The organism is uncultured Hymenobacter sp., from assembly GCF_964243305.1.
GTDB lineage: Bacteria > Bacteroidota > Bacteroidia > Cytophagales > Hymenobacteraceae > Hymenobacter.
In genome coordinates this window covers 55,846-111,652 of sequence record NZ_CAXTEF010000011.1, presented here as the reverse complement: position 1 = coordinate 111,652, position 55,807 = coordinate 55,846, and the positions used below count along the sequence as shown (strand labels likewise).

Here is a 55,807-nt window from a genome sequence, read left to right as displayed (position 1 = left end):
CCGCGTGTTTCGGGAATATTGGGAGTGGGTGGCGAAGCGCAACGCGGAGCGCTACCAGAACACCGTCAACCACGGCAAGAACTACGACGCCAAGAATATGCTGCACGTGTTTCGGCTGCTGCAAATGGCGGGCGAAATTGCCGAAACCAGGCAGCTGAGCGTGCGCCGCCCGAACCGGGAGTTTCTGCTCCAAATTCGCCGCGGCGAATTTGACTATGAGACGCTGGTAGCCGAAGCGGAGCAGCTGGTGAGTCGCGTAGAGGCCGCCTTTGCCGCCTCCGCCCTGCCGGAGGCCCCTGATAAAGAAGCGGCTGAGCAGGTGCTACGGCGGGTGCGACAGGCGTTTTACGAAACCGCAAGGTCAGAAGAATACCGTTCAGCTTAAACTCGATTAGCAGAGCCGTCAGGTGTTACGCCCATGCCCGATTCCCTACCCCCCTCCTGCCGCTGGACCGGCCAGGGCGAGCAGCTGCAAGCCTTTCACGACCACGAGTGGGGCGAGCCGGTGGCCGAGCCCCTTATCTTGTTTGAGTACCTGGTGCTGCACACCTTCCAGCTGGGGTTTGATTTTCCGGTGGTGCTAAAGCGGCGCGAGGCATTTCGGGAGCTGCTAGCGGGCTTCGACCCGGATAAGCTGGCGCGCTTTGACGAGGATGATATTGCTCAATTGCTGCTTAATCCGCGCATTTTGCGCAACCGCCGCAAGCTCGAAGCCACCGTGCAGAACGCCCAGGCCTGGCTGCGCCTGCGCCAGCACGTGGGCGGCGAGGCGGGCTTGCTGCCGTTTTTCTATGATTTCGTGGGCGGGCGGCCACTCGATAATTACCGCGACGCTGCCAACCCGGTGCCGCTTTCGACGCCAGCCAGCGAAGCGCTGAGCAAGGAGCTGAAGCGCCGCGGCTTCGTGATGACCGGGCCGGTGACCTGCTACAACATCCTGCAAACCGCCGGCTTGGTGAACGATCACCTGCTGAGCTGCCCGCGCCATGCCGAGTGTGTGCGGCTTGCTGGCGAGCTTACTTAGAAGTTTGATTCAGCCTGAGGAAACCAGTCTTCTCTTAAACTACGTCCGTCCCGGCTGGTTGAGGGTTTGACCAGCCATTTCAACTAATTATTTCGATCAACTTACGCTTATGCCCGTCCGCCACTACCCGGTTTTGCACGATTATGTGAAGGCCAACCGCTGCGTTGAGATTGAATATGACGATGTGGCTTTAGAGCTAATCGAGGGCGCCCTACCCCCCGATTTGGTGGGTACGCTGCTGCGCAACGGCAACGGGCGCTTTGAGAACCACGGCCAGGCCTATGAGCACCTCTTCGACGGCGACGGCATGGTGGCGCGCTTCCGCTTCGACGGGCAGCAGGTGCGCTACCGCAACCGCTACGTGCGCACCCAGGAGTTCGTGGCCGAGGAGAAGGCCGGCCGGCCGCTCTACCGCAGCTTCGGCACCAACCTGCCCGGCGGACTGCGGGCCAACTTCCTCAAAACGCAGTTTAAGAACACGGCTAATACTAGCCTTATCGAGCACGGCGGTCACCTGCTGGCCCTCTGGGAAGGCGGCCTACCCCACCGCCTCGACCCGGAGTCGCTGGCGACGCTGGAGCGCTTCGACTATGGCGGCGTGCTGCGCAACCCATTTTCCTGGCTCGACCGGCGCATCTCGCCCGAGATGCCTTTTTCGGCCCACCCCAAGGTGCACCCCACCACGGGCGTGCTTCACAATTTCGGTACCGTGGCGGGCCGCCAGCACCGGCTGGTGCTTTATGAGGTGAGCCCGGATGGGCAGGCGCGGGTGGCCCACGCGCTGCCGATGGCTGCGGCCACCTTCGCCCACGACTTTATTCTGACCCTGAGCGGGCACCAGATTTTCTTTCTCACCCCGGTTTCCTTCGACGTGCCACGCTCGCTGCTGGGGCTGCGCGCGCCGGCCGCCGCCATTCAGGTCGACCGGACCCAGCCCACCCAAATCGTGGTGCTCGACCCGGCCGGCGCGGTGCACCGGCTCAGCACCGACTTCGGCTTCGTCTTTCACTTCGTCAACGGCTACCAGGACGCCGACAGCACGCTCGTGGCCGACGCGCTGCTGATGGCTGATTTTCCCACCTCGCCCACCATGAAGGCGTACCTGGCGGGCAACATCGCCGACGACCAGCGCCAGGCGCGTTTCGTGCGCTTCCGCCTGGATTTAGATAAAGGCACCGTCACGCGCCAGTCGCTTTCCGATTATGAGGGCGAGCTGCCCGAAATTCACCCCGACCGGCTCGGGCAGCCCTACCGCTACAGCTGGGCCATCGGCCGGCCACCGAGCCATTCTCTACCCCTGCTCGACCACATCATCAAGCTCGACGTGCAAACCGGCGAGGCCCGCCACGCCCATCAGCCCGGCACGATGAGCAGCGAGCCGGTGGTGGTGCCGCGCCGCGGCCCCGATGGCCAGCCCGTCGCGGCCGAGGACGACGGCTACCTGCTCTACCTGCGCTTCACCGCTCCCGCCGGCCCCACCGAGCTGCTGGTGGCCGACGCCGCCGACCTGCGCCCCCTGGCCCGGCTGCGGCTGCCGCACAACATTCCGCTGGGTTTCCACGGCCTCTGGCAGCCGAAGAGTGGAGTTGAAATGAAAAGCAAGTAGGCTAAAGCAGTTAGTATCAGTTTGAAGCCTGAACGACGTAGAGACGCGACACTTCGCGTCTCTACGCGTGGCGGGGGGCGCAGTAATCTTATTGTCATTGATCATCCTACCCCCTCCTCTGCGTAGAGACGCGAAGTGTCGCGTCTCTACGACATTTATTCTCTATATAACCTATACTAACCTTTTTTGAGCGGGTCGTGGCCCCAGTTCATGAGCGAGTAGCGCCAGCGCGAGGTGGGCACATCTTCCTGGTGGTGCGGGCCCTGGGCCGAGTGGCGGCTCACGTAGCTGTGCACCTTGTGCATGTGCTGCTCGTCGTCGTCGGTCAGGTCGGCGGCTTTCTTGTGCAGAATCTCGATGATGCGCTCGCCGGAATGGTGGCCGACGCTGCTGCCGTCGCCGCTATCGAGGCCCACGGACTTGGACTCTTCAGTTTGGAGCCACTTTTCCAGCTCGGCGGCGCTCATGTTCACGTCTTGCTTGAATTGGTTGCGGATGTTGTCAGTCGGAGAGGAAGTAGCCATGTGGGGAAGGAGTTAAGGGGAAGGGAGGGGGTAGGGAATTTCAAGTAAAAGCCCGCGCTACTCACCGCCGTCGGTGGCGTGCTCGCGGGCGGCTTTGGCGGCGGCGGTGTTGTCGACGTGCTGCTGGCCGGTGCGGGAGCCGGCGAGCTTCTTGGCGTTGGTGGCCTTGCGCTGGGCGGGCGTCAGCTCGTCCCAGGCTTCCTTGGGCAGGTAGCGGGTGGTGGTGCCGTCGTCGTGGCGGGCGGGCTGCCCATCGGCGGTTCGCCAGTCCTGGGCGGTCCACTCGTCGAGGTGCTGCTGGGCCTCGGTGGGCTGGTCGTTCTGGTAGCCGCCCCCGGCCTTTTTATACTCGCTGGCCAGCAGCTGCGACTTGCGCGCGCTCCACTGCCCGGCCGCGCCGCCCTTCTCGCCGGCCTTGATTTCTTCTTTCAACCGCTCGCGCAGGGCCGGGTCGGTGTAGGTGTCTTCCGGGCTCCGCTTGAGCGTGGCGGGCTTCTTGGGGGCGGCTTTTTTGGGGGCGGTGGCCATGAGGAGAGTAAGATAAGGTTAAGTAGGGTGCGGGGCTCGCCCCCGCCCGGCGTTGAACAAAAGCAGGAGCGTGGCAAGCAAACGACAATCGGGCGGCAACCACGCGGCTCGGACGCCGGGCGGGGGCAAGCCCCGCACCCTACGTTACGCGATAATGATAAGCGCTGTTGAGTTTATTTTCCTACCCCCTCCCTACCGGACCAGCTGCTCGAACGCTACTTCCCCTGCCGATTACGCCGCCTGCGCCGCGTCATAGGCTGGCGCCGGCTCTACTGCCCTCACCTGCCGCAAGCCCCACAGAGCCAGCAGCACGACCGTCGCGCAGGTTAGCCCAATGACGGGGGCGGTGGTGACTTCCAGGGTCCAGCCGCTGATTTTGGCGGCCAGCACGTCGCCGAAGTTAATGAGGGCCATGTAGGTCGTGAACTGCGAGCCGGCCACGCGCTCGTCGCACAGGTTCATGAGCAGCGGCAGGGCGGCCACGCTCATAAAGGGGTCGATGAGGTTGGTGAGCACGATGCCGCCGGTGGCCACGGCCGGCTGCGTCCAGTAGGCGTGCAGCAGGTTGAGCGTGAGCAGGGCCAGGGCCACGCCGCCCAGCACCCAGCGTTGCAGGCGCACCGCGCCGAGGCGGTCGGAGAGCAGGCCGCCGCCGAGCAGCGCGCCCACGGCCAGCAAATTCACCCAGCTGCCTTCGAGCACCGACACATCCTGGGCGGCCCAGTGCAGCGAGTGAATCAGGGTGTAGATGTAGCTGTTATAAAATACGCCGCAGGCCATGTACACCAGCAGCACGCACCCAAAAATGCGCAGGCTGCGCCGCTGCCCGATGCTGCGAAACAACTCCCGGAACACGCGCAGCAGCGGAGGGTTGGCGGCGGGCAGGGGGGTAGGGATTTCGGCGGCGCGGGCCGGTGCGGGCGCCTCGGCCGGGGCTAGGCGGGGCCGGCGGCCGGGCCAACTCAGCGCGGGCAGCAGGCGGTCGGTGCGGTAGAGGCGAATGAAGAAGGTGAGGCCGGTGAAAAACAGCAGGGCCAGCGTTTGCAGCAGCGCCGCCCGCTGGAAGCCGTGCGCGTGCAGCACCGGCGCGAGCCCGGCGGCGCCCAGCGAAGTACCCAGCAGAAACCCGATGCGCATGAGCGAGTTAAGCCGGCCGCGCTCGGCTTCGGGCGTCACGGCGATGGCCATCGCGTCGACGCTCGTGTCCTGAATGGAGGCAAACAGGCTGTGGACAAAGAACAGGGCCGACATCAGCCCCAGCTGGGCCACCGGGTCGTGCACCAGCAGCAGGCCCAGCGAGGCGCCCGCCGCCACGAGCTGCGTGAGCACCACCCACTGCTTGCGGTGCCCGATAACCGAGTACTGAAACCGGTCCACAATTGGCCCCCACACGAACTGAAACGACCACGGCAGCCCTACTACCAGCACGAACGAGCCCACGGCGTTGGCGGTCAGGCCTTTTTCAATCAGATAGTTATAGATGGCCTGCGCCCGAAAGCCGGCCGGTAGCCCCTGCATCATGTACAGAAAGCAGAAGGTGAAGAAGCGCAGGTTGCGGCTTTCGCTCAGAACGGGAATCTTCACGGGCAGGGGGGTAGGAAATTGACGCCAGAATTAGCCGAATGACTTAGCCACAGCGCAGCGCCCCAAACTACGGACAAGCGGCCTGCTGGCGCAGCGGCAACCTGAACGATTGCGAAATGCCAACCAAATTAGAGCGGCTATGTTACTAAACCTCTCCTGGTCTTTTTATACATTTTCTTGCCCTCGTTTTATTTTTCATGAAGCACCTCTCCTTTCGCGCTGCCTTTTTCTTTTTTCTCATGGACTGGCTGCCGACCGCGCCGGTCCAGGCCCAAACCCAGCAGCAAGCCCCTACCCCCACCCGCACCGTCACGGGCCGCTGGATAAGGACAGCAAACAAGGACTGCCCGGCGCAACCGTGCTAGTGCCTGGCACTAATATCGGGGTAAGCACAATTACGGATGGCAGCTTCAGTCTAAGCGGAGTGCCAGCCACTGCGACACGCTTACGATTCAGCTTTGTTGGGTATCAGACAGTGGAGCAACCCATCACAGACGCTCCATTGCTAGTAGCACTGCCAGTACAGGTTTTTATAGATGAGGAAGTCGTCGTGACGGGCCTGGCCACGAGCATCAAGCGTTCCAACCTGGCTAACAGCGTGGCGACCATCGGCGGGCGGGAGTTGGTCGGCCAGACCCGGCCCGTGACGCTGGACGCGGCCCTGCAAGGCAAGCTGGCGGGCGCCGTCATCAGCCAGACCAGCGGGGCGCCGGGCGGCGGCATCTCGGTGCAATTGCGCGGGCCGTCCTCGATTATCGGCAACTCCGAGCCGCTCTACATCATCGACGGCGTGTACGCCAACAACGAGGCCTACGACAACGGCCGCAGCTCCAACGCCTTCAACCAGGCCGGCACCATCGGCCAACAATCTGGCACGACGAACCGCATTTCCGACCTTAACCCCGACGATATTGAGAATGTCGAGGTGCTGAAGGGCAGCAGCGCGGCGGCCATCTACGGCGCCCGCGCCAACGCCGGCGTCATCCTTATCACCACCAAAAAAGGCCGCGCCGGCCAGACCCGCGTGAGTTTGCGCCAGGACATCGGCGTGACCACCATTTTGCGCAAGCTGGGCTACGAAAACTGGACGGCCGACAAGATTGCGCAGGTGGCCGGCACGGTGGGGCTGCGCGGCTCCGGCGACGTGGCCGCCGAGCAGGCCCGGCTGGCGGAGGCGCAGGCCGCGGGCCGCATCTATAATTATGAGGATGAGCTGTTTGGCAACGTCGGCGTACTCTCCAACACCAACGTAAACGTGTCGGGCGGCGGGGAGCGGCTGCGCTTTTTCGCCTCGGCCGGCCGCGCCGACGAGGGCGCCATTCAGAAAAAGCTGGGCTTCGTGCGCAACACCGCCCGCCTGAACCTGAGCGCCGACCTAGCCCGCAACGTGGACGCTTCCTTCAATACTTCCTACATCAACTCCGAAAATAAGCGCGGCTTTAACGGCAATAACAACAACAATATCAGCGTGCCGTGGCTGCTCTCGTTCACGCCCAGCTACGCTGAGCTGCACCCCGACGCCCAGGGCCGCTACCCCGACAACCCCTACATCAGCGAGAACCCGCTGGCCCTGCGCGACCGCGCCATCAATAAGGAGACGACCAACCGCTTCCTGCAATCGGCCGCGGTCAACTGGTACGTGCTCCGGGGCGAGACTTCCTCGCTGCGCCTGAGCGGACAGGGCGGCGTCGATTTCACGCTCACCAACCAGGAACTGTATTTGCCCGAGGATTTGCAGTCGCAAAAGGGCCTTGCCTTGCCGGGCGCGTCGCGCTACACCAAGAATCAGCAGACCAACTATAACCTGCAAGGCGCGGCCGTTTATACGCGGCAAGTGGGCGCCGCGACCTTCACCACGCAGGCGGGGGTCGCGCGCATCTCCACGTCGGCCGACCTCTCCTTCACCCAGGGCCAGGGCACGCAGCCGGGCCTGCGCAACCCGCAGGCCGCCACGCTGCAAACGTTGGGGCAATTCTTCCAGAGCGGCATCGACATCGGCTACTTCGTGCAGCAGGAAGTGAATTTTGCCGACCGCATCATCGCCACGGCCGGCCTGCGCGCCGACCAAAGCAACCGCTACGCTGACCCCAACAAGCCGCTGTATTCGCCCAAAGCCTCGCTGGCCGTGAACCTGGCCAACTTTGATTTCTGGACCTATAAAGAAGCGGTAAACCTGCTCAAGCCGCGCCTGGCCTACGGCCAAACCGGCGGCACGATTCCCTACGGCGCCTACTACAACGCCACGCTGCCCACCGCCATCGGCGGGGCGCTCGGCACGCGCAGCTCACAGCTGCTGGGCTTCGCCGGTGTGCGCCCCGAGCGGGCCACCGAGCTGGAAGCGGGCCTCGATGCGGCGTTTCTGAACTCGAAAATCACGCTCGAAGCCAGCATCTACCGCAAGGTGGTGCGCGACTTTCTGTTTCCTTTCGCGCTGGCTGGCTCCACGGGCGTAACGCAGATTATTGCCTACCCGGTGGGCGACTTGCGCAATCAGGGTCTGGAAATTGGGCTGGGCTTCAAGGCGATTGACAAGCCTAACTTCAAATACACCGAGCAAACCCAGTCCTGGCTTAACCGCTCGGAAGTCACCCGCCTCGACGTGCCGGTGATGGCGGCCGGACCAGGCTACGACCCTTACTTCGGGCGCAACTATTTGATTGAGGGCCAGTCGCCCACGCGCTGGTTCGGCACGCCGCTCGACCCCGTGACGGGCCTGCCTACCCCCTACCAGGAGTCGCAGCCGCGCCATCAGGTCTCGTTTGCCAACACGCTGACTTTCTTCCAGAATCTGGAGCTGTTCTTCCTCATCCACGTCAAGGAAGGCGGCTACAACGACGTGCTGACCCGGCAGGCCTACGACATCGCCGGCACCACCCGAAACTGGAGCCGCCCCGCCACCGCCGCCGACGGCACCACCACGACCGAGGGCGCCGCCCGGGCCTTCCCCGCCACGCCCGACCAGGGCTTTCTGGAGGATGCCAGCTACATGAAGCTGCGCGAGGTTTCGCTCTACTACACGGTGCCGAAGGCGGCGCTCGGCGCGCTCGGCCGGGGCGTGGAGCGGCTGCGCGTGGGCGTGTCGGGCAACAACCTGGTGCTCATCACGCCCTACCGCGGCGGCTACGACCCGGAGGTGTCCAACTTCGGCATCACGCCCGTGGGCGGCTACCAGGACCTGTGGAATTTCCCGAGCGCGCGCCGGATGTTCTTCCATCTGAACTTTGATTTTTAAACCCGTAGGGGCGGGGCTTGCCCCCGCCCGCCTCTTGAACGATACTTAGTAGAATCACACCCTTAAAGCGCCAACGCCGGGCGGGGACAAGCCCCGCCCCTACTACTATGCATACCCCCCTCAAACTCCCCGGTCTGCTGCTAAGCGCCCTGCTGCTCGCCACCGGCTGCCAGCTCGACCGCCTCACCGACCCCAACAACCCGACCCTCGAATCGGCCGCTGACAACCCCACCAAGGCCAAGCTCGACCAGGTGGCGGCCGGCACCTTCGCCAGCATCCGCACCGACGTGGACGGCATCGTGTGGTACTACCTGACCACGGGCATTATCGGGCGCGAAATCTACGTGCTCTCGCCCGACCCGACCTACCTCGTGCCGCTGGGCGTGGGCGAGTTCAATAACAATAATTACTTGAGCGAGCGGTACTTCAACACCTACTCATCGGCGCGGCGCACGGCGCGGCTGCTGGCCCAGGGCGCCCAGAACTCGCAGTTCATTACTGAGCCGCAGCGCCAAGGCTACTTGGCCCTGGCCAACACGGCCGAGGCCTACGCCATGCTCGTGCTCTCGGATATGCTCTATGAAAACGGCCTGCGCGTCGACGTGAGCGACCCGCTCAAGCCGGGCAAGATTCAGCCCTACCCCGTGGTGCTGGCCGAAATCAGGAAGCGCCTCGATGCCGGCGCCACGCAGCTCAGCCAGGCCGGGGCGACCTTGCCCTTTGCCCTACCCCCCGGCTACACGGAGAAGGGCGGCGCGGGGCTGGACTTCACGACCCCAGCCGGCTTTCTCAAATTCAACCGCGCGCTGACCGCCCGGCTGGCGGTGCGGGCGGCGACGCGGCCCGGCGGCTCCTACCAGGACGCGCTGACGGCCGTGCAAGCCAGCTTTGCCGACCCCGCCGCGCCGATGACGGCCGGGCCGCGCTTCGACTTCGGCGTGAGCAGCCCCGACATCGCCAACCCGCTGTTTCAGGCGCCGGGCGTCAATGGCAGCGGCGGCACTGTGGCGCACCCCTCGTTTCTGCGCGACATCCGCCCCGGCGACACCCGCGCTAGCAAGGTCGTCAAGCGCGCCCCCGGCGCCGCCTCGGGCCTGAGCAGCGACGCCGAGCCCGTGCTCTACGCCACGCCCGGCAGCTCCATTCCGATTATTAAGAATGAGGAACTGCTGCTCATCGCGGCCGAAGCTAACCTGCGCCTGGGCAACCGCGCCGCGGCCATTTCGGCCATCGACGCTGTGGCCCAGGCTTACGGGTTGCGCTACGCGCCGGCCGCTTCGGCGTTGGATGATGATATTCTAAATGAGATTCTGTACCAGCGACGCTACTCGCTCTATTTCGAGGGGCAGCGCTGGGTTGATTTGCGCCGCCTGGGCAAGTTTGATTTGCTCAATGAGCCCGGCACCAGCACCCCCGAAAAGCTCAGCGACGGCACCCAAACCACCGTTATCAAGCAGCTGCCCACGCCTTTCTCCGAAATCGCCTGGGACCGGGCCAACCCGTAGCGCAGCTTTGGCCCAATTCCCTACCCCCTGCCCCGGCGCCAAGCGTCGGGGCTTTTTCAGGGGCTTTCATCTTCGTGAACTTAGCCTTCTTAAACGTAGCCGGCTATAGCACGCTAAGCGCGCCGCTGGGTGGTCTGGTCCGATGGCCCTAGGCCGTCCGACCGGCTGTCGTCTACGTTGTCAGAACAACTCAACCCAGCAACCTGCCGGCGCCATCGACAACCGGCCGAGCAGCCTGAGCGCCGTCAGACCGGACCGCCCAGCGGCGCGCGTTTACATTTGCCAGACACCTTCAATCCTCCCTTTCCATGACCATTCGCCCTTCGCTCCGCCGTATCCTTACCATCAGCGGTTTTAGTCTGGCGGCAGCCGCCCTGCTGGCTGGGTGCGCCGCCGCGGTCGGAGGCCGCAAAACCCGCGGTTACCTTGTCTACGTGGGCACCAACGTGGCCTCGGCCACCGACAACACGATTTACCTCTACCGCCTCGACCCCGCCACCGGCGCCCTGACGCCGGTGAGCGCCCAGCCCGGCGGCCCCAGCCCCACCTATCTGGCCCTGACGCCCGACCACCGCCGGCTCTACGCCGTGAACGAAACCGGCAATTTTCAGGGCCAGAGCAGCGGCAGCCTGCGGGCGTTCAGCGTGAATCAGCAGACCGGCGCCCTCACCCTGCTCAATGAGCAGCCCTCGACCGGCGCCTCGCCCTGCTATGTGAGCCTCGACCGCACCGGCAAAGCCGTGCTGGTGGCCAACTACACTGGCGGCAACGTGGCCCTGCTGCCGGTGGGCGCCGACGGGCAGCTCGTCGCCCCCACGGCCACCGACCAGCACGAGGGCCGCGGCCCCCACCCCAACCAGGACCGCGCCCACGCCCACTGCATCGTGCCCGACCCGGCTAACGCCTACGCCTTTTCCGTGGATTTGGGCACTGACCAGGTGACGGCCTACCGCCTTCAGCCGGCCCAGGGTCAGCTCGCGCGCCAGCCCGAGCCGGCCTTCCAGGCCAAGCCCGGCGCCGGACCACGCCACCTGACTTTTGCGCCCGGCGGAAAGCGGGCTTACCTGATTAATGAGCTGAACTCGACCCTGACCGCGCTGGACTACGACGCGGCGGCGGGCCGCTTCCGCGAGCTGCAAACCGTGCCCACGCTGCCCGGCAGCTACACCGGCACCAACTCCTGCGCCGACGTGCACGTCTCGCCCGACGGGCGGTTTCTCTACGCCTCCAACCGGGGCCACAACAGCATCGCCGTCTTCGCCCTCGATGCCGCCAGCGGCCAGATGAGCCTGGTGCAGCACATCAGCACCGAGGGCCAGACGCCCCGCAACTTCACCCTCGACCCCACCGGCCGCCTGCTGCTGGTAGCCAACCAGAACTCCAACAACATCGTCACCTTTCGCGTCGACCAAGCCACCGGCCAGCTCACCTCCACCGGACAAACCGTGACGCTGCCCTCGCCCATGTTCGTGCAAGTAGCCGAGGACTTTACGCGCTGAGCCGGGGCTGATTCCCTACCCCCCCTTGCCTACGCAAGGCCCCGCACCTCGGCTACCAGCGCGGTGCTGCCGCCCTGGTCGTCATCCGTGACGAGCAGCAGCTCCAGGCCGCCCGCCGCCAGCGCCCGGCGCACGGCCAGCCCCTCTACTTTACCGCGGTGAGCGCGCCCGTCGGCCCAGGCCAGGTGGGCGAAGTCAGCAGTCTGCTTTTCCAAGTCAATTACGCCTACAAAGGAGCCCAGCACGGCCCCGTCGAGCACCGCATCGGCAGTGTCCTCCACCGAGGCCGTGACCAGCAGCCGGCCCCCGGCAAACGTGGCCCCGGAAAAGCCGGCCGGCTGCCCTTGCAGCGCGGGCAGCGCAAACGAGAGCACCCGCGTCGGCAGCGGTGCCGGGTAGGCGGCCGGCACCCACAGGTGGGCTAATGCGGCCGGCAGGGGTAGGGCAAAGAGCTGGGCCGCCCCGCCACCCACCGCCCGTTGCAGCAGGAGCAGCTCCGTGTCGGTGGCCGCCAGCGCCTCGATGTTAAGCGTGGCGCCGGCCGGCAAAAGCGGGCGCAGCCGGGCAAACAGCAGCCCCAGGTCGAGGCGCTGCACGGCGGCGGGGGCAGTAGCTTCGCCCGCCGCGCCGCCCTCACCAGCCGCCGGGGCTGTGGGCGCGGGCAGCGTCACGAAGTAGCCGACCTCGCGGTTGGGCCGCGAGCCCGAGCCCAGCAACAGCAACCCGGCCGCGCCCGCCGGGCTGGTGATGGCCGTCAGACTTTCCAGGTCGGGCTTGGCACTCTTGGGGATGCGTCCGCTGGCGAAATCGGCCCCCACAAATAGCTCTACCCGCGCCGTAGGGGCCAGCGTGTCCGCATCGAGCAGGTAGAGAAACGGCGCATCGTCGCTGATGACGTAGGCCGTGGGGCCGATGATTTCAATGGCCGAGGCGGAAGGCAGTTCGGGCAGGTGGTCTTCGGAGTGAATAATGGCCGTCATAGTGGCAGAAGTACGCCAATGGCACTGAAGGAGCAGAAGACTGAGTAGGCCGGGCACGGCGCGGGGTTGCGAATGCAGCAGGATTTTCATTTACGTCAGGCGCAGGCAGCGGCTGACAATAATCAAATCAGCATTTATTGCTAGTGGAACAGTTCGCGGCCAACGGGACCAAGATACTTCGGCGGCACGGCGCCGATGCCGGATAGCTTAGCTGAACATCGCTAGCTCCTCTCTTTTCCTTAACTCCTTTCCTATCTTGCCGGGCAAAAACATCCTGCTTTCTAGTTGATGCACTCTTACGCTCCCGGCTTGCACTTGCTGGCTACGTTCGCGGCCCCGGCGCCGGCCCTGCGGAACACAGCGGGCTGCGCGGCGTTTTTTGACCAGCAGATTCAAACTTTCGGGCTGGAAAAAGTCGGCCAAGCCTACCACGCCTTTCCGGCGCCGGGCGGCTTTACCGCGGTGCTGGCCCTCACAGAGTCGCACCTCAGCATTCACACCTGGCCGGAGTATGGGCAGGCCACCTTTGACGTGTTCTTGTCGAATTTCCGGCGCGACAATGCAGCCACGGTGCGCGCCTTTTACGCGGCTACACTCACCTTCTTCGGCGCCACCGAGCTAACCTCCACCGAGTTGCGCCGATGACACCCAACCTTGCTGACGCGCCGGCAGTTGGCGACTCCGGCCCAGCCGAGGCGCCGCCCGCCACCCGAGCCTGTCCCCACTGCGGGCACGCCGTGCCGTGCTACCGCCCGGCCGAGAGCCGGTTTTTCAGCTGTCCAGAGTGCCGGCACTTTTTCCGGGCCGCGCCCGGCGAGCCCCAAGCTTACCTGGAGGCCAGCCCACTCACGGCCCCCGGCCCCGCCCCCCGGCTGGCACTGGGCAGCGTGGGTACGCTCAGCGGCTATCGCCTGCGCGTGGTTGGCTACCAGCGGCGCGGCGAGCAGGGCGACGCGGCGCAGTGGGGCGAATACCAACTGGCGCCGGCCGACGCCACTGCCGAAGCCGCTGCTGCGGCTGACCCTGCTTTTCCGCTGCAACTGGCCGAATACCAGGGCCACTGGCTGCTGATACGGCCCGCCGCCCGCGGTCCCCAGCGGGTGGTAGGGCGGGGCGTTGTTTGGAACGACCCTGCGGATGGCGACCGGCCCTACCGCCTCTGGCACCGCTACGAAACGCGCATCGTGGAAGTGCGGGGCGAGTTTGCCGACAATGTGCTGGCCGCCAAGCCTCACAACGTAGTCGAGTTAGTTAGCCCGCCCTACCAGCTGGTCGGCGAGGTGCAGCCGGGCAAAACCTACACCTGGTACCGGGCCCGCTACTTGGAGCCGAAACAGGTAGCGGCCGCCTTTGGCCTGCGTCCCGACCAGTTGCCCACACGCACGGGCGTTGGGGCGGCGCAACCGCCGCCGGGCAGCCTCAGCTGGGGGCGCCTCACGCAGCTGGCCTGGGCCGGCCTGGTGCTGCTGCTCGTCTTGCAGGCGCTGCTGCTACTGCGTCAGGCGCCCATGCTGGCCGAGCAGGAGTTCACATTGCCCGACCAGACCGCTGCGGGCGACTCCCTGGCCGTTCGCTACCAGCGCGCCCAACTGGGGGCTGCCGCCGATAGCCTCCGCTCAACTCAGTCGTCGGCTTTTGGTGGGCCAGTTACCGTAGCCGAAGCCCAACGGGTGCAGCTAGCCCGCCGCCAAGCCACCGATAGCCTCTGGGCGCGGCGCCGGCAAGCCTACGCCGCCGCTATAAATGCTCCGCCACTGCCCATCACGCTCATCTCCCGCTCCTTCCAAGTGGAAGGCCCCACGGCGCTTAGTCTGCACCTGGAAGCGCCGGACCTGGCCAATAGCTGGGTGGAGGTCAGCGCCAGCCTCATCAATGAGCAAACCGGCCGCGCTTACGAGGCCACCCGCGCCCTGGAATACTACAGCGGCACGGAGAGCGGCGAGCGCTGGAGTGAGGGCAGCAAATCGGCCAGCGTCGACTTCAATGCCGTGCCCAGCGGACGCTACCACGTGAACCTTTATCCTACGACCGACCCCCTGCAACCCTACAAGAATACGCTGGGCCTGCGCGTGACGGCTGATAATGGCTTGTGGAGCAATTTCTGGCTCGCGCTGCTGGCCTTGGGGCTGCCGGTGCTGCTGCTCAGCATTCGGCGCTACTATTTTGAGCAGGAGCGCTGGCAAAACAGCAACTATGGGCCGCAGGAGTAGCGATAAAAAGGCGCTCCCGCTGAGTGAAGCGGAGCCGAAGCATTTTGCCCGCTGACCCGCCCGGTGAACAGAATGAATAAATTCCCTACCCCCTCTCCGCTGGCCAAGAGGCCAAGGTGCCCGGTCCTGTTCAGCACGACTACCTTTTCAACTCATACTTCATAAATCGAAAGAATGCCCGACTTTCTTCGCTCCTTGTGGCTGGCCGCCCGCGCCCTACCCCTCTACGCGGGCCTGGTCCTGCTCAGCCTGACGGGCTTTGTTTGGGCCGGGCTGCACGGCACCCGCCTGCTCGGCGACGACAACGAGAGCACCGAAACGCTGGGCTCGGCCGGCCGCGGCGCCAGCGGCGGGCACGCGCGCTACTATCATAAATAATCAGCCTCACTAAGCGCCCCGCGCGAACATTCACTCAGTTCCTACTATGGAATACCTGAACCCCAAGGCCTTTACAGCCTCGCTCATCTATTCGCTGCTGGGCATTATTATTCTGGTGCTCAGCTTCTACCTGTTCAATAAGCTCACACCGGGCACGCTGCGCAAGGAGATTCTCGAAGACCACAACCTGGCCCTGGCCGTAATGGCGTCGGCCTTTATGCTGGCCGTGGCCCTCATCATCAGCGCCGCCATTCATGGCTGAGCCGGGCCTGCTGACGGCCGCGCCGCCCGCCGAGCCGGCCGCGCTGCCGGGCCGGGCCAACCCGCAGCCGCCGGGCTTGCTGCTGGCGGCGGTGGCCGTGATTGCTACCTGCGGACTCATTTATGAGCTGGTGGCCGGCACGCTGGCCTCCTACCTGCTCGGCGACTCGGTGACGCAGTTTTCGACCATCATCGGCGCCTATCTGTTTGCGATGGGCATTGGCTCCTACCTGTCGAAATTTCTCGATGGGCCGCTGCTGCGCTGGTTTATCCGGCTCGAAATCCTGGTGGGGCTGGTGGGCGGCTGTATGGCGCCACTCTTGTTTCTGCTCTTCGAGTACGTCACCTCGTTCCGGCTGCTGCTCTACGCGCTGGTAGGGCTCACGGGCATCCTGGTGGGGCTGGAAATCCCGCTGCTGATGCGTATTCTCGAAAACCGCTACCCCTTCAAGGACCTCGTGGCCAGGGTGTTCAGCTTCGACTACGTGGGCGCGCTGCTGGCTTCGCTGATTTTTCCTTTGGTGCTGGTGCCGCAGCTCGGGCTCATTCGCACCTCGCTCGTGTTCGGCGCCCTCAACTTGGTGGTGGCGGCCGTGGTGCTGGCGCGCTTCCCCGAAACGCGGCCCTACCGGCGGCGCTTCGCCACGGGCATCGCCGCGGCGCTGCTGGGGCTGGGCGTTTTGTTTGTTTTCGCCAACAAGCTGCTTGCCTACACCGAGACGTTAGCCTTCCAGGACCAGGTTATCTACTCGAAGTCAACGCCTTATCAGCGCATCGTGCTCACCCACAATGCCCGCGAGCTGCGGCTGTTCCTCAACGGCAACTTGCAGTTCAGCTCCAGCGACGAGTACCGCTACCACGAGGCGCTGGTGCATCCCCTGATGCAGGCGCTGCCCCAGGCCCGCCGGGTGCTGGTGCTGGGCGGTGGCGACGGCCTGGCCGTGCGCGAGCTGCTGAAATACCCGCGTCTGGAAAGCATCCGGCTGGTCGATTTGGACCCCGGCATGACGGAGCTGTTCCAGCACAACGAGCTGCTGCTCAAGCTAAATAAAGGCGCCCTGCTCTCGCCAAAAGTGCAGGTCGTCAACGCCGACGCCTACCAGTGGGTGCGCCAGGATGCGGCCCGCTACGACGCCATCATCGTCGATTTCCCCGACCCCAGCAACTACTCCATTGGCAAGCTCTACTCGGCCGCGTTCTACCAGGCGCTGCGCCAGCGGCTGGCGCCGGGCGGGCGGCTGGTAGTCCAAAGCACCTCGCCCTACCTGGCGCGGCAGTCGTTCTGGTGCGTGGCCCACACCTTGCAAGCCGTGGGCCTGCACGTGGTGCCTTACCACGCCTTCGTGCCTTCGTTCGGCGAGTGGGGCTACGTGCTGGCCGGCCCCGACACGCACTGGCGCGGCGATGCCGGCCCGCTGCCGGCCGGCTTGCGCTTCATCACAGCCGGCGTCATCCACGATATGCTGCGCTTCCCGCCCGATATGAGCGAGGTGCCCACGGAGATTAATCAGCTAAATAACCAGGCATTGGTGCGCTATTTTGAGGAGGATTGGGGGCCATACGTGCACTGAATAAGGTCCGGGACGCTGTTTCCCTACCCCCCATTATCCTGAGCAAAGCCCAAGACCTTACGTCAGTTGACTGACGCAACAAATCCATTGTCCAGCGTCTGGACATCGTTTCCCGGTGAGAAACTGCTTGGCGAAACTCAGTCTGACAGACTATTAAAAATTCTCATATAAGAAAGCCTTATGCCTACCCGCCGCACTTTCCTCACGCAAGCCAGTGCCGCGGCGGCTGGCACCCTGCTGGCTCCGGCGCTGCTAACCAGCTGCGCGGCTGGCAATTCGCTGGCCCACATCAGCGGGGAGCTGCACGGGGCCAACGCGGCGCTGGGCCACCTGCTGCGCACCCCCGGCCAACTCCCTACCCCCTCTCAAACCCGGCAAGCCGACGTGCTCATCATCGGTGGGGGCGTGGCGGGGCTATCGGCCCGGCGCTGGCTGCACCAGCAGGGCCACGTCGATACGCTGCTGCTGGAAATGGCCGCCGCGCCGGGCGGCAACGCCGCTGCCAGCCACAATGCCGTGTCGGCCTACCCCTGGGGTGCACACTACCTGCCCGTGCCCGACGTGCGCAACCGCGAGCTGCTCGACTTTTTAACCCAAACCGGCACGCTCACCGGCCACGATGCGGCCAGCGGCTTGCCCATCTATAACGACTATCAGCTCTGCCACGACCCCGAAGAGCGCCTGAACATCAACGGCCACTGGCAGGAAGGGCTGGTGCCCACTCTTGGCCTGAGCGCCGATGACGAGGCGCAGTTCGGCCGGTTTTTCGGCTTGATTGACCAGCTTAAAGCGGCCCAGGGCGCCGATGGCCGGGATGCTTTCCGCATTCCCCTAGACCTGTGCAGCACCGACCCGCAGTTTCGGCAGCTCGACCAGCTATCGTTTGCCGACTACCTGGCGCGGGAAGGCTTCACGGCGCCGGCCCTGCGCTGGTACCTGGACTACTGCTGCCGCGACGACTACGGCGCCCGCGCCGCGCAGGTGTCGGCCTGGGCCGGGCTGCACTACTTCGCCAGCCGCAAAGGCCGGGCCCACAACGCCTCGGCGGCCGATGTGCTCACCTGGCCCGAAGGCAACCGCTTCCTCACCGAGCAGCTGCGGCGCCACGCCGACGGACCCATCCAAACCAGCACGCTGGCCTACGAGCTGCGCGAAACGCCTACCGGCGTCGAGGTGCTGGCCTACGACGCCAGCACCCGCCAGAGCACCTGCATCCGGGCCCGGCGGGTGGTGCTGGCCACGCCCGCCCACATCTCGCGCCGGCTGCTGGCCCAGGTGCCCGGCGGCCACGCGCTGCCGCCCGCGGCGGCCCTGCACCACGCACCCTGGCTCGTGGCCAACCTCACCGTGGCCGGTCTGCCCCAGGGCCCCGGCCGCCCCCTGAGCTGGGACAACGTGCGCTACAATAGCGCCTCGCTGGGCTACATCAATGCCACCCAGCAGGCCCTGAGCCTCGACGCCAACGGCCCGAAAGTCATCACCTTGTGTTGGCCCCTGACGGACGAAGCCCCCGATGAGGCCCGCCGCCGTGCCTACCAGACCAGCTATGCCCAGTGGCTGCCCCGCGTGGTGGCCGAGCTGGAAACCTACCACCCCGGCGTGACGCCCTACATCCAGCGGGCCGACCTCTGGCTCTGGGGCCACGGCATGGTGGCGCCCACGCCGGGCCTGGTGTGGGGCGCGGCGCGGCAGGCCGCGCTCCAGCCGTTGCGGGGCCGCATCTTCTTTGCCCACACCGATTTTAGCGGCATCTCGGTGTTCGAGGAAGGCTTCTACCAGGGCATCCGGGCGGCGCGGGAGGTGCTGGCGGTGAACGGTCATGCGTCAAAATAAATGTCATGCTGAGCTTGTCGAAGCATCTCGCCCGCTGACCAACCAAGTCCCGAACAACCGTCGCATTTCCTACTCCCCCCATCCTGCCAAGACGCTGCGCGGAACCTGGCGTGACGTTTCTCTTTAACTTTAAATTCAAGCCAAATGCAGCCCTGGATACGCTCGGCGCGCTATGACGGGCTGCTGATTCTGGCGCCCCCGTTTTTGGCCTTGGCCCTGGTGCTGGCCGTGCCGCCCGCCTACCGAAGCACCACCCGGATGCCCCTGCTGGCCTGGGTCGGGCTGGTGCTGCTCATTGATGTAGCCCACGTGTACGGCACACTCTTCCAAACCTACTTCGACCCCGTGAGGCGCCGACAGTGGCCGACGCTGCTCTGGGCCGCGCCGCTGGCCTGCTACGCGGCGGGCGTGGCGCTGCACGGCGTGAGCGGGCTGCTGTTCTGGCAGGTGCTGGCTTATCTGGCTGTGTTTCACTTTATTCGGCAGCAGTACGGCTTTCTGCGGCTGTATGCCCGGCACGAGTGCGCGGCGTCGCCGGGCGCCGCTACGCGGCCCCTGCCCGGGCAGGGCTTGGCCGCGGCCCTCATTTACTACGCCACCATCTACCCGCTGCTGTACTGGCACTTTTCGCCGCCACGCAATTTCAACTGGTTTGTGGCCGGCGATTTCGTGCAGCGCGACTGGCCCGCCGGACGCCTCGTAGCCACCGTGCTGTATAGCAGTCTGATTGGCCTTTACCTGCTGCGCGAAGCCGCCGAATGGCGCCGCACGGGCCAGCTTAATGTGCCGCGCAACCTGCTGCTGACCGGCACGCTGGTTTCGTGGTACGCCGGCATCGTCTGGTTCAACGGCGATCTGGCCTTCACCCTGCTCAACGTCGTCTCGCACGGCATTCCGTACCTGGCGCTGGTCTGGAGCACCGGCGCCGCACCGCTGGCCGCGCCCGCCGTCTCCGTTGGCCGGCGGCGGGGCCCCTGGGCCGGGCGCTACGGGCTGGCCGTGTTTCTGGGGCTGATTGCCGTATTCGCTTACCTGGAAGAAGGATTGTGGGACGGCCTGGTTTGGCGCGAGCACCAAGCCGCATTCGGCTGGTTCCAGTCCCTCCCCCCCATCTCGCGCCCAACCCTGCTCATGTGGCTGGTGCCGCTGCTGGCCCTGCCCCAGGCCACGCACTACGTGCTCGACGGCTTCATTTGGCGGCGAAAGCGGTGAGGAGCTAGCTGGCAGAAACTATGCTTAATTACTTGGTAATCACTAATTCTACGCGCCGGTTGAGCTTGCGGGTTTCTTCGCGGTCGTTTTTGAAGCGCGGCTTGGTGCCACCAAAGCCGATGGTGGTGATGCGATTCTCACTTACGCCGCGGCTCACCAGGTAGCGCTTGACTTCGGCCACCCGGTCTTCGCTGAGTTGCTGGTTTTTGTCGGCCGGACCCACGTTGTCGGTGTGGCCTTCGAGGCGAATCTCAATTTTGGGGCTCAGGGCCAGCGTGCTGGAAAGGCGGTTCAGTTCGGCATAGGAAGCCGCGAGCAGCGTAGCCTTGCTTTGGGCGAAGATGATGGTGGGCAGCTCGAGCCGGGCGCCCACGACCGCCGGTCGCAAGAGCAAATCGCGCCCCACCGAGCCGCTGGCGAAGCGCACCGTGTCCACGGTGCTCAGGAAGCCGCCGCCCCCGCTGGCCTCGACGCGGTAGCGGCCGAGCAAGAGCGAGAGCTGGAAGCCGCCGGTGTTGCCCTCCACCCGGCCCGAGGCCCGAAAATCAACCTGCCCTGCCAGCAGCGTGGCTTTGACTTCGGCGCCGGCCACGGGCTGCCGGGTGGCCGCATCGAGCACCCGGCCGGTAAAGAGCACCCGCGGGCCGGCCTCGTTGGCCACCAGCGTGCTGTCGGGCCGCGCGCGCTCCACGCGGGCGGTGCGGAAGAGGTTGGCGGGCGCGCCGGGGGTAGGCGAGGCGGCGTAGTAGGCCTGCTGCCCGTCGGCCGTGATAGAAAAATAGGCGTCGAAGCCGGGGCCGTTCACGGGCGCGCCCAGGTTGCGCGGCTCGCTCCAGCGGCTCCACGAGTCATCCAGCCGCTCACTCACGAACACGTCGGCCGAGCCGTAGCCCTGGTGGCCCATTGAGCTGAAATACAGCGTTTTACCACCGGGTGCAAGCCAGGGCGCGAACTCAAAGCCTGGCGAGTTGACCACCGCGCCCAAGCTGCGCGGCTCCGAATAGCCGCCGCTGCCCTCGCGCCGGCTCACGTACAGGTCATTGAGGCCTTCGGAGTCGCCGCGCTCGAGCGAGAGCAAGAGCACCTGCTGGTCGGCGCTCATAAAAAAGCCGGTAGCCACTGTAGCGGCGTAGTAGTTGGCGATGCGCACGGGCTGGGGCCGGGTGGCCTTGGCGCCATCGGGGGGGGTAGGGATTTCAGCCAGCGAGCAGCCTTCATCGCGAAAGGCACCGGCCTCGTAGGTGCCGCGCAGCAGCAGGCGCGCCGGGCCGCCCGCCTTGCCGCCGCCCCCCACCACGGCCAGTACGCCGTTGTTCTGGGGCGTGTTGAAGGCGTCGAGGCGGGTGGGCGGGCCCCAGGTGAGGCCCTGGTCGGGGCTGCGGCTCACCCAGGCATCGCCCGACTCGGCGGCGCCTTCGGTGTTGCCGGCAAAGCGGGTGCGGGCGAAATATAGCGCGCGGTTGTCGGGACTGATTACGGGTTGCAGCTCATTGCCGGCCGAGTTGATTTGGGCGCCCAGCGGCTGCGGCGGGCCGAACGCCGGCCCTTTAGTGTCCAGGTTCAGTCTTAGCTTGAACAGGCGCCACTGCTGGCTGGCCCGCCCGCTGGCGCGCTGCGCCACCACGGTCGTGCCGTTGAACTTGTCGGCCGCCGACAGGCCCGCCACCAGGCCCTCGGCGCGGTTTTCGAGCTGAAAGCTGCCCGCCGGCCCGGCCGGCACCAGCCGCCACTGCTGGTTGGTGGCGCCGTTGAAGGGGCGCTGCACCAGGGGCACGTTTTCGCCGGCCCGCTCCAGGGTCAGGCACTGCCCGCTGTGCTTGACTTGCAGGCGGTAGTACTCGCCGCCGGCCCGGATGGAGACCAGCTGCCACTGCTGGCTCGGGGCGTGGGTGAACTCCCACTGCACCAGGGGCGTGCCGGTTTTGGTATTGGCCCGCTCCACGTCCAGGGCCCGGCCCGAGGCCCGGCAAATCACGCCGTACTGGGCCCGCTCGTCGGGCGCGAAAGCCGTTTGAGCCCCGCCGGACCGGCTTGCCAGCAGCGCGACCGCCAGGAATAAAGCCGGTAGGAATCGAAGATGAAGTAGCATATGCGCCAGAAACGAGACGGCGCAAGTTACGGTATGGCGGCCGTGACGAAGTAGCGTAGTCAGGTAGCGACTTACTTTCCTACCCTCTCCCGCAAGGCAGAAGTATAGCTCACAACAGGTTGCCCGGAGTGGTAACCCTACCCCCGCCTACGCCGCACCCCGGCCGGTGGCGCAACGATTTCAGCCTTACTACGGTAAGGGAATTCCGCTTTCCTCCCTAATTCCCTACCCCCCTTCCCATGCGCAAAGGCAGCAAAGTCACCTGGAAATACGGTACCGGCACGGCCACCGGCAAGATTGAGGAAATCCACAAGGAAGCCGTGGAAAAAACCATCAAGGGCAGTAAGATTCACCGCAACGGCACGCCCGACGACCCCGCGCTGGTGATTGTGCAGGACAACGGCGACAAAGTAATCAAGCTGCAAAGCGAGGTAAAGGCCGTTTGAGGGGCCTCTAGCGGCGCAGTATTGTCGTGGCTCCTGCCCCACTGCCATCAGCCACCACTGGCTGGCCGTTAAGCACAAAGCGCCGCCGCACATTTTCGGCACAGGCGCAGCAGCCCCCTTCTACTCTGGTTTTAACTTGTAGGTCACTGAGGTTATACGTGCGGCCAGGCGCCGGCAGCACGAAGCGGTAGTTATAGTCAGTGATTGGTCCTGCTGAGGCCTGCGACCCTGACCGACCCTGCTCGGCTAGTTCATACAGACTAAAAACCGACCGGTAAGGGACGTCGTCACGATTAAGCCGGACCGTATCGAGCACCGTGGCAAATCCGGGCTGGGCATAGCGCACCAGGTAGGCCGATTTAAGCTCTGCCTTACGAAATCCAGCTTGCAGGCTGTCGGTATCGAAGCTCAAAGCTACATCGCTGGCATAGGGCAAACAGACATCACAACTGATATTGCCGCAGCACGCCGCCAGACCAAAGCTGAGCGCCGCGAGCAAACCGGCCCAGCCAACTAGTTTAAGTTTCGGTCGAGTTATCATGATAGCAGCAAAAATAAATATTTATATCTGAAAACGTAATAAAAAATCCCCGCTGGCCTGAGCCAATGGGGATTTTTTAGCAACAGCAGTTACTGAATTAACTTACAGATTATCCTTATCAGGCTTGATGAAGGCGGCCTCCTCCATCTCCGTGGGCACCACCACGATGCCCTGCTGAAGCTTAGAGTTATTGCGGCCGTAGATGAAGTAGACGATGAAGCCCAGCAGCATCCAGCCAACGGCTACTTGCAGCGTGAACGAGTCGAGGCTGGCAATGAGCAGCGTGCATACAAAGGCGCCCAGGAACGGCACGAGCGGGAAGCTGGCCGAGGAGAGCGGCGCCCGAAACGGCCGGGGCTGGTCGGGATCGGAGCGGCGCATAATCCAGACGCCGATGCTCACGAGCACGAAGGCCAGCAAGGTGCCGAACGACGTCAAATCGCCGGCCAGCGAGCCCGGCACGAAGGCCGCGAACAAGCCTACGAACACCATCAGCATGAGGTTGGACTTGTAGGGCGTATGGAAACGCGGGTGCAGCTCGGAAAACGCCTTGGGCATGAGCCCGTCCTTGGCCATCGAGAAAAACACCCGGCTCTGTCCCATCAGCATCACCAGGATAACCGAGGTGAAGCCGAGCAGAATGCCGCAGGTCACGGCCGTGGCCAGCCACTCGTAGCCCTTCATGTGCGCCCTGATTGCATAAGCGACGGAGGCCTCGCCCCCGATGGCCGGGTCAGCAAACTCGCGCCAGTTGGCCACGCCCGTCAGCACGTGGCCGAACAGGATGTAGAGCACGGTGCAGATGGCTAGCGAGCCCAGAATGCCGATGGGCATGTCGCGCTTGGGGTTTTTGGCTTCCTGCGCGGCCGTGCTCACCGCATCAAACCCAATGAAGGCGAAGAACACGATGGCCGCCCCGCCGAAGATGCCGCCGATGCCGTGCTTGTTCCAGCCCTCGTAGGTGCGCACCACCTCGCCGGCCGCGTTCTTGACCACGGCATCGGCCGGAATCAGGTAGGGCGTGTGGTTGGCCGGGTTGATGAACTGCCAGCCCACGGCGATGAAAATGAGCACGATGGCGGTTTTGAGCACCACCACCACGGCGTTGAACAAGGCCGACTCCTGGGTGCCTTTCACCAGCAGCAGGCTCAGGGCCACGATGACCAGGAGCGCCGGCAGGTTGATGAGGCCGTGTTCGCTGACGCCGTTCACCACGGCGTGCTCGAAGGGCGAGTGGCTTAAATTATACGGGATACTGGTCCCGAAGGTCTCCAGGAGCTTGTTTAGATACTCGCTCCAGGCGATGCTGACGGTGGCCGCGCCCAGCGCGTATTCCATTATCAGCGCCCAGCCAATCACCCAGGCCACGAACTCGCCCATCGTGGTGTAGGCGTAGGTGTAGGCCGAGCCGGCAATAGGAATCATGGCCGCGAACTCGGCGTAGCACAGGCCCGCGAACACGCAGCCGAAGGCGGCCAGAATAAACGCCAAGGTTACGCCGGGGCCGGAGGCCTGCGCCGCGGCGTTGGCCGTGCGCACAAACAGGCCCGCCCCGATGATGGCGCCCACGCCCAGCGCGACGAGGTTGCCCGCGCCGAGCGTGCGCTTGAGCGCGCCGGCCCCAGAGGAATTAGCCTCGCCAAGCAGCGTGGCGAGGGGTTTTTTAGCAAAAATGGATGACATGCAAAAAACGGAGAAAAGAAAGAATAAAGTGGCTCCAACCGGGAAGCTCATGCTCGGGAAGGGGCCGAAATATAGGCAGTAATTTACAGTAGGTGGGGTAGGAACCAGGCAGTACTTCCTTTCTTTCTAGTCAGGCTGCCGGCCGCGCCAGACGGGCGGTGGCCTAGGGCCCGCGCCTCTTCAACCCTTTGCCTGGCCCTTCGTTACAAAGCCGGATTTAGCTCAACCAGCTTTAGCAGCTTGGCACATCATTTGAATAAAGCAAGTTTGAACTGGACCCCTCCAAGTTAGTCACCTTCTTCCGGTTCGGTTTTAATTGTCTCGCTCTGCAGGGCAGGCAACTGGCTGATGAGGAGTCCGGGCTTTTTTCACCCCCTTTCTTTTTCTTCTTTCTTCTCTATTATGAAACTCATCAACTCTTTCAAGTCGTCGGCTTTCAAATTTGCTATTCAAGGTTTGGTGGCTGGCACCATGCCGGTGCTGGCCGTCCTGGCCCCAAACCAGGCAGCAGCGCAAAATACGGAATCGATGGTGATAGCTGGCGCCGCGATTGGCAACCGGCTGGAGCAGCTCTTGGGCGGGGTCGGCGCCTCGCAGCGCGACGTGGCCCGGCAGGCGGCCGAGTCGTACGTGGCGCAGTCGCGGGCGGCGCAGACGGCCGAGCAGCGGGCCGGGGCCACGGCCCAGTTCGACCGCGTCATCCAGACCAACTTCAACGCCTCGCAGTACCAGGCTTACCAGACCAACCGCGAGTTCGTGCTCACGGGGCAGGGCCAGCTGCCGGGGGGGGCCAGCACGGGGCAGACGGGCCAGCGCTCGCTGGCCGAGGCGGGCAGCGCCATTGCCCTGCGCATCGAGCGGGCGCTGGGCGCGTTGGGCGCCTCGCAGCGCGAGGAGCTGCGCCAGGCGGCCGAGTCGCTGGCCGGCCAGCGCCGCGAGGCCCAGGGCGACGCCGCCCGGCTGGCGGCGGCCGACCAGCAGTTCGAGAGCGTGCTCAAGCGCATCCTCAACCCGACCCAGTTTCAGCAGTACCTCAACAACCGCAGCTCCTTCCTCTACGGACCTAATGGGCAGAATGGTCAGGGAACTCGCCGCAACAACCGCCGGGCAAACGGCCAGCAAGGGGCCGTCCAGGGCAACCAGGAATCGATGGTGATAGCTGGCGCCGCGATTGGCAACCGGCTGGAGCAGCTCTTGGGCGGGGTCGGCGCCTCGCAGCGCGACGTGGCCCGGCAGGCGGCCGAGTCGTACGTGGCGCAGTCGCGGGCGGCGCAGACGGCCGAGCAGCGGGCCGGGGCCACGGCCCAGTTCGACCGCGTCATCCAGACCAACTTCAACGCCTCGCAGTACCAGGCTTACCAGACCAACCGCGAGTTCGTGCTCACGGGGCAGGGCCAGCTGCCGGGGGGGGCCAGCACGGGGCAGACGGGCCAGCGCTCGCTGGCCGAGGCGGGCAGCGCCATTGCCCTGCGCATCGAGCGGGCGCTGGGCGCGTTGGGCGCCTCGCAGCGCGAGGAGCTGCGCCAGGCGGCCGAGTCGCTGGCCGGCCAGCGCCGCGAGGCCCAGGGCGACGCCGCCCGGCTGGCGGCGGCCGACCAGCAGTTCGAGAGCGTGCTCAAGCGCATCCTCAACCCGACCCAGTTTCAGCAGTACCTCAACAACCGCAGCTCCTTCCTCTACGGACCTAATGGGCAGTAGATTTTCACAAGCAAGTAGCTGTGTGTTATCACGATAAATTTTAAAGAGGAGGGCGAATAGCCCTCCTCTTTTTTCTTTTCTACTGTGCCCTTGGCGCCGCCTGGCAGGCAGCTCAGAGCCGGAAACGAGTCGCTAAAATCCGGGTGGGTTTGCCCGCACAACTGCGCGTTGCGCGTCACCAGAGCAGAGAGCGTCACGAGCAGCGCCATGCCGAGGCCAATGACGCTTACGCGCACGGGAGGCCAGTGCCCCGCTTGCAAAAAACCGGGCGGCCGCCTTAAACGCTGGCCCGGCCGCAGCGTCCAACCGGCCAGATTCCACTCTAACTCCAGTTTCCCTACCCCCATGAAAAAGCTGCTGATTGCCCTAACCGCCCTGGCCCTGACCGTCGCCACCGCCTCGGCCCAAACGACCCCGGCCCCGGCCGGCCCCACGCCGACCAACGGCCGCCACCTCGGCCAAGGCGCTAAGTCGCCGGTCCAGCAGGCCGACCGCCGCGCCGCCAAAATGACTAAGGAGCTGGGCCTGAACGCCGACCAGGAAGCTAAAATAGAAGCTGTTTTCCTGGCTCAGAGTCAGGACATGCAAGCCCTTAAAGCCAAATACGCTGGCAACCCCAGCCGTCAGGCTATGCGCCCCGAAGCCCAAACCCTGCGCGACAAGTACGATGGCCAGTTGAAGGCGGCCCTTGGGGCCGATGTCTACGCCCGCTACGACAAGCTGCGCGAGGAGCGCCACGACAAGATGAAGCAAGCGCGGGGCGCCAGGAAAGGCAAAACGAAAGCTAAAATCAAGGGCTAATCGTTTCTTGTTCAGCCCCTGATACTACCCAAGCCCCGACCCTAGCGGCCGGGGCTTTTTGTTGGTAAGCCCCGCTGCCTTCTTGAAATAAGCGCCAGCACGCCGCAAACCGGCCGCGTCCGGCGCGCGGCAGCTGTGCTGGTCAAACTTATGCCGGCTTCGTTATATTTGACCTGCTTACCCTACTCCCTGCCCGGCGCCAAGGCCGGGCTCCCCCAACCCTCCTGTTCTACCCAACCGCCACCTGAACCGTTATTTCCATGCCGCTCCCTAGTAGTGGTACCGCCCCGGCGGTGCAGATTCAACAGTTTTACGACAAGGGCTTGGCCCACGCCTCCTACGCCGTACGCTCCGGCAACCGCGTCGCCCTCATCGACCCCGGCCGCGACCCGCAGCCCTACTACGACTTCGCCGACGAGCACGAGGCCCGGATTGTCGCCGTCATCGAGACGCACCCCCACGCCGACTTCGTGAGCAGCCACCTGGAAATTGCTCAGGAAACCGACGCCCTCATTTATTGCAGCAAGCTCGTTGGGGCCCGCTACCCCCACAAAACCTTCGACGACGGCGACCGGATTACGCTTAATGCCGTCGAGCTGCACGCGCTCAACACGCCCGGCCACTCGCCCGATTCCATCTCGGTTTTACTCCTCGATGAGCTAGCCCAAACCCGCGCCGTATTCACCGGCGATACCCTCTTTGTGGGCGACGTGGGTCGCCCCGACCTGCGCGAGGACGCCACCGCCGGCCTCACCCGCGAGCAGCTCGCCGCCCAGCTCTACCAGAGCACCCGCCAGAAGCTCATGCCCCTACCCCCCACCACGCGGGTGTACCCGGCCCACGGCCCCGGCTCGCTCTGCGGCAAGACCACCAGCTCCGACCTGGACAGCACCATCGGCAAGGAGCTGAAAACCAACTATGCGCTTCAGCCGATGAGCGAGCCGGAGTTTATCAGAATTTTGCTTCAGGACCAGCCCTTCGTGCCCAAGTACTTCGGCCACGACGTGCAGCTCAACCGCCAGGGCGCCCCCAGCTTCGAGGACAGCCTGCGCGCCGTGCCCCGCCTCAGCCCCGGCACCCAGCCCGAGCCCGGCACCCTACTAATTGACACCCGCCCAGCCGCCAGGTTTCGCGCCGGCCACCTGCCCGGCGCCATCAACCTCATGGACGGCCCCAAATTCGAAACCTGGCTTGGCTCCATCATCGGCCCGCGCGAGAAGTTCTATCTGCTCGCCGATTCGCAGATTGCCCTGGATGCCGTGCTGCGCAAGACCGCCAAAATCGGCTACGAAGCCAACGTAAAAGCCACGCTGCTGGCCCCCACCCAGCTGCCGGCCACCTCCCCTACCCCCCCCTCAACCGAACAAGTCCGCCTCAATCCGCAGGCCTACACCATCGTCGACATCCGCAACCGCACTGAGGCCCGCGAGCCCATCTTCGACCACGCCTTGCTCATCCCGCTGCCCGAGCTGCGCGAGCGCGCCCGCGAAATTCCCACCGGTAAGCCCGTGCTCGTGCACTGCGCTAGCGGCTACCGCTCGGCGGCCGGCGCCAGCATCGTGCAAGCCGCGCTGCCGGGCGTCGAAGTATATGACTTGGGCGAAGCGGTGACGGAATTGCAGGGAGCGGCAGCAGTACATTAAAACTTTTCGCAAATCAATCTTAGTTGCAGCAATCTAACTATTGCAAGGTGCTCACCACTATTTTCAATAGTTACCAAAACAAAGGTATATTTACTGATGAATATAACTGCTAAAAATGTCAAGGAAAAAAGCTGTTCAGATTCTAGCGATATTTTTTTTAATTATTTCAGTTGCACTATTAGCACCAAACACTAAATGGTCTGACACAACTTCTATTTGGGGGTTTGTTAGCCTATTATGCGGAACATTAGGCTCTATAATTTCAATTTTTATTCCGACTACGTATACGCAAAAATTCATTGACCAAGATTGGCACCAGAGTGTTGATGGTTATAACTTAACTATTTCGGCTAGTAAACACGGGCTTGGTAACTCACCACAAGTTCAAACATTCCTAAAAAGCGGAGAAATTTATGAGGGAGTTGAGGGTAATCTACATCATGATGAGAAGGGGAATGTAACTATTGGTGTGGGCAGGACATTTACAGGTAAAGTGATTATTACTTAATGTTATGATTTCGACAATCCTGATTTCATTGTCACAGAGTAACCAAAATCTAAATTATCACACCAATGTAAATATCAAATTCAATTTTTTTCAATCATGATACTATTAAGCACTGGCGAATTATCACTAAAGCTTTTTCATTCCCTCACCGCTAAGGTATCTTTGAGATTATCTCAAATTCATGCGCGTCCTTCACACTGCCGACTGGCACCTCGGCCAACGCTTCCACAACGGCCACGAGCGCCTCGACGAGCACCAGTGCTTTCTCGACTGGCTCTTGCACACCATCGAGCAGGAGCGGGTAGAGGTGCTGCTGGTGGCCGGCGACGTATTTGACACCGGCAACCCGCCCGCGGCGGCGCGGGAGCTGTACTATAATTTCCTGGCCCACCTCCGAAGCTCGGAAACCTGCCACGACGTGGTGATTGTGGGCGGCAACCACGACTCGGCGGCCACGCTCAACGCCTCGGCCTCGCTGCTCAAGGCGTTGCGGGTGCACGTGGTGGGCGGCGTGCCGGCGGTCTTTGAGGCGCAGTGCCTCACCTTGCCGCACGGGGCGGCGCCGCCGCGCCTCGTGGTGGCGGCCGTGCCCTTCCTGCGCGATGCCGACGTGCGCCACCTCGTGGCCGGCGAAACCACCGCTGAGCGCGAAAGCCGCCTGCGCGAGGGCATCGCGGCCCACTACCACCGCCTGGCCGACCACCTGCCCAACTACCGCGCCCTAAATGTGCCGGTGCTGGCCACGGGCCACTTGTTTGCGGCCGGCGGCACGGCCGGCGATGCCGAGCGCGACATTCACGTGGGCAACCTGGGCCAGATTGCGGCCGATGCCTTTCCGGCGGCTTTTGATTACGTGGCGCTGGGGCATTTGCACCGCCCGCAGGTGGTGGGCGGGCGGCCCCACATCCGCTACTGCGGAGCGCCGATTCCGCTCTCGTTCTCCGAAACCGGCCACCCGCAGCAGGTGCTGCTGCTCACCTTCGGCGGCGCGGGCTGCCCCGAGGTGCAGGCCCTGGATGTGCCTTGCACGCGGCGGCTGCGGCGATTTCGGGGGCCGCTGGAGCAGGTTATTCAGCAGATAAGCGAGCACGACAACACCGGCTACGCCCACGAGGCCTGGGCCGAGGTAGCAGTGGAGTCGGGCTTGCCCTGGGCTGTCGTGCAGGACCAGATTCGCGAGGCCTGGCTCCAAACTAATGGGCAGGTGCGGGTGCTCACGGCCCGCAAGCTGGCCGAAATCCCTACCCCCCTCGGCGCCTTCAAGGCCCCGGCCGAGCCAGTCGTGCCGCACCTCGACGAGCTGACGCCCCGCGCCGTGTTCGAGCAGCTGCTCGACACCAAGGACTACGAGCCGGCAGCGCGGGCGGAATTATTAGCCACGTTTGGCGAGTTGCTGGCGCATCGCTAAGCCGTAGCTAGTTTGATTGGCTGATTCCCTACCCCCCTCTCTGCTGGCGAAGGGGGTAGGGAATCAGCCAACTCATCTGGACACTTCCAGCTGATTGTCAAGGTACTTACCCCTGAATGAAAATTATTTCTATTGCCTGCGCTAACTTGAACTCGCTGCGCGGACGTCAGCCGCACCGGCTCGACTTTGAGGCGGCGCCGCTCGATGGCTGCGGGCTGTTTGCCATCAGCGGGCCGACGGGCGCGGGCAAAACCACTTTGCTCGACGCTATCACGCTGGCTTTGTACGGCCAGACTCCGCGCCAGAAAAACGGGCAGGTGCTGAGCAGCCACGGTGCGAATGAGAGCTGGGCGGAAGTTGTGTATGAGGTCGGTGCCGGGCGGTTTCTGGCCCGCTGGAGTATGCGCTGGACGTTTGGCAAAGTCGGCGGCACGGCCAAAGTGACGATGCAGGTGGCGCCGGTGCCGCAGAAGGAGGGCGACTGGCAAATGCAGAAAATCAACGAGAGCATCGCCAAAAACGAGGAGCTGACCGGCATGAGCTACGAGCAGTTCACGCGCTCGGTGCTCCTGGCGCAGGGCGGCTTCGCCGAGTTTCTCAAGGCCAAGGACGACGACCGCGCCGACCTGCTGGAGCGCATGACCGGCACGGGCATCTACAAGGAATTGTCCCGGCAGGCCCACGAGCGCAAGGGCGCCGAGGAAAAAGCCGAGGCGCAGCTGACCGCGCAACTGGGCTCGGTGCGTTTGCTCGGCGAGGAAGAGCTGGCGGCGAAAACCACCGAAGCGGCTCAGCTGAGCGGGGAAATGACCGTAGCTGCCAGCCTGGTCGAAACGCTGCGCCGGCAGCACGAGTGGCACGAGCGCCTGGCCGACCTCGGCGCCCGCGCGGCCACCGCCGCCCAGGCCGGGCAGCGGGCCGAAGCCGCCCAAGCCGCCGAGCAGCCGGCCCTGGCCCGGCTGGCCGCCCACGAGGCCGTGGAGCAATTCGAGCAAACCTGGCTCGAAACCCGCCACGCCGAAGCCGAGGTGCGCAAGGCTGAGGAAAACCGCCACCAGCTCGAAAGCCAAATCAAGGCCGCGGGCACGCTGCACGACAAGGCCCGGCGCGCCACCGCCGAAGCCCACGAAAGCTGGCAGCAGGCCGAGCAGAAGCTAACCCAGGAGAAACCCGGCCTCACCGAGGCCCTGAGCCAGGTGCCGCTGCTGAACCAGCTGACCGAGCAAGCCGCCAAAGCCGACACCGCCTGGCAAGCCCAGCGCCAGGCCCACCAGGCCGCCCAGCAGCGCCACGCCGCCACCCAGCAGCAGCTAACCGCCGCCACCACCGACCTGCGCCAGCTAACCGACTGGCTTGCAGCCCACGCCGCCGATGCCCAGCTGAGCCAGGCGCTGAGCGAGGTGAAGCACCTGCTGGTGCGGCGCCAGCAGGTCCGCGACGACTACGCCGAGCGCGCCGCCCGCCTCAAGCCGCTGCAAACGGCCCTGGCCGCGGGCGCTCAGAAGGAAGCCGACCACCAGCGGCTGGTCACCGACACGGCGGAAGAGCTGCGCCTGCTGACCGAGGAAATGCAGCTGCTAAGTCAGCAGCACGCTGCCTTGCTCGGAGGCGCCAGCGGGCGCGAGGCCCGCTTAAAAGCGCAGCTGGCGCCGGCCCGCGCCGCGGCCAACGAGCTGAAGCGGCAGCTGCTGAGCAAGGAATTATTCGCCGACCACCAGTCCAACCTGACGCCCGGCCACTCCTGCCCGCTGTGCGGCGCGCTCGAGCATCCGGTGCTGGCGCAGGCGCCCGACGTGTCGGTGGCCGCGTTCGACTTGCTGCAAGACCAGGTGTCGGCCGCCGAAGAAGCGCTCACGAACCTGGCCGACGAGCAAACCGCCAACCACGCCCTGCTGGCCCTGCTCACCAGCGTGGTGGTGCCGGCCGCGCCGGCCGCCTCCCTACCCCCCCAGGACGCGGCCACGGCCACGCGCAGCGCGCAGCGGCTGGTGCGCGACCTCAACGAGACGCCTACCCGGCGCACCCGGCTCGAAGGCAACCGGCGCCTGGCTCAGGCCGCCGTCCGTGAGGCCCGGCTCCAGCAAGCCGAGGCGCAGCGCCAGCTCGACGACATCAAAACCAAGCTCAGCGAAGTAGAGCAGGAAGGCCAGCTGCTCAACGGCCAGGTGCACGAGCTGGCGGCCCGCTTCGGCACCACCTTCGACCTGAAAAACGCGGGCGCGCTCGAAGCCGAGCTGCGCCAGCGGCTCGCGGCGTTTGAGGAAGCGCAGGCCCGCCAGGCGCGCCTCGAAACGGTCCAGGCCGAAGCCCAGGCGGCGCTGAACAGCCTGGCCGAGCGCCTGGCAACGCTGGCCGCCGACCTCGAAAAAGCCCGCCTGACGCATCTCGGCGCCGAAGAAGCGCGCGCCCAGTGCGCGGCCGGCATCGCCCAGGCCCACCCCGGATTCCCTACCCCCCTCGCCGCGCTCAAGCACTGGGAAGCCGCCGAACTGGCCGCCCGCCAGCACCACGACCAGCTACGCCAGGCCGAAGCCCAGGCCGCCGAGCGTCCGCGCACGCTTCAGGCCCGCCACACTGATCAGGTGACCCTGCGCGACGACGCTATGGCCCGCGCCAAAATGCTGGCCGCCGACCTGCGCGAAGGCCTGCTGGCCGCCGGCCACGGCCCCGAGCCGGTGCGCCTGAGCGCGGTGCTGCTGCCCGCCGCCGAGCGGCCGGTGCTGCGCGCCCTCAAAGCCCGCCTGCTCGGCGCCGTCGACTCGGCCCGCACCATTGAGCAGCAGCTGACTGCCGAGCTAAATCAAACCCAAAGCCAGCACCTCAGCCCCGAGCCCGCCGAGGCGGTGCAAGCCGCCTTGGCCGCCGCCCAGGCCACGCACCAGGAGCTGCGCGACCGGCATCTGCTCTTGAAAAAAGCCCTGGCCGACGACGACCAAAGTCGCCAGCAGCACGCCGGCCTGGCCCGGCAGCTCGTCGGCCAGCACGCCGAAACCCTGCGCTGGAAGGCCCTGCACGAGCTGATTGGCTCCGCCGACGGCACCCGTTTCAGCCGCTTCGCGCAAGGACTGACGCTGGCCCGGCTCGTGAGTCTGGCCAACCATCACCTGCGGCAGTTCAGCGACCGGTACCAGCTGCGGCGCAAGGATGCCACCTCGCTGGCCCTGCTCGTGGCCGACGCCTACGATGAGTGCGTGCGCGAAGTGAGCACGCTCTCGGGTGGCGAAACCTTCCTTGCCAGCCTGGCTTTGGCCTTGGGCCTAAGTGAGTTGGCTTCCAACTCGGCCCGCATCGACTCCTTATTTATTGACGAGGGCTTCGGCACGCTCGACGCCGAAACGCTGCACGTGGCGCTGGCCGCGCTGGGCAGCCTGCGCGACCGGGGCAAAACCATCGGCATCATCACCCACGTCGATTTAGACAAGCTCGAAGGCCACATCGACACCCGCGTGCTGGTCGAACGCGTGGGCCAGGGCAGCAGCCGCCTGCGCGTGCTGCCGGAAGTGAACTTGTAACGCGAAACTCCGTTTCGCGGCGAGCGCAGCGAGCGGCGGGACCGCGCCGAACCGCGCAATTATCTTGCTGCGAGCTGCTCGCTACGCTCGCCGCGAAACGGAGTTTCGCGTTACTGGCTTGCCGCCCGCACCTCGGCCCAGGTCCAATACTTTTTGGGCTCAATGTTCGCATACTGCGCCCGAAAAAACGCCACGACTTCGGCCTCCACCACGCCGGCCGCCAGCGAGGACGCATAAATTGGTCGCCCGTCGGGGTCGGCGTAGCGCTCGGCTTTGCTCAGGGCACGGCCCCGCAGGCGCAGCAGCGGGCCGGTGTCGGTGATGCCGTCGGCGGCCCAGCGGTGGGCGCCGCGCTCCCGCTCGTTGAGGCGTTCGGCCAGCGGCAGCAGGGGTAGGCGCGGCAGCGTGGGGCGGCTTTCGAGGTCAATCCAGGTGGTGTATTTGTATTCTAATTCGTAGCGCTGCCCGTCGTGCAGGCTCAGCACGATGTCGAAGCCGGCCGTGTCGCCGAACAGCGCATAATAGGGCAGCGGCTGGGGCGTGCGCACCACCAGCAGCCCAATTTCGGGATAAGGCGTGAGCTGCGAATAGGGTCCGCGCAGGGCCGCCACGCCGCGCTTAACCCGCTCATACTCCGGCCGCCAGGCCGCCTGATAGGCGTCCGGCCGCCGCAGCACGTCGGCAAAGCGGGGCAGAAACCACTCGAACTTCTCGGCCGAGGCGGCCACCTCGGTGCGGCGCCGGGCGGGCGCGCCGAAGGGCTCGTAGAACAGCTTTTTCTCTTCCGCGTTGAGCCAGCAGGCCAGCGGCAAGGCGTGCTCGGCCAGCGGGCTGGCCCAGTCCAGCTCCCGGAAGTCGCCCAGCGTGGCCGTCAGCCGCAGTAGCGGCTCGTGGGCCAGGGCCAAGTCCGGGTTCAGCAGGCTCCAGACGCCCAGAAAGCCGTCGATGTCAAAGTGGTTGGCCGTGACGGCCGCCGCTTCCAGGCCCGCCAACGCGCCGGGTGTGCGCAGCGCCCGCAGCACCGAGCCGGCGCTCGTGTCGTCGCGCAAATCAGAAGGGGTAGGCGCCCCGCGCCAGTGCGCCAGCACCAGCGCCGCCCCATTGGCCGTGCTGTCTACGACAATGGTCGGCTGCTTGCGCAGCAAATCGAAGGATTGATAAAAGCGCAAAGGGATAGGCGATGAGCAGTGGGCAGTGGGCAAAGAACGTCATGCAGAGCGCAGCGAAGCATCTCGTGTGCAGCAGTAATCAAGCTAGCCTAATGATTGAGTTACTTCCCCGAGCGAGATGCTTCGCTGCGCTCAGCATGACCGCCTCTCTGTTCACTGATAACTGCTCACTGATAACTGCTCACTGATAACTGCCTGTTCCCTACCCCCTTCGGTTGCGAATCCGCTCGACTTTCTGCCGCCGAATCCAGTGCAGGTAGGTTTGCAGCTCTTCGGCCCCGCGCAGCGCCTCGACGGTGGGGTAGCGGCGGGCCAGGTCGCGGTTGCTTAGAAAGCGGTGGACGCTGCTGTGGCAGGGCTGGCACAAGTCCACGACGGGGCCGTGGCGCCCGCCCTCTTCGCGGGGCACCAGGTGGTGGCGCGAGGTGCTCTGCACTTCGCGCTCGCAGAGACCGCAGCGCGGGGGCGCCGGCAACGAGGGGGTAGGCAGCTCGGCGGCGAGGCGGCGGGCACGGCGGCGGGACATGAAACGGGCAAATGAAAGATTTCCGCTACGTTAATTTTCAGATTCAGATGCACTGAAAAGTGGTTTTTTATTGGAAATCATTACCTTGCTACTACTTCAACATGTATATTGACTTAACCTAATTTTTATCTTATTTTTCCTTTTTCTCATGCTAACTTCTTTACTTTCTGCTTCCCGCTTGGTGCAGGCGGCCCTGCGCGGCGGCGCCCTGCTGCTGACGCTGTGGCTGGTACCGGCCGGCGCCACGCAGGCGCAGACCTGGATGGTTTCGACCACGGCCCAGGTGAAAATGGGCGTGCTCGATAAGTTTGGCTCGCTGGGCCAGTACACGGCCACGTTCGTGGTGCGCGAAGAAAAATCCGGCAAGGAGTATTTCCTCACCAAGCAGGTGCCCAAGGGGGAGAGCGGCATCGACGTGCTCTTCCCGACTGAAGCGTCGGAGGCGGACTACTTCAAGACCGCCGAAGGCACGGGGGCCGTCGTGGTACCCGGCCTTTACACCTGGGAGTGCCGCGTCGGGGGCAAGCGCGCCGTAGGCGGCCGATTCACGATTCCGGTAGTGGCCAACGACGTGACTGTGGTCACGAAATAAGCAGTTGCGACTGCGTGGCGACTATCTTCTTCGACTGGCGAATAAGTGCGTATAAACCGGAAACCCGGCGGCCCTGGTGGGCGGGTTTCCGGTTTACATTTATTTCCTGCTCATCATGCCCCGCAAGTCCTTCGCCGAACTCATCAACAGCCCGGGAATGCCCGTGCTGGTCGATTTCTACGCCACCTGGTGCGGCCCCTGCAAGACGATGGCTCCGATTCTGGAGCAGCTCGCCCAGCAGCACGAGGGCAAGCTGCGCGTCATCAAGCTCGACGTGGACCGCAACCCGGCCGCTGCCCAGCAGTTTCGGGTGCAGAGCATCCCAACGTTGATTCTGTTTCGGCAGGGCCAGCCCGTGTGGCGGCAGGCCGGCGTGGTGCCCCTGCCGCAGCTCGCGCGCGCCGTCGGGGGCTTTTTGGAGTAGGGAAATAGTAACGCCGGCTTTGTAGTCCGCGGCTGCGCCATTGGGGTGTTGTTCTCTCGCGGACTACAAAGTTCGCGCTCCTGTTGCCCTACCCCCCTGCCGGGCGCCAAACTATCCGGCCAAGTCGGGCGTTACCGGAGGCGCTACTTTTGCGCCGCCCTTCCCCGCGTCTATGCCCGTTCTTCTGCCCCAGCGCATCCTGCTGATTTTCTGCTTTTTATTATTGCTGCTGCCCGGCGCCACGCTGGCGCAACAAGCGCCGCTGACCTACACGCTGAGCGGGCACGTGCGCACGGCTCGCGGCGAGGCCCTGCCCGGCGCCTCGGTAGCGGTGCCCGCCCTGAGCCTGGGCGTGGCGGCCGACGAGCAGGGCGCCTTCACCCTAAGTCTGCCCGCCGGCCGCCACCAGGTCATTATCAGCTTCGTAGGCTATACGTCCATCACCCGCGAGCTGAACCTGAGCCGCGACCAGCGCCTGAACGCCGTTTTGAACGAGAGCGGCAACGAGTTGGGCGAGGTGGTAGTGGAGGGCGCTGTGAGCTTGCAGGAAAAGCTGCAAAGCACCCAGATGGGCGTTGAGCACCTCAGCATCCGCGAGGCCAAGCTGCTGCCGGCCTTGTTTGGCGAGGTCGATATTTTGAAAACCTTGCAGCTCAAGCCCGGCGTGCAAAGCGGCGGCGAGGGCACCTCCGGCCTGTTCGTGCGCGGCGGCTCCTCCGACCAGAATCTGGTGCTCGTGGATAACGCGCTGGTGTATAACCCCAACCACTTGTTCGGCCTGTTTTCGGTGTTTAATTCTGATGCCGTGCAGAGCGTGGACTTGTACAAGTCGGGCTTTCCGGCGCAGTTCGGCGGGCGGCTCTCGTCGGTGGTCGATGTGAAGCTGCGGCCCGGCTCGCGCGAGGCCTTTAGCGCCACGGGGGGGGTAGGGCTGATTTCGTCGCGCCTGACCTTGGAAGGGCCGCTGGCCAAAAACAAGGGCTCGTTCATCGTCTCCGGGCGGCGCACCTACTTCGACGTTTTCACCCGCGCCATCAACAAAGCCAACGCCGAAACCGAAGACTATCAGCCCATCCCGGACTACTATTTCTACGACCTCAATGCCAAGGCCAGCTACAAGCTCGGCGACAAGGATGAGCTATTTGCCACGGCCTATCTGGGGCGCGATGTATTCGGCTTCAACAGCAACAACGGCTTTAATTTTGATTTTAACTGGGGCAATACCTTGGGCGTGGTGCGCTGGCAGCACACGTTCACGCCGAAGCTGTTGGTTAATACGTCGGCTTCGATTACCGATTATAAATACCAGGTTACCAACCGCCTCGACCAGTTCAGCTTTAACCTGGGCTCCGCCATCCGCGACTATACCGGGCGCGTTGATTTCGACTGGACGCCGAATGACCGCCACGCGCTCAAGTTTGGCGCCGTCGCCACGGAGCATCAGTTTGGTGTGGGCCGCCTGCGGGCCGGCTCCAATGACAACCGCTTTAATTTCGGCGCCGACATTAAGTACTACGGCGAGGAAGCCGGCCTCTACGTATCAGATAACTACAAGGCCAGCGACAAGCTGCAAGTGGAAGGCGGCCTGCGCCTGTCGGGCTTCCAGAGCGGCGCCGACCGCAACTTCGGCCTGGAGCCGCGCGCGGCGGCCCGCTACTCGCTAGGGCCCAACACCTCGCTCAAGGCCAGCTACGCGCTGATGTATCAGTACGTGCACCTGGTGACCAACTCCGGCGCCACGCTGCCCACCGATATCTGGTATCCGTCGCGGCTCTCGGTGAAGCCGCAGCGCTCGCAGCAGGTGAGCACCGGCGCCAGCTTTTTGCTCGGGCAGGGGCGGTTTCTGCTCACCAATGAGGTGTATTATAAATGGGGCACCAACCAGATTGATTTCAAGGATGGCGCCCAGCTATTCGTGAATGAAGAACTCGATGGTGAGTTTTTATTTGGCAAAGGCTGGAGCTACGGCAACGAGATTTATTTAGAGAAAAAGCAGGGCCGCACCACCGGCTGGCTCGGCTACACGCTGGCCTGGACCAAGCGCCGGTTTCCGCCCCAGCGCGGCACCACCGGCATCAACCGCGGCCAGGACTACTACCCCAGCTACGACCGCCGCCACAATCTGACGGCCGTCGTAATTCATAACCTCACCGAGCGTATTAGTCTCACGGCCAGCTTCGTGTATTCGAGCGGGGCGCCTACTACCTTGCCGCTGGGCCGCTTCGCCTACCAGGATGTTGAGGGGGGTGAAGTGGGCGCCGTGCCGGTATATCCAGACCGCAACTCCTACCGCCTTATTCCCTACCACCGCCTCGATTTGGGATTGGTTTGGAAGATGAAGCCTACCCGGCTGTTTTCGGAGTCGGATTTAACGTTCAGCATTTATAATGCTTACAATCGGCGCAACGCGTATTTCATATTTTTTGACACGGTAGAAGATGATAACGGGCAGGTGGTCGATTACAAAGCGCAGCAGGTGTCGCTATTTCCGGTGATTCCGTCCGTGACGTATAATTTTCATTTCTAGACCACAGATTTAACGGATTAGACGGATTAATCGGATTTTGTGGACGTCGGCTTCCTTCAAGAATAAATATGCTCTTCATAAATAAATTTAATTCACAGGCTGGTTTAAGTTGCAGTATTCTGCTGGCGCTGGCGGGGTGCGGCGCGCTGCAAAACGACGTGAACGTGCCGCTGCCCAACTACCCGCCGCAGCTCGTGACCGAGTTTTACTTGGAAGACGGGCGCGTGCCCCGCCTGACGGTCACCGAGTCGGTGCCCTACCTGAGCAATGACCAGGAGCCGGGCGCCGGCAGCATCGCCCTACCCCTGCCCAACGGGCAAAAGGTGCTGCTGCCCACCGACGTGACCGTCACGCTGATTCTGCCCGATGGTAGCCGCCAGAACCTGCCCTTCCAGCCGGGGCTGGACCCGCTGAGCAACAAGTACTTCACGCACCAGGGCAGCCGGCCCATCGAGGCCCGGCCCGGCCAGACCTTCGCCCTGGAAGTGCGCGACCAGCGCGGGCGCGTCGTGACGGGCACGGCCACGGCGCCCGCCGCCGTGCCCATCGACTCGGTGGAATACGAGTTCAATGACAAGACGGGCGCCGAGCGCAAGGCCTACTTCCTGACCAATTTCCGCGACCCTGGCGGCCAGAAGGACTACTATCGCCTGCTGATTCAGAAAGGCGCCCGCCGGCCCGAAGTAGAGGTAGACTACGACGTGGAAGACCGCCTCAACGATGGCCAGCCCTTCACGCTGGGCACGAGCTACGAGTTTCTTCCCCAGGACACCATCACCGCCACGCTCTACCACCTCGACCCGGCCTACTATCAGTTCCGCGCCTCCACCGAAGAAGCGGCCCAGGCCAATGGTAACCCGTTTGGGCAGCCCTCGTCCATTCGCAGCACGGTGCAGGGCGGGCTCGGCGTGTTCGCGGTGCTGAGCTACGACCGGCGCACCGTGATTTTGAAGTAACTTGAGCTTATGCTAACTACCGTTAAAGGAACTTATCAGAACGGTGTAGTTCGATTGGACGAACCCGTCGCGGCCACTAATGAGCCGGCCCGGCCGGTATTGGTGGTTTTTCTGGAACCCGCTCCGGCAACAACCCCTGTTTCCGCGCCAGTGTCTACGCCGCGTTTTTCATGGGATGAGGCGTTAGCACTGTCGGCCGGCACAAGCCACGTTTCGGTAGCCGATGAGGTGGTCGCCGAGCGGCAGGAGCGCGACTAATGCGCGCCTTTTTTGACACGTCCTCGCTTATTAAGCTATACCATGCGGAGGTTGGTTCGGCGGAGCTGCGCGCTCAGCTTAGTACCTCAACGCAGGTCATTGTTACGCAGCTGACGTGGGTCGAAAGCACCTCCTCATTTGGCCGCGTCGCGCGGCGCGGCGCGCTCACCAATGAGCAAGCTGCCACAGCATTGGCGCTGCTACGCCACGATTGGCGGTTGTTTGAAGTGGTGGACATCACCGCCGCGCATTATGCAGCGGCGGCAGTCCTGGTCGAAAGGCATCAGCCCCTGGCCCTGCGCTCCCTCGACGCTATTCAGCTAGCCGCGGCCCTGGCGGCGGGTCCGCTCGACGCCTTTTTCACGCACGACGAGCGCCTGCGCCAGGCGGCGCGGGCCGAGGGCCTGCCGGTTCGGTAATGGGGTTGGGCTGGGTTGCGGCCAAGTAGAGGGGGTAGGCAATCTGACTGGGAACGAGCAAATGACTTATTTCCCGCGCCCCTTGCAACGCCTGACGTTGGCGCAGGGTCTTACCAGCATCTTTTCTCTTTTCCAGACTGGCTCATGCCCACTTTGCACTCGCGTTTGTTAGTGGCTCTGTTCATTTTCATGAGTCTTGTCCTTGGCAGTTGCCAGAGAGATGACGATAAAGAAACTTGGGAGCCATTCCCTTTTGACGTGCTCAGGACTGGTACCTGGCGCCTCGACCAAATCCGTCAGAACGGACAGACGATCAGCAGCGGCGCCAACATCAAGGACCGCTATTCTCTTACATTCCACAGAGACGGCACGTACTCGCAGAAATTGCTGGCCGACAACACAACTTTCACCGGCGCCTCTTGGATGCTGATGAGCAACGATACTATGCTGCACCTCACTGACCACAAAGGCACCGAGTCGCAGTACAAGGTGGAAAGTCTGACGAGTAGCGAGCTACGCTACAGCTTTACTAATAAGGACAGTCAATTGGAAGAGCGGGTGTTTTCGGCCCAGCCCTAATTCAGATTCCCTACCCCCCTCTGAACCAAAAAAGGCCGTTGCAGGATTGCAGCGGCTTTTTCACGTTAAAGGTGGTCCTCCTACTCGGCCAGCACCGCCTTTATCAGCGCTGTCAGCCGGGGCTCGGCGGCGGCGGCGGCGGCCAGAATTTCCTGAATCACGACGGGCTTGAGCTGGCCGGGGGCGCACAAGTCGGTGATAACCGAAATGGCCAGCACGGGCAGCGAAAGGTGGCGGGCGGCAATGACTTCAGGCACCGTGCTCATGCCCACGGCGTCGGCCCCGATAAGGCGCAGATACCGGTATTCCGCCGGCGTTTCGAGCATCGGGCCCGGCACCGAGGCGTATACGCCGCGCCGAACCTGGGCTAAGAGGCCGAGGCGCTCAGCGGCGGCTTCGGCGCGGGCGAGCAGGGTAGGGTCGTAGGGCTGGTGCATATCCGGGAAGCGCGGGCCCAGCGCATCCAGGTTCGGGCCGATGAGCGGGTTGGTGGGCTGCAAATTGATGTGGTCGTCAATCAGCATCAGGTCCGACAGCGCATAGCCGGGATTCAGCCCGCCGGCCGCGTTGCTGACCAGCAGCTGCTTAATTCCCAGCAGCTTGAGCACCCGCACGGGCCGCACCACCTGCTCCATGCTGTAGCCCTCGTAGTAGTGAAAACGGCCTTGCAACACCGCCACCGGCTGCCCGCTCAGGTGGCCCAGCAGCAGGCGGCCGGCGTGGCTCTCGACCGTCGAAACCGGGAAATGCGGAATATCGGCGTAGCTGATTTCGTGCGCTACGTCCACTTCCTGGGCCAGCGCGCCCAGTCCCGTGCCCAGAATAATACCCGTAGCGGGCTGAAAATTAGGCGCGCAAGTCTGGATATAGGAGACGGCTTCCTCAAGGGTGGTCATCGGCAAAGGGGGTAGGAAAACGGCGGAAAAGCCTTTTTAGCACGGAAAACCCGGCGCGACGCCGGACTGGGCCTTCAAGGGCCGAAGGGGGGTAAGGAATGCTTGCGGACAAGCCTCGCCCTACCCCACCCCCTATTTGATTTCCAGCTCATAGGGCAGCCGGGCCTGCACGCCGCGCATCTGCAGCAGCTGCTGATACTGGGCGTAGGCGGGGTAGAGCGGGCCCAGCTCGGCCTTCATGGCGCGGGCGCGGGCCGCACTGCTGTCCTCGTCGTCGCCACCGCCCAGGGCGGAAAGCAAGCTACTGAACCACTGCGTTTTGCGGGCCGGTAGGCGCTGCACGCGGTAATCGTCGGCCTTGAGGTGGGCGCGGACGGCGGCGATTTTCAGGGCGTCTTCATACGAGCCGAGCACATCAACCAGGCCGTTGCCCTTGGCCTCCAGGCCGCTCCAGACCCGGCCCGACGCCAGGCGGCGCAGACGCTCGACGGGCATGTGGCGGCCCAAGGCGGCCTTAGTAGTGAAGTCGGCGTAAATCTTATCGACTTCGTGCTGCAAGGTGCGCTGCTCGAATTCCGAGAGCGGACGCGTGATGGTGGGCAAATCTGAGAACTTGCCGGTCGTCACGCGGTCGACGGTGATGCCGAGCTTGTCGGCCAGCAGGGGCTGAATATTGGGCAGCACCCCGAACACGCCGATGGAGCCGGTAATCGTGTTCGGGTGGGCCACGATGGTGTCGCAGGCCATCGCAATATAATAGCCGCCCGACGCGGCCACGTCCGACATCGACGCAATAATCGGTTTCACCTTTTTGGTCAAGGCCACCTCGCGGTAGATAATATCCGAGGCCAGCGACGAGCCGCCCGGCGAGTTGATGCGCAAGACCACGGCCTTGACTTTCTCATCGAGCCGGGCCTTGCGGATGGCTTCGGCAAACTTGGTGCTGCCGATGTTTTCCTCCGAGCCCTTGCCGGTCACGATGTCGCCGTCGGCATAGATGACGGCAATGCGGTTGCCGCTGGTGGTGCCGTCCTTTTCGTCGGCGGCCCCCTCATCTTCGTACTCGCTCAGGCTTACCAGACTAGGTTTTTTGTCTTTGGCGATGTTGAGCTTGCCGCGCAGGTAGTCCTGCACCTCATCGAAGTAGCCAACTCGGGTCACCAGCTTCAAGCGCAGGGCATCCTGGGCGTCGTGCACCAGCATCGAGTCGGAAATAACCTTGAGCCGGTTGGGGGCGATATTGCGGGCGGCGGCTACCCGCTGCACCAGATAGCCGTTGATAGAATTCAGAAACGAGACCGTCTGGAAGCGGGCCGAGTCGGAGAAGTTTTCGCGGAAAAATGGCTCGACGGCGCTCTTAAACGAGCCAACCCGGAAAATGTAGGGCTGAATGCCGGCCTTGTCGAAAAGGCGCTTAAAAAACAGCGTCTCCGAGCTTAAACCGTTGAATTCCAGCGTGCCCAGCGGGTGCAGATAAATCTCGTTGGCTACCGACGAGAGGTAGTAGCTTTTTTCCGAGCACACCTCGTGGTAGGCCACGATGAACTTACCCGACTTCTTGAAATCGAGCAGGGTGTTGCGCACTTCTTCCAGCGAGGCCATGCCGCCCTGCACCAGGCTCAGGTTCAGCAGGATGCCCTTGATATCGTCGTCGGCTTTGGCCCGGCGGATAGCTTCCTTCAGATTCACCAGCCCGGTGCTGGAGCCCGACGAGCCCAGCGGGTTGAACTCCGCTTCCTGCTGGCGCTCGGTGATGGGCTTGTCGAGCTTCAATTCCAGCACCGAGTTGCTGGCCACTTCCTTGTCGTCGCTGGCGCTGCTAATCAGCTTGCCCAGCCCCAGCAGCAGCACGAAGCTGAGCACGAAGAATAACACCAGCCCGGTGAGGGTGGCAAGCACATATTTAAGAAACTGGACCACAGATTGAACAGATTTTAACGGATGAAACGGATTTTTTGTGGTTCCCCACGTTCCGGCGGCCAGCGGAGCACGCTGATTGATTACTACCTGTACTACTACCTGAATCAGGCCGGCAAGTTACGGCTAATGCAAAGGCCGATTCCCTACCCCCTGCCCAGCGCCAAGCGGCAGCTCCCGCTGCTCAGCCTTATCCTTGCTACAAATCCCGAAGTGCAGGAACCACAAAAAATCCGTTGCATCCGTTAAAATCTGTTCAATCTGTGGTCCTTAGTAGCCGTATTTCTCCTGCCACCAGCCGCGCAGGCGCTCCCGGATTTTGGCCTCGGCCGGGTTGTCGCCGGGCTCGTAGAAGCGGGTGCCGGCTAGGGCGGGGGGTAGGAAATCCTGGGCCACGAAGCTGCCTTCGCCGTTGTGTGAGTACTGATACTCCTGGCCGTAGCCGAGCTGCTTCATGAGCCGCGTGGGCGCGTTGCGCAGCGGCACGGGCACTGGATGCACGCCGCGAGCCTGCACCTCGGCCTGCGCCGCGCGGATGGCCGTGTAGGCAGCGTTGCTCTTCACCGACGTAGCCAGGTAGATAACTGTCTGGCTGAGAATCAAATCTGATTCCGGCAGGCCAATCACGGTGCAGGCCTGAAAGCAGCTCGTGGCCAGCATCAGGGCGCTGGGGTTGGCGTTGCCGATGTCCTCACTGGCCAGGATGAGCAGGCGGCGGGCGATGAACTTGACGTCCTCGCCGCCTGCCAGCATCACGGCCAGGTAGTAGAGCGCGGCGTTGGGGTCGGAGCCGCGGATGCTCTTGATAAAGGCCGAAATCACGTCGTAGTGCATCTCGCCGCCCTTGTCGTATTTCGCCAGCGGGCGCTGGGCCACGGTCTGCACCACGGCGTCGGTGATGACGGTTTCGCCGGTTTCCGGGTCGGCGGGCGTGCTTTCGACCACGATTTCGAGCAAACCCAGCAGCTTGCGGGCATCGCCGCCGCTCAAAGCCAGCAGGGCGTGGTCTTCGCGCAGGCGCACGTTCTTTTTTTGCATCTGCTCATCTTCGGCCAGCGCTTTCCGGATGAGTTCGCGCAGCGTGTCGGCATTCAGCGGCTCCAATACATACACCTGGCAGCGCGAGAGCAAGGCCGGAATCACCTCGAACGATGGGTTTTCGGTCGTCGCGCCAATGAGCGTCACCACGCCCTGCTCCACGGCCCCTAGCAAAGCATCCTGCTGCGCCTTGCTGAAGCGGTGAATCTCATCAATAAAAAGCACTGTGCCGCGCTGCTTCCGGGCCCGGTCAATCACCTCGCGCACGTCCTTGACGCCCGCGTTAATGGCCGAGAGCGCCGCGAACGGCTGGCCCATCTCCTGCGCCAGCAGCAAGGCCAGCGTGGTTTTCCCTACCCCCGGCGGCCCCCACAAGATGAGCGAAGGCAGCTTGCCCGCCGCCAGGTAGCGGCGCAGCACGCCGGCCTCACCCACCAGGTGCGACTGCCCGGCGTAGTCGGCCAGCCGGCGCGGGCGGCGGCGCTCGGCCAGTGGCGCGCGGGGGTCAGGCACCCCAGGCACCTCAGGCGGCGGAGGGGGGGTAGGGATATCGTCGAAGAGGGAGCCGGTAGCCATAGCGAGGTAGTTTTGGGCAAAGTTCGCCGGGATTGCTGGAGGCCGGCGACTTTGCCCGTCGTCAGGCTTCCCCATTGCAAGGAGGGCCGGCAAGAACAATTTCCTACCCCCCTGCTCAATGCCAAAGTGGCCCGACGACAGAGAAAGTCGCCGGAGCACTTCGTTTAGTTTCCCAAATGAAAAATTCCTCGCGCGTCCACGCGGCGCTGTTCTTCGTGGCCCTGATTTACGCGGCCAACTACAGCCTCTCCAAGGACGTGATGCCGCGCTATCTCGGCCCGTTCGGCATCGTGACCTTGCGTATTGTCGGGGCGCTGCTGTTTTTCAGCCTCGTCAGCCGCCTCGTGGCGCCGCAGGATAAAATTATCGGCCGGGCCGACAACCTGCGCGCCCTGGCCTGCGGCATCTGCGGCATTGGCGTCAATCAGCTCCTGTTCTTCTCCGGCCTCAACCTGACCTCGCCCATCAGCGCCTCGCTGCTGCAAACCATCGCGCCCATCGTGGTGGTCATCGCCTCGGCGGTTTTGCTCAAGGAAAAAATCACCTGGCCGCGCGTGGCCGGCATTGTGCTGGGCATGTTCGGCGCGGCGCTGCTGATTTTGAGCCGCAACGTGCAAGCGGCCAGCTACCCGCAGGCCACGCTGGGCAACATCTACATTCTGCTCAACGCCACGGTGTTCGGCCTGTATCTGGTGCTGGTGCAGCCGCTCATGCGCAAGTACCACGCCTTCACGGTGTTGGCGCGGGTGTTTCTGGTTGGCGCCGTCATTGCCGTGCCCTTCGGCTGGCGCGAGGTGCTCGCGGCCGACTACGCCCGCTTCCCGCTCTACATCTGGCTGGAAATCGGCTACATGGTCGTCTTCCTCACCATCCTGGCGTATCTGCTCAATAACTGGGCGCTGAAATATGCTTCGCCGGCGCTGCTGGGCGTCTATATCTACTTGCAGCCCGTGCTGGCCGTGCTCATCGCCGTGGCCCTGGGCCGCGACCACCTTACCTGGGGCAAGGCCGGGCAGGCGCTGCTCATTTTCGGCGGCGTGTGGCTGGTCAGTCGCAAGCCCAAAGTGGCCGCTTTGCTGGCCGCGCCGCGGGCCACGGTGCCGGATTGAGGTCAGCTAGAACTTTAAGTTCATTCGAGTATATTTTAAGCGTACCTTTCTTTTCTGGAAACTTTTACCCTAGTCATGGAAACGCTCACTATCACGCTCAACAACGAGTACGCTCGCCGCCTGTTAGAAGACTTACAGCTTATGGGAGCAATCACTATTCGCTCAGAGTTGACCATTACTTCGGTGGGCCGTCGGCCAGCTACTTACGACGCGCTTCGACTAGACACGCGCGGCTTTAAGTTTAACCGTGAAGAAGCGAATGAACGATAAAATATTTCTCGACACGAACGTTTTGATTTACGCTTACGCAGTAACTGACCCCACCAAAAAAGCGCAGGCGCTGGAGGTAAGCAATAGTGGTGAACGATGGATTTCAACCCAAGTGCTGATTGAGTTTGTGAACGTAAGCAACCGCAAGCTGAAAACCGACTGGCCCGAGATTCAAACTGCGCTTATTGAGCTTCTGGATACGCACTTGGTCCTGCCGACAAGCCAAATTACCATCACGCAGGCCACTCGCCTCGCCGACCGCTACGGCTTTTCCTGGTTCGATTCGCTGATTATCTCAGCGGCTTTGGAATGCGGCTGCGAAACGCTTTATTCGGAGGACTTGCAGCACGGGCAGTTAGTTGAAAGCACGCTGCGCGTTATCAATCCATTTCGGTCCTGAAAGATGCAGCTGAGCGAGTTACCCCGTTCTGGCCTGTTGCTTACGTGGCTGTTATCGGTGGCCGGTTTTCGCCTTCCGGCCGCCGCGCAAACTGCGGGCTCTGGCCCGGCTTACAAGTACGAAGAGCGAATGCCAGTCTTTCCCGGCGGCCTGCCCGGCGAAAATCAGTCGGCCAATAATCAGCGGTTGATAAAGTTTTTAGACGACAGCCTGTACTTTCCGCCGCAGGCCCGGCGCGACGGCGTACAGGGCAAGGTAGTTGTTGCCTTCGCGGTAGATTCAGCGGGCCGCACCCGCAACATCAAGCTGGTCAAGGGGCTTCGCGCCGATGTGGATGAGGCTGCGCTGCGCAACGTCCGGCGCCTGGAGCGCATCAAGTGGCAGCCCGGTACGCAGAATGGCCAGCCGGTAACGGTTTCCTACACCGTGCCCCTGAGCTACGGCTTGCTGCCAGGGTCGTCATCGCCAACCGATTCGTTGGACCTGCCGCAGTTCAACCGGTGGAAGATGCCGGTGCTCGACAGTTGGAACTTGCCTCACGCCGGCCTGCCGGCCGATAAAGGCGTTATCTACGGAGCCTGCCTGCAGCGACTTGGCTTCACAAGTGGCGGCTTCTACCAGTTTGTACGCCTTGTAAACCTGACCACCCAACAGGTTTTTGTGATTAGCGTGAAGCCTGCTTTCAAGTCGCAACGCGAAAACTCCTTTTGCTACGCCCTACCGCCGGGCCGCTATGCCCTCAGCCAATACGAGTACACGAGTAGCAAATGGTACGGCGGAGAAATGCGAACGGAGCGTTTGCTCAAACTGCCGGCTACCGCTGAGGGCGCACCCGCCGCGGGAACTACCCGCTTTACGTTTAACGTGCAACCCGGCGTAGCTCATTACGTCGGCGTCTGGAACTTTACAGACGAGGGAAAACCATCGTTTCAAAACGGGAAGGCGGCAATGGACACGCGCTTCCGCCCCGGACTTCGGATGACTGACCTGCGGGCAGCGGTGCTTGCTATCCCGCAATAAATCGCGTTTTATGGAAGTAAATAGAAAGCCCCGGCCGCGCAATGCGGCCGGGGCTTTCTATTTCCAAAAATCCCTACCCCCCTCCCTACAAGTGAATCACCTCGCCATAGGCCGCCGCCGTGGCTTCCATCAGGGCCTCGCTCATGGTGGGGTGCGGGTGCACCGACTTGATAATCTCGTGGCCCGTGGTTTCGAGCTTGCGGGCCACGACCACTTCGGCAATCATCTCCGTCACGTTCGCGCCAATCATGTGGGCGCCGAGCCACTCGCCGTACTTTTTGTCGAAAATGACTTTCACGAAGCCGTCCTTGACGCCGGCGGCGCTGGCCTTGCCCGAGGCCGAGAACGGAAACTTGCCGACCAGCACGTCGAAGCCTTTGTCGCGGGCCTCTTTTTCGGTGTAGCCAACGGAGGCAATTTCGGGCTGCGCGTAGGTGCAGCCGGGGATGTTGGTGTAAGCCAGCGGCTCGGGGTGGTGGCCGGCAATGGCCTCGACGCAGATAATGCCCTCGGCCGAGGCCACGTGAGCCAGCGCCGGGCCGGGCACGATGTCGCCGATGGCGTAGATGCCCGGCACGTTGGTGCGGTACAGCTCATCGACCTGCACGCGGCCCTTCTCCACCTTGATGCCCAGCTCTTCGAGGCCCAGGTTTTCGAGGTTGGTGACCACGCCGGCCGCCGACAGCACGATATCGCAGGCCAGCTGCTCTTCGCCCTTGGCGGTTTTCACCGTCACGCGGCAGCCTTCGCCGCTGGTGTCCACGGCCGTCACCTCAGCCGAGGTTAAGATATTGATGCCCATCTTCTTGTAGGACTTCTCCATCTGCCGCGAAATCTCCTCGTCCTCGACCGGCACGATGCGCGGCATATATTCGACGATGGTCACTTCGGTGCCCATCGCGCGGTAGAAATAGGCAAACTCAACGCCGATGGCGCCGGAGCCGACCACGACCATGCGCTTGGGCAGCTGCTCCAGCACCATCGCCTTGCGGTAGCCGATGATTTTCTGATTATCAATCGGCAGCGCTTTCAGCTCGCGGGCGCGGGAGCCGGTAGCGAGGATGATGTGCTTGGCTTCCACGGTCTCCTTGGAGCCGTCGGCCTTGGTGACTTCCACCTTGCCCGGCGCCAGCAGCTTACCGGTGCCGGCCACGACTTCTACTTTGTTCTTTTTGAGCAGAAAATTAACGCCCTTGCTCATGCCGTCGGCCACGCCGCGGCTGCGCTGCACCACGGCACCAAAGTCGAAGCCCACGTTTTCAGCGCTCAGGCCGTACTCCTGCGGGTGTTTTAAATATTCAAAAACCTGCGCCGACTTGAGCAGCGCCTTGGTCGGGATGCAGCCCCAGTTGAGGCAGATACCACCCAAGGATTCGCGCTCAATCACGCCCACTTTCAGCCCCAGCTGCGAGGCCCGGATAGCGGCCACGTAACCACCGGGGCCCGAGCCAACTATCACTACGTCAAAGGTTAATGCCATATAAATTAGTGTCTCAGAAAAAAGTTGAATTGCCAGCTAACGCGCTTGGCGCGCCGGCCCGGCAAAGATACGCCGGGCCCCGCTACGCGCCTTTGCCGGTACAAACAGCGCCGAGCTTATAAGGTGCAAAATTCGAAGTTTGGGTATAGCTTTTTCCGGGCGTCGCGCGTACAAGGCGCGTAGCGGCGGCGGCCCTACCCCTGCTCCTTAACCTGAACCCTATCAACGCTATTGCTACTCATTTACGGCTATGAAATCACTTCTATACCTGAGCGCGGCGCTGGGGCTGCTGGGCCTGACCACGCAATGCGCCAGCACCACCGAAACCGAGCGCCCCATCATCAGCCGCGCCACCACAATTGAGGCCCCGGCACCCGTAGCCGCCGCACCGGCCTCCTCGCCCGACGCGGCGGGCCGCGCCGCCCCTACCCCCCCCGTATCCGGCAGCCTGCCCTCCGACATCGCCGCGGCGGCCGACAACGCCACGGGCACGGCCGACCCTACCCTCCCCTCCGCCCCCGACCCCAACGCCCTAAGCGCCCGCGCCGCCTCGGCCGAGCGCGCGGCTGAGAAAAAACTGTCGGCCGCCGCCTACCGCCAGCAGCTGGCCGACGCCGAGGCCTCGCTCAAGCTCGACCCCAAGAACCCGCGCGCCCTGCTCCAGCGGGCCAAGGCCAAGAGCTACCTCAAGGATTATGTGTCGGCCATGACCGACTACACGACGGCCATCCGCTACCAGCGCAACAACCCCGACGCTTACTATAACCGGGGCGTCAACTACTTGATGCTGAAGAAGTACAAGGCCGCCTCAACGGACTTCAGCAATACCGTCAAGTACCGCCCCGACGACAAGGAAGCCTTCTTCGCCCGCGGCGTGGCCAAGATGCAGATGCAGCAGCCCAAAACCGCCGTCGCCGACTTTTCCCGCGCCCTGGCCCTGGACTCAACCTATGCCGATGCCCTGGAGTACCGCGGCATCAGCTACGCCAACTTCGACCGCCTCAAAGAAGCCCGCCGCGACCTGGAAAAAGCCGCTGGGTATAATCCCGAGGCCCTGAAAAGCCTGCGCCGCTACGTCGGCAACGACGAGGGCCACGGCCCGATTGCGCCGCCCCGGCCGGCGCGCACCGCGGCCACAGCCCCCGCCGCGTCCGCAGCGCCGGGCACCCGGCTGCCGGCCCGGCCCGCATCGGGCTACCGCAAGCTGCCGCCCCGCCCGGCGCCGGCCAAGCCGGCCTCGGCAACTAAAACCGCCGCCCCCGACCCAAACCAGACGCCCCCGATTATTCCGCCCGCGCCCTCACCCGCCGAACAGTAGCCGGAAGTAAAACCCCGGCTGCCGCAGCCGCTCGCGCAGGTTCAGGTCCAGAAACATCATGGATAAGGTTTCGGCCAAGGTTGGGTTGTTCGTGGCGCGGTTGGCTATGAAATTGAACAGGCCGGGGAAGCCCAGCAGCCGCTGCATCATGCGGCTCAGGCGCAACTCCTGCCCCAGGCGGTTGTACACGGCTTTATCATAATTCTGGAGAAAAGCGGGGCTGTAATTGGCTTTCGCTACGGCTTGCGCCGCCCAATCGGCCGCGTGGCGCCCACTGACCATAGCGTGCGAAATGCCCTCGCCGCTGAACGGGTCAATCAAGGAGCCCGCGTCGCCGAGCAGCAGGTAGTTTTCACCCGACAGCGGCCGGCGCTTCGAGCCCAGCGGCAAACCCCAGCCCCGCACCGGCCCCAGCCGCTCGGCCCCGGCGAAGCGGGCTTGCAGAGCCGGGTGCGTGTCCAGGATTTCGGTCAGACGCTGGCGCAGGTTGATTTTCTTCTTAGAAATCACGCTCGACAGCATCCCTACCCCCACGTTGGCCTCGCCATTGGGCAGTGGAAATACCCACAAGTAGCCGGGCAGAAACTCTTTGATGAAGTGCAGCTCAATGAAGTTGTCGGCGCTCAGCCCCGTCACGCCGCGGTAGTAGGCGCGCAGGCCGGCGCAGTGGTGGTCGGGCTCCAGCGCGTGGCCAGCCACTTTGCGGGCGAACTCTGATTGCGCGCCGTTGGCGACCAGCAGCAGCCGGCAACTAGCAATTTGCTGGTCGTTTTTGTCGAATAAGGTCCAGCCGTTGTCCGTGCGCTCGGTGCGGGCCACGTCCACGTTTTCGCGGAAGGCTATCTCCGGCCGCCGCCGCACTTCTTCAACCAACAGGTTATCAAAGTCCAGCCGCTTGGCGACGTGGCCGGCGGCGCGGTCCTGCGCCTTGTCGTATTTCGGCTTGAACGGGATGGCTAGACGCTGCCCGTTCGGGGCAAAGAAGTCGATGCCCCAGCTCGGCACCTGCGCCGGGTTCGCGGCCAGGCGGGGAGGTAGGGATTCGTCGATGCGCTTTAACTCGCTCAGCACCTTGCCGCTCAGCGCGTCGCCGCACACCTTGTCGCGCGGAAAAGCGGCTTTGTCCAGCAGCAGGCAGCCGTGGCCGGCGCGGGCCAGGTGCAGCGCCGCCGTGGCCCCGCCCGGCCCGGCGCCGAGAATGCAGATGTCGTAATGAAGCATATTCTGAGGCGAAGGTAGCCCGTGATGTAGCGTGGACTCTGCGAGTCCGCGCGTAGGTAGTCAGGCTACCCGTTCGGGTGTTGTTCACGCGCGGACTCGCAGAGTCCACGCTACTGCCGCGCTACTTACCTTCGCCGCCATGAGCCCTACCCCCCCTCTCTCCGGCCAACTCTTCGGCAAAACCGCCCTCATTACTGGCGCCTCCAAAGGCATTGGCCGTGCCATCGCCGCCCACTTTGCCCAGCTCGGCGCCCGCGTGGCCTTTACGTATCTATCCTCAGTCGAGAAAGGCCAGGCCCTGGAAGCCGAGCTTTCCGCCCACGGCAGCCAGGTGAAAGGCTACCGCTCCGACGCCGCCGACTACGCCCAGGCCGAAAAGCTCATCGAGGGTGTGCTCACCGATTTCGGCAAACTCGATATTCTCGTCAACAACGCCGGCATCACCCAAGACGGCCTGCTCATGCGCATGAGCGAGGCGCAGTGGGATGAGGTGCTGCGCGTCAACCTCAAATCGGTCTTCAACCTCACCAAGGCCGCCACCAAGCCCATGATGCGCGCCAAAGCCGGCGCCATCATCAACATGACCAGCGTGGTCGGCCTCAAGGGCAACGCCGGCCAGGCCAACTACGCGGCATCCAAGGCCGGCATCATCGGCTTCACCAAATCGGTGGCCCTGGAGCTGGGCTCGCGCAACATCCGCTGCAACGCCATTGCCCCCGGCTTCATCGAAACCGAAATGACCGACGCCCTCGACCCAAAGCAGGTCGATGAGTGGCGCAAGGCCATCCCGCTGCGCCGCGGCGGCACCCCGGAAGACGTAGCGCGGGCCACTGCCTTCCTGGCCTCGGATGATGCGAGCTACATCACCGGGCAGGTGCTGCAAGTGGATGGCGGGATGCTGACGTAAGAAACATACTGGTGAGCGAACTTGATGATGGAAGCGAATAATGAACTGAAACCTCTGGAAACATCAGGCATAAATAGCCGTCAAGACTTTGTATATTTATTAAACCAATTATTAGTTGATTACCAAGTGAATAATAAAAATTTGAGTAATCAACAACTAGAAGGTTTTCTGGAAGCTTTAGTCGCATATTCAGCTGACATTCAAGGTTATTACCACAACAGCCTGAAAACAGGTGAAGAAGTTTTAAATGCTGATGTCGCCTCTTGGCGCGTTTTTGCAGACATGCTACGCGGAGCCATCATATATGAATATTAATATATGAAACGCTGGTTCTTGCTTCCCATTTTGCTTCTGGCAACCCTTGCCATTGCCGCGTACCCTCGCCTGCACCGCCGTTACGCCGGCTATCAGCAGGCCCGCACGGCTGACGCGCCTGTAGCCCAAATCACTACCCAGCTCCGCGACGGCGACCTGATTTTTCATACTTCTCAATCAGCTCAAAGTCAAGCCATTCAGCTAGCTACCCATTCGGCCTACAGCCACTGCGGTATTTTGTATCAGCAAAACGGAAAATGGCAGGTGTTTGAAGCCGTGCAGCCGGTGAAGCTGACGCCGCTGGCCGACTGGATGGCTCGGGGAAAGGGCGGCCATTTCGTAACCAAGCGACTGCGCGATGCCGCAACCGTGCTAACACCCTCCGCTTTAAGGCGCCTGAAAGCCGCCGGCCAACCCATGCTGGGCCACAACTATGATTTATACTTTGGCTGGTCCGACGACCGAATTTATTGCTCAGAGTTAATCTGGAAAGTGTACGAGCGCGGACTGGGCCGGCGGCTAAGCAAATTGCAGCAGCTTCGGGAGTTCGATTTGAGCAATTCGGCCGTGCAAGCCAAGCTGCGCGAGCGCTACGGCCAGCGGCTGCCACTCACTGAAACCGTTATTTCGCCGGTCAGCATTTTCAATAGCCCGGCGCTGGTAACGGTGCTCAACCGCTAAGCCCACGGCCTTGTTCCTGGTCCTCACATTGAGTATAACTGCTCAGTGTTTTACAAACTTCCCTCTACCTACGAGCACTGCCATAACCACACTCAATGATGATTTGCTACTATAAGTCGAGGAGTATGTCCGCCAACACCAATATGACAGTTGAGAAAGTGGTTATTCGGGCGCTGCGTGAATTTCTAGCCGCCGAATCGACTTCTGAAGAAAAGCCTGCCTAATACATTTCAACAGTACACGCTCCGCTTTCACGTTCTTGACTGACACGCGCGAACAGACGTTATTATCTCACTAGCGCACTGCTGCTTACTGGTTCCTCGTTTGCTTTCCACTTCCTATTCTCCCTGGTTTATCCTGCTCTGCCTGGCCGTGGGCGCGGGCTACGCGGCCCTGCTCTACACGGCCCAGGCGCCCTGGAGCCGGGCCCTGAACTACCTGCTGGCGGGGCTGCGGCTGGCCGTGGTCAGCTTTTTGTGCTTCCTGCTGCTGGCGCCGTTCGTGAAAACGACCACGACCCGCACCGAGGCGCCGACCGTCGTGCTGGCCGTGGACGACTCGCAGTCGGTCGGGCTCTTCACGCCCAAAGACGTGCTCAGCCAGACCACGAGCGGCCTCAGCCAACTGGCCGCCACGCTGCGGGAGCGCGGCTTTCAGGTTGAAACCCGCACCCTGAGCAGCGCCACGGCCGCCAGCCGCCGCCCGGCGCGGCCCGACTCCCTGCGCTTCGGCGCCGCGACCACGGACCTGGGCCAGCTCCTCAGCGGCACCCGGGACGCCTACCAGGACCGCAACCTGGCCGGCGTGGTGCTGGTCAGCGACGGGCTGGCCAACCAGGGCCGGGCGCCCGCGCCGGGTGAGTTTGGCTTCCCGATTTACAGCGTCGCCCTCGGCGACACCGTGCCCAAGCGCGACCTGCGCCTCACCAACCTG

At 63.5% G+C, this 55,807-nt stretch carries 53 protein-coding genes (2 of these 53 running past the window's edge); 38 read left to right on the top strand and 15 right to left on the bottom strand.

All coding sequences use genetic code 11. The features are described 5' to 3' along the window. The 3 genes from ACFE70_RS09055 to ACFE70_RS09045 form a co-directional block, all read left to right on the top strand. Positions 1-385: the 3' end of a DNA polymerase beta superfamily protein gene (locus ACFE70_RS09055; RefSeq protein WP_375417413.1), read on the top strand. Its footprint begins 713 nt before the window's first position; the window shows 385 of its 1,098 coding nt (coding positions 714-1,098); the start codon falls outside the window, past its left edge; it ends in the stop codon at positions 383-385. A 33-nt stretch (positions 386-418) separates the two neighbouring features. Further along, entirely contained in the window at positions 419-1,024 is a 606-nt protein-coding gene (locus ACFE70_RS09050; protein ID WP_375417412.1) for a DNA-3-methyladenine glycosylase I, read from the top strand. Between the two features lie 109 nt (positions 1,025-1,133). After that, positions 1,134-2,630 carry a carotenoid oxygenase family protein gene (locus ACFE70_RS09045; protein WP_375417411.1) on the top strand — a complete coding sequence of 499 codons (1,497 nt, stop codon included), beginning with the start codon at positions 1,134-1,136 and terminating at the stop codon, positions 2,628-2,630. A 176-nt stretch (positions 2,631-2,806) separates the two neighbouring features. Here ACFE70_RS09045 and ACFE70_RS09040 read toward each other — a convergent pair whose 3' ends face one another. The 3 genes from ACFE70_RS09040 to ACFE70_RS09030 all read right to left on the bottom strand — a co-directional run bounded on the left by ACFE70_RS09040 (position 2,807) and on the right by ACFE70_RS09030 (position 5,266). Beyond that, positions 2,807-3,154 carry a DUF3140 domain-containing protein gene (locus ACFE70_RS09040; protein ID WP_375417410.1) on the bottom strand — a complete coding sequence of 116 codons (348 nt, stop codon included), beginning with the start codon at positions 3,152-3,154 and terminating at the stop codon, positions 2,807-2,809. Between the two features lie 57 nt (positions 3,155-3,211). Next, positions 3,212-3,682, bottom strand: a complete 471-nt coding sequence (locus ACFE70_RS09035; protein WP_375417409.1) for a hypothetical protein — start codon at positions 3,680-3,682, stop codon at positions 3,212-3,214. 231 nt (positions 3,683-3,913) lie between these two features. Then, the gene (locus tag ACFE70_RS09030; protein ID WP_375417408.1) at positions 3,914-5,266 is read right to left on the bottom strand and encodes an MFS transporter; all 1,353 of its coding nucleotides are present in this window, start codon (positions 5,264-5,266) and stop codon (positions 3,914-3,916) included. Between the two features lie 197 nt (positions 5,267-5,463). On the opposite strand from ACFE70_RS09030, the gene ACFE70_RS09025 reads away from it, so the two are divergent. From ACFE70_RS09025 to ACFE70_RS09010, 4 genes are all read left to right on the top strand, one after another. Further along, complete coding sequence (locus tag ACFE70_RS09025) at positions 5,464-5,631, top strand: hypothetical protein (RefSeq protein WP_375417407.1); 168 nt, start codon at positions 5,464-5,466, stop codon at positions 5,629-5,631. Beyond that, a complete protein-coding gene (locus ACFE70_RS09020) occupies positions 5,625-8,498 on the top strand; it encodes a SusC/RagA family TonB-linked outer membrane protein (RefSeq protein WP_375417406.1) in 2,874 nt (957 codons plus the stop codon). The genes ACFE70_RS09025 and ACFE70_RS09020 overlap by 7 nt, the downstream gene beginning before the upstream one ends. 107 nt (positions 8,499-8,605) lie before the next feature. Next, entirely contained in the window at positions 8,606-10,003 is a 1,398-nt protein-coding gene (locus tag ACFE70_RS09015) for a RagB/SusD family nutrient uptake outer membrane protein (RefSeq protein WP_375417405.1), read from the top strand. A 308-nt stretch (positions 10,004-10,311) separates the two neighbouring features. Beyond that, positions 10,312-11,502: a lactonase family protein gene (locus ACFE70_RS09010; RefSeq protein ID WP_375417404.1), complete on the top strand. Its 1,191-nt coding sequence runs from the start codon at positions 10,312-10,314 to the stop codon at positions 11,500-11,502. 29 nt (positions 11,503-11,531) lie between these two features. Here the strand turns inward: ACFE70_RS09010 and ACFE70_RS09005 are convergent, their stop codons facing one another. After that, positions 11,532-12,482, bottom strand: coding sequence for a DUF6929 family protein (locus ACFE70_RS09005; protein WP_375417403.1), 951 nt, complete (start codon positions 12,480-12,482; stop codon positions 11,532-11,534). 288 nt (positions 12,483-12,770) lie between these two features. On the opposite strand from ACFE70_RS09005, the gene ACFE70_RS09000 reads away from it, so the two are divergent. The 7 genes from ACFE70_RS09000 to ACFE70_RS08970 all read left to right on the top strand — a co-directional run bounded on the left by ACFE70_RS09000 (position 12,771) and on the right by ACFE70_RS08970 (position 19,947). After that, entirely contained in the window at positions 12,771-13,127 is a 357-nt protein-coding gene (locus ACFE70_RS09000; RefSeq protein ID WP_375417402.1) for an S-adenosylmethionine decarboxylase family protein, read from the top strand. Next, positions 13,124-14,692 carry a hypothetical protein gene (locus tag ACFE70_RS08995; protein ID WP_375417401.1) on the top strand — a complete coding sequence of 523 codons (1,569 nt, stop codon included), beginning with the start codon at positions 13,124-13,126 and terminating at the stop codon, positions 14,690-14,692. Before ACFE70_RS09000 ends, ACFE70_RS08995 begins: the two co-directional genes overlap by 4 nt. A gap of 174 nt (positions 14,693-14,866) precedes the next feature. Beyond that, the gene (locus tag ACFE70_RS08990; RefSeq protein ID WP_375417400.1) at positions 14,867-15,070 is read left to right on the top strand and encodes a hypothetical protein; all 204 of its coding nucleotides are present in this window, start codon (positions 14,867-14,869) and stop codon (positions 15,068-15,070) included. A gap of 46 nt (positions 15,071-15,116) precedes the next feature. Then, complete coding sequence (locus ACFE70_RS08985; protein WP_375417399.1) at positions 15,117-15,332, top strand: DUF350 domain-containing protein; 216 nt, start codon at positions 15,117-15,119, stop codon at positions 15,330-15,332. Continuing rightward, positions 15,325-16,902 carry a polyamine aminopropyltransferase gene (locus ACFE70_RS08980; RefSeq protein ID WP_375417398.1) on the top strand — a complete coding sequence of 526 codons (1,578 nt, stop codon included), beginning with the start codon at positions 15,325-15,327 and terminating at the stop codon, positions 16,900-16,902. The genes ACFE70_RS08985 and ACFE70_RS08980 overlap by 8 nt, the downstream gene beginning before the upstream one ends. Positions 16,903-17,082: 180 nt before the next feature. Then, positions 17,083-18,735: an FAD-dependent oxidoreductase gene (locus tag ACFE70_RS08975; RefSeq protein ID WP_375417397.1), complete on the top strand. Its 1,653-nt coding sequence runs from the start codon at positions 17,083-17,085 to the stop codon at positions 18,733-18,735. Between the two features lie 144 nt (positions 18,736-18,879). Next, on the top strand, positions 18,880-19,947 hold the full coding sequence (locus tag ACFE70_RS08970) for a hypothetical protein (protein ID WP_375417396.1): 1,068 nt from the start codon (positions 18,880-18,882) through the stop codon (positions 19,945-19,947). A gap of 28 nt (positions 19,948-19,975) precedes the next feature. Here the strand turns inward: ACFE70_RS08970 and ACFE70_RS08965 are convergent, their stop codons facing one another. Beyond that, positions 19,976-22,036, bottom strand: a complete 2,061-nt coding sequence (locus ACFE70_RS08965; protein WP_375417395.1) for an RICIN domain-containing protein — start codon at positions 22,034-22,036, stop codon at positions 19,976-19,978. Between the two features lie 239 nt (positions 22,037-22,275). Between ACFE70_RS08965 and ACFE70_RS08960 the strand changes: the two genes are divergently transcribed. Further along, positions 22,276-22,482: a DUF2945 domain-containing protein gene (locus ACFE70_RS08960; protein WP_375417394.1), complete on the top strand. Its 207-nt coding sequence runs from the start codon at positions 22,276-22,278 to the stop codon at positions 22,480-22,482. Between the two features lie 7 nt (positions 22,483-22,489). On the opposite strand, the gene ACFE70_RS08955 is transcribed toward ACFE70_RS08960, so the two are convergent. Continuing rightward, entirely contained in the window at positions 22,490-23,023 is a 534-nt protein-coding gene (locus tag ACFE70_RS08955) for a hypothetical protein (RefSeq protein WP_375417393.1), read from the bottom strand. Positions 23,024-23,125: 102 nt separating this feature from the next. Then, positions 23,126-24,706 carry an amino acid permease gene (locus ACFE70_RS08950; protein ID WP_375417392.1) on the bottom strand — a complete coding sequence of 527 codons (1,581 nt, stop codon included), beginning with the start codon at positions 24,704-24,706 and terminating at the stop codon, positions 23,126-23,128. A gap of 402 nt (positions 24,707-25,108) precedes the next feature. Between ACFE70_RS08950 and ACFE70_RS08945 the strand changes: the two genes are divergently transcribed. Continuing rightward, positions 25,109-26,404: a hypothetical protein gene (locus ACFE70_RS08945; protein ID WP_375417391.1), complete on the top strand. Its 1,296-nt coding sequence runs from the start codon at positions 25,109-25,111 to the stop codon at positions 26,402-26,404. On the opposite strand, the gene ACFE70_RS08940 is transcribed toward ACFE70_RS08945, so the two are convergent. Then, positions 26,383-26,640, bottom strand: coding sequence for a hypothetical protein (locus ACFE70_RS08940; RefSeq protein ID WP_375417390.1), 258 nt, complete (start codon positions 26,638-26,640; stop codon positions 26,383-26,385). The two genes, ACFE70_RS08945 and ACFE70_RS08940, sit on opposite strands and share 22 nt — an antisense overlap. 109 nt (positions 26,641-26,749) lie before the next feature. On the opposite strand from ACFE70_RS08940, the gene ACFE70_RS08935 reads away from it, so the two are divergent. The 5 genes from ACFE70_RS08935 (at position 26,750) to ACFE70_RS08915 (ending at position 34,276) form a co-directional block, all read left to right on the top strand. Beyond that, positions 26,750-27,205 (top strand): hypothetical protein, encoded by a 456-nt coding sequence (locus ACFE70_RS08935; RefSeq protein ID WP_375417389.1) that lies wholly within the window; start codon positions 26,750-26,752, stop codon positions 27,203-27,205. Between the two features lie 260 nt (positions 27,206-27,465). Then, positions 27,466-28,848, top strand: a complete 1,383-nt coding sequence (locus ACFE70_RS08930; protein ID WP_375417388.1) for an MBL fold metallo-hydrolase — start codon at positions 27,466-27,468, stop codon at positions 28,846-28,848. A 115-nt stretch (positions 28,849-28,963) separates the two neighbouring features. Then, the gene (locus tag ACFE70_RS08925) at positions 28,964-29,356 is read left to right on the top strand and encodes a hypothetical protein (protein WP_375417387.1); all 393 of its coding nucleotides are present in this window, start codon (positions 28,964-28,966) and stop codon (positions 29,354-29,356) included. Positions 29,357-29,537: 181 nt separating this feature from the next. Next, positions 29,538-30,764 carry an exonuclease SbcCD subunit D C-terminal domain-containing protein gene (locus tag ACFE70_RS08920; RefSeq protein ID WP_375417386.1) on the top strand — a complete coding sequence of 409 codons (1,227 nt, stop codon included), beginning with the start codon at positions 29,538-29,540 and terminating at the stop codon, positions 30,762-30,764. Positions 30,765-30,880: 116 nt separating this feature from the next. Beyond that, positions 30,881-34,276: an AAA family ATPase gene (locus ACFE70_RS08915; protein WP_375417385.1), complete on the top strand. Its 3,396-nt coding sequence runs from the start codon at positions 30,881-30,883 to the stop codon at positions 34,274-34,276. A 110-nt stretch (positions 34,277-34,386) separates the two neighbouring features. Here the strand turns inward: ACFE70_RS08915 and ACFE70_RS08910 are convergent, their stop codons facing one another. Together ACFE70_RS08910 and ACFE70_RS08905 are read right to left on the bottom strand one after the other, a co-directional pair. Further along, positions 34,387-35,445: a DUF6687 family protein gene (locus ACFE70_RS08910; protein ID WP_375417384.1), complete on the bottom strand. Its 1,059-nt coding sequence runs from the start codon at positions 35,443-35,445 to the stop codon at positions 34,387-34,389. A gap of 202 nt (positions 35,446-35,647) precedes the next feature. After that, the gene (locus ACFE70_RS08905) at positions 35,648-35,971 is read right to left on the bottom strand and encodes an HNH endonuclease (RefSeq protein WP_375417383.1); all 324 of its coding nucleotides are present in this window, start codon (positions 35,969-35,971) and stop codon (positions 35,648-35,650) included. 148 nt (positions 35,972-36,119) lie between these two features. Here ACFE70_RS08905 and ACFE70_RS08900 point away from each other — a divergent pair, with 148 nt between their 5' ends. From ACFE70_RS08900 to ACFE70_RS08870, 7 genes are all read left to right on the top strand, one after another. Further along, positions 36,120-36,563: a hypothetical protein gene (locus tag ACFE70_RS08900; protein WP_375417382.1), complete on the top strand. Its 444-nt coding sequence runs from the start codon at positions 36,120-36,122 to the stop codon at positions 36,561-36,563. Between the two features lie 115 nt (positions 36,564-36,678). After that, on the top strand, positions 36,679-36,987 hold the full coding sequence (trxA, locus tag ACFE70_RS08895) for a thioredoxin (RefSeq protein ID WP_375417381.1): 309 nt from the start codon (positions 36,679-36,681) through the stop codon (positions 36,985-36,987). Between the two features lie 172 nt (positions 36,988-37,159). Continuing rightward, the gene (locus ACFE70_RS08890) at positions 37,160-39,514 is read left to right on the top strand and encodes a TonB-dependent receptor domain-containing protein (RefSeq protein ID WP_375417380.1); all 2,355 of its coding nucleotides are present in this window, start codon (positions 37,160-37,162) and stop codon (positions 39,512-39,514) included. 68 nt (positions 39,515-39,582) lie between these two features. Beyond that, a complete protein-coding gene (locus ACFE70_RS08885) occupies positions 39,583-40,470 on the top strand; it encodes a DUF4249 domain-containing protein (protein ID WP_375417379.1) in 888 nt (295 codons plus the stop codon). Between the two features lie 9 nt (positions 40,471-40,479). Then, positions 40,480-40,728, top strand: coding sequence for a hypothetical protein (locus tag ACFE70_RS08880; RefSeq protein WP_375417378.1), 249 nt, complete (start codon positions 40,480-40,482; stop codon positions 40,726-40,728). Beyond that, positions 40,728-41,147, top strand: coding sequence for a type II toxin-antitoxin system VapC family toxin (locus tag ACFE70_RS08875; RefSeq protein ID WP_375417377.1), 420 nt, complete (start codon positions 40,728-40,730; stop codon positions 41,145-41,147). The genes ACFE70_RS08880 and ACFE70_RS08875 overlap by 1 nt, the downstream gene beginning before the upstream one ends. A gap of 258 nt (positions 41,148-41,405) precedes the next feature. Then, positions 41,406-41,726 (top strand): lipocalin family protein, encoded by a 321-nt coding sequence (locus ACFE70_RS08870; RefSeq protein ID WP_375417376.1) that lies wholly within the window; start codon positions 41,406-41,408, stop codon positions 41,724-41,726. An 80-nt stretch (positions 41,727-41,806) separates the two neighbouring features. Here ACFE70_RS08870 and ACFE70_RS08865 read toward each other — a convergent pair whose 3' ends face one another. Together ACFE70_RS08865 and sppA are read right to left on the bottom strand one after the other, a co-directional pair. Further along, positions 41,807-42,622 carry a purine-nucleoside phosphorylase gene (locus ACFE70_RS08865; RefSeq protein ID WP_375417375.1) on the bottom strand — a complete coding sequence of 272 codons (816 nt, stop codon included), beginning with the start codon at positions 42,620-42,622 and terminating at the stop codon, positions 41,807-41,809. Between the two features lie 132 nt (positions 42,623-42,754). After that, positions 42,755-44,521, bottom strand: coding sequence for a signal peptide peptidase SppA (gene sppA, locus ACFE70_RS08860; RefSeq protein ID WP_375417374.1), 1,767 nt, complete (start codon positions 44,519-44,521; stop codon positions 42,755-42,757). Positions 44,522-44,563: 42 nt separating this feature from the next. Here sppA and ACFE70_RS08855 point away from each other — a divergent pair, with 42 nt between their 5' ends. Then, positions 44,564-44,788, top strand: a complete 225-nt coding sequence (locus tag ACFE70_RS08855) for a hypothetical protein (RefSeq protein ID WP_375417373.1) — start codon at positions 44,564-44,566, stop codon at positions 44,786-44,788. A gap of 21 nt (positions 44,789-44,809) precedes the next feature. Here the strand turns inward: ACFE70_RS08855 and ACFE70_RS08850 are convergent, their stop codons facing one another. Next, complete coding sequence (locus ACFE70_RS08850) at positions 44,810-46,153, bottom strand: replication-associated recombination protein A (protein ID WP_375417372.1); 1,344 nt, start codon at positions 46,151-46,153, stop codon at positions 44,810-44,812. A gap of 176 nt (positions 46,154-46,329) precedes the next feature. Here ACFE70_RS08850 and ACFE70_RS08845 point away from each other — a divergent pair, with 176 nt between their 5' ends. From ACFE70_RS08845 to ACFE70_RS08830, 4 genes are all read left to right on the top strand, one after another. After that, complete coding sequence (locus ACFE70_RS08845) at positions 46,330-47,262, top strand: DMT family transporter (RefSeq protein ID WP_375417371.1); 933 nt, start codon at positions 46,330-46,332, stop codon at positions 47,260-47,262. A 75-nt stretch (positions 47,263-47,337) separates the two neighbouring features. Beyond that, the gene (locus tag ACFE70_RS08840) at positions 47,338-47,532 is read left to right on the top strand and encodes a hypothetical protein (protein WP_375417370.1); all 195 of its coding nucleotides are present in this window, start codon (positions 47,338-47,340) and stop codon (positions 47,530-47,532) included. Beyond that, positions 47,522-47,932, top strand: a complete 411-nt coding sequence (locus ACFE70_RS08835; RefSeq protein ID WP_375417369.1) for a PIN domain-containing protein — start codon at positions 47,522-47,524, stop codon at positions 47,930-47,932. Before ACFE70_RS08840 ends, ACFE70_RS08835 begins: the two co-directional genes overlap by 11 nt. A 3-nt stretch (positions 47,933-47,935) precedes the next feature. After that, positions 47,936-48,952, top strand: coding sequence for an energy transducer TonB (locus ACFE70_RS08830; protein WP_375417368.1), 1,017 nt, complete (start codon positions 47,936-47,938; stop codon positions 48,950-48,952). Positions 48,953-49,037: 85 nt separating this feature from the next. On the opposite strand, the gene lpdA is transcribed toward ACFE70_RS08830, so the two are convergent. Then, complete coding sequence (gene lpdA / locus ACFE70_RS08825; RefSeq protein ID WP_375417367.1) at positions 49,038-50,432, bottom strand: dihydrolipoyl dehydrogenase; 1,395 nt, start codon at positions 50,430-50,432, stop codon at positions 49,038-49,040. A 250-nt stretch (positions 50,433-50,682) separates the two neighbouring features. Between lpdA and ACFE70_RS08820 the strand changes: the two genes are divergently transcribed. After that, the gene (locus ACFE70_RS08820; protein ID WP_375417366.1) at positions 50,683-51,750 is read left to right on the top strand and encodes a tetratricopeptide repeat protein; all 1,068 of its coding nucleotides are present in this window, start codon (positions 50,683-50,685) and stop codon (positions 51,748-51,750) included. Here the strand turns inward: ACFE70_RS08820 and ACFE70_RS08815 are convergent. Continuing rightward, the gene (locus ACFE70_RS08815; protein ID WP_375417365.1) at positions 51,733-52,971 is read right to left on the bottom strand and encodes a geranylgeranyl reductase family protein; all 1,239 of its coding nucleotides are present in this window, start codon (positions 52,969-52,971) and stop codon (positions 51,733-51,735) included. The genes ACFE70_RS08820 and ACFE70_RS08815 overlap by 18 nt on opposite strands. A gap of 139 nt (positions 52,972-53,110) precedes the next feature. Between ACFE70_RS08815 and fabG the strand changes: the two genes are divergently transcribed. From fabG to ACFE70_RS08795, 4 genes are all read left to right on the top strand, one after another. Further along, positions 53,111-53,878, top strand: a complete 768-nt coding sequence (gene fabG, locus ACFE70_RS08810) for a 3-oxoacyl-[acyl-carrier-protein] reductase (protein WP_375417364.1) — start codon at positions 53,111-53,113, stop codon at positions 53,876-53,878. Between the two features lie 24 nt (positions 53,879-53,902). After that, positions 53,903-54,193 carry a hypothetical protein gene (locus ACFE70_RS08805; protein ID WP_375417363.1) on the top strand — a complete coding sequence of 97 codons (291 nt, stop codon included), beginning with the start codon at positions 53,903-53,905 and terminating at the stop codon, positions 54,191-54,193. Positions 54,194-54,196: 3 nt separating this feature from the next. After that, positions 54,197-54,874: a YiiX family permuted papain-like enzyme gene (locus ACFE70_RS08800; protein WP_375417362.1), complete on the top strand. Its 678-nt coding sequence runs from the start codon at positions 54,197-54,199 to the stop codon at positions 54,872-54,874. 324 nt (positions 54,875-55,198) lie between these two features. Next, on the top strand, positions 55,199-55,807 hold the 5' end (the start) of the coding sequence (locus ACFE70_RS08795) for a VWA domain-containing protein (protein ID WP_375417361.1). Its footprint extends 1,482 nt past the window's final position; 609 of the gene's 2,091 nt are visible here — the first part of the coding sequence; its start codon is at positions 55,199-55,201; its stop codon lies off the right edge, out of view.

Coding starts and splice junctions, on each gene's coding strand:
- ACFE70_RS08830 (WP_375417368.1), top strand. CDS start 47,936: ATGCAGCTGAGCGAGTTACCCCGTTCTGGCCTGTTGCTTACGTGGCTG.
- ACFE70_RS08855 (WP_375417373.1), top strand. CDS start 44,564: ATGAAACGGATTTTTTGTGGTTCCCCACGTTCCGGCGGCCAGCGGAGC.
- ACFE70_RS08880 (WP_375417378.1), top strand. CDS start 40,480: ATGCTAACTACCGTTAAAGGAACTTATCAGAACGGTGTAGTTCGATTG.
- ACFE70_RS08955 (WP_375417393.1), bottom strand. CDS start 23,023: ATGATAACTCGACCGAAACTTAAACTAGTTGGCTGGGCCGGTTTGCTC.
- ACFE70_RS08920 (WP_375417386.1), top strand. CDS start 29,538: ATGCGCGTCCTTCACACTGCCGACTGGCACCTCGGCCAACGCTTCCAC.
- ACFE70_RS08930 (WP_375417388.1), top strand. CDS start 27,466: ATGCCGCTCCCTAGTAGTGGTACCGCCCCGGCGGTGCAGATTCAACAG.
- ACFE70_RS09010 (WP_375417404.1), top strand. CDS start 10,312: ATGACCATTCGCCCTTCGCTCCGCCGTATCCTTACCATCAGCGGTTTT.
- ACFE70_RS08845 (WP_375417371.1), top strand. CDS start 46,330: ATGAAAAATTCCTCGCGCGTCCACGCGGCGCTGTTCTTCGTGGCCCTG.
- fabG (WP_375417364.1), top strand. CDS start 53,111: ATGAGCCCTACCCCCCCTCTCTCCGGCCAACTCTTCGGCAAAACCGCC.
- ACFE70_RS08800 (WP_375417362.1), top strand. CDS start 54,197: ATGAAACGCTGGTTCTTGCTTCCCATTTTGCTTCTGGCAACCCTTGCC.
- ACFE70_RS09050 (WP_375417412.1), top strand. CDS start 419: ATGCCCGATTCCCTACCCCCCTCCTGCCGCTGGACCGGCCAGGGCGAG.
- ACFE70_RS08805 (WP_375417363.1), top strand. CDS start 53,903: ATGATGGAAGCGAATAATGAACTGAAACCTCTGGAAACATCAGGCATA.
- lpdA (WP_375417367.1), bottom strand. CDS start 50,432: ATGGCATTAACCTTTGACGTAGTGATAGTTGGCTCGGGCCCCGGTGGT.
- ACFE70_RS08890 (WP_375417380.1), top strand. CDS start 37,160: ATGCCCGTTCTTCTGCCCCAGCGCATCCTGCTGATTTTCTGCTTTTTA.
- ACFE70_RS08945 (WP_375417391.1), top strand. CDS start 25,109: ATGAAACTCATCAACTCTTTCAAGTCGTCGGCTTTCAAATTTGCTATT.
- ACFE70_RS09005 (WP_375417403.1), bottom strand. CDS start 12,482: ATGACGGCCATTATTCACTCCGAAGACCACCTGCCCGAACTGCCTTCC.
- ACFE70_RS08815 (WP_375417365.1), bottom strand. CDS start 52,971: ATGCTTCATTACGACATCTGCATTCTCGGCGCCGGGCCGGGCGGGGCC.
- ACFE70_RS08950 (WP_375417392.1), bottom strand. CDS start 24,706: ATGTCATCCATTTTTGCTAAAAAACCCCTCGCCACGCTGCTTGGCGAG.
- ACFE70_RS08980 (WP_375417398.1), top strand. CDS start 15,325: ATGGCTGAGCCGGGCCTGCTGACGGCCGCGCCGCCCGCCGAGCCGGCC.
- ACFE70_RS09025 (WP_375417407.1), top strand. CDS start 5,464: ATGAAGCACCTCTCCTTTCGCGCTGCCTTTTTCTTTTTTCTCATGGAC.
- ACFE70_RS08960 (WP_375417394.1), top strand. CDS start 22,276: ATGCGCAAAGGCAGCAAAGTCACCTGGAAATACGGTACCGGCACGGCC.
- ACFE70_RS09045 (WP_375417411.1), top strand. CDS start 1,134: ATGCCCGTCCGCCACTACCCGGTTTTGCACGATTATGTGAAGGCCAAC.
- ACFE70_RS08965 (WP_375417395.1), bottom strand. CDS start 22,036: ATGCTACTTCATCTTCGATTCCTACCGGCTTTATTCCTGGCGGTCGCG.
- ACFE70_RS09000 (WP_375417402.1), top strand. CDS start 12,771: ATGCACTCTTACGCTCCCGGCTTGCACTTGCTGGCTACGTTCGCGGCC.
- ACFE70_RS08840 (WP_375417370.1), top strand. CDS start 47,338: ATGGAAACGCTCACTATCACGCTCAACAACGAGTACGCTCGCCGCCTG.
- ACFE70_RS08835 (WP_375417369.1), top strand. CDS start 47,522: ATGAACGATAAAATATTTCTCGACACGAACGTTTTGATTTACGCTTAC.
- ACFE70_RS08900 (WP_375417382.1), top strand. CDS start 36,120: ATGCTAACTTCTTTACTTTCTGCTTCCCGCTTGGTGCAGGCGGCCCTG.
- ACFE70_RS08915 (WP_375417385.1), top strand. CDS start 30,881: ATGAAAATTATTTCTATTGCCTGCGCTAACTTGAACTCGCTGCGCGGA.
- ACFE70_RS09035 (WP_375417409.1), bottom strand. CDS start 3,682: ATGGCCACCGCCCCCAAAAAAGCCGCCCCCAAGAAGCCCGCCACGCTC.
- ACFE70_RS08820 (WP_375417366.1), top strand. CDS start 50,683: ATGAAATCACTTCTATACCTGAGCGCGGCGCTGGGGCTGCTGGGCCTG.
- ACFE70_RS08875 (WP_375417377.1), top strand. CDS start 40,728: ATGCGCGCCTTTTTTGACACGTCCTCGCTTATTAAGCTATACCATGCG.
- ACFE70_RS08975 (WP_375417397.1), top strand. CDS start 17,083: ATGCCTACCCGCCGCACTTTCCTCACGCAAGCCAGTGCCGCGGCGGCT.
- trxA (WP_375417381.1), top strand. CDS start 36,679: ATGCCCCGCAAGTCCTTCGCCGAACTCATCAACAGCCCGGGAATGCCC.
- ACFE70_RS08995 (WP_375417401.1), top strand. CDS start 13,124: ATGACACCCAACCTTGCTGACGCGCCGGCAGTTGGCGACTCCGGCCCA.
- ACFE70_RS08985 (WP_375417399.1), top strand. CDS start 15,117: ATGGAATACCTGAACCCCAAGGCCTTTACAGCCTCGCTCATCTATTCG.
- ACFE70_RS09040 (WP_375417410.1), bottom strand. CDS start 3,154: ATGGCTACTTCCTCTCCGACTGACAACATCCGCAACCAATTCAAGCAA.
- ACFE70_RS08925 (WP_375417387.1), top strand. CDS start 28,964: ATGTCAAGGAAAAAAGCTGTTCAGATTCTAGCGATATTTTTTTTAATT.
- ACFE70_RS08905 (WP_375417383.1), bottom strand. CDS start 35,971: ATGTCCCGCCGCCGTGCCCGCCGCCTCGCCGCCGAGCTGCCTACCCCC.
- ACFE70_RS09015 (WP_375417405.1), top strand. CDS start 8,606: ATGCATACCCCCCTCAAACTCCCCGGTCTGCTGCTAAGCGCCCTGCTG.
- ACFE70_RS08935 (WP_375417389.1), top strand. CDS start 26,750: ATGAAAAAGCTGCTGATTGCCCTAACCGCCCTGGCCCTGACCGTCGCC.
- ACFE70_RS08850 (WP_375417372.1), bottom strand. CDS start 46,153: ATGGCTACCGGCTCCCTCTTCGACGATATCCCTACCCCCCCTCCGCCG.
- ACFE70_RS08970 (WP_375417396.1), top strand. CDS start 18,880: ATGCAGCCCTGGATACGCTCGGCGCGCTATGACGGGCTGCTGATTCTG.
- ACFE70_RS08990 (WP_375417400.1), top strand. CDS start 14,867: ATGCCCGACTTTCTTCGCTCCTTGTGGCTGGCCGCCCGCGCCCTACCC.
- ACFE70_RS08885 (WP_375417379.1), top strand. CDS start 39,583: ATGCTCTTCATAAATAAATTTAATTCACAGGCTGGTTTAAGTTGCAGT.
- ACFE70_RS08865 (WP_375417375.1), bottom strand. CDS start 42,622: ATGACCACCCTTGAGGAAGCCGTCTCCTATATCCAGACTTGCGCGCCT.